Below are 57,282 nucleotides of genomic sequence, written 5' to 3' on the forward strand. Positions count from 1 at the left end.
CTCTGCGGTGTTCTGTGCGAATGATCTGCTGGCGCTGGGTGTGCTCCAGGCGCTCTACGGGGCCGGGGTGAGCGTCCCGGACGAGGTGGCGCTGGTCGGCTACGACGACATCGAGTTCGCCGCCGCCGCTGCCGTGCCCCTGACCTCCGTGCGCCGCCCGGCCCAGCGGATGGGCCGCATCGCCGCTGACCTGCTCATCGAGGAGACGGGCGAGGACGCCGAGACGGGCGAGGACGCCGGGTCCCATGAGCACCAGCGCGTCGTGCTCCAACCGGAACTGGTCGTCCGCGAATCCAGCCTCCGGAGCCCGCGCCTCTGACCTGTGCGTAGCATGAGCGCTCGTGGCGAGCATGGTAGGCATCAAAGACGTCGCACGGGCGGCCGGAGTGTCGGTCGGCACGGTCTCCAACGTGATCAACCGCCCGGCGGTGGTGGCGGAGGACACCCGGGACCGGGTGCAGGCGGCGATCCAGCAGTTGGGGTATGTGCGCAGCGAGTCGGCGCGGCAGTTGCGCGCGGGCCGCAGCCGGATCATCGCGCTGCTGGTGCTGGACATGGCCAACCCGTTCTTCGTGGACGTGGCGACGGGCGCCGAGCGTGCGGCCCGCGAGGCGGGGCTCGGAGTGATGCTGTGCAACAGCGCGCAGAGCCCGGCCGAGGAGGCCGACTACCTCTCCCTCTTCGCCGAGCAGCGCGTGCGCGGTGTCCTCATCACCCCCGCCGACACGACCGGCGGCAACCTCGCGGAGTTCCAGCGGCACGGCATCGCGTACGTCTCCGTCGACCGGGTCGTGCCCAGCGCCGAGGGCTGCTCGGTGTCCGTGGACGATGTGGCGGGCGGCGCCCTCGCGGCCCGCCACCTGCTGGAACGCGGACACGACGGCATCGTCTACGTCAGCGGCCCGATGCACCTCAACCAGTGCCAGGACCGGCGCGCGGGGGTGGTCACGGCGCTGCGCGAGGCGGGGCTGGCGGAGGAGGACGCGCTGCGGCACATCGAGGCGGAGCGTCTTGACGTGGCGGCGGGCCGTGACGCGGGTGCGCGGTTGCTGGGGATGTCGCCGCGGCCTTCGGCGGTGTTCTGTGCGAACGATCTGCTGGCGCTGGGTGTGCTCCAGGCGCTCTACGGGGCCGGGGTGAGCGTCCCGGACGAGGTGGCGCTGGTGGGGTACGACGACATCGTCTTCGCCGCTGCCGCTGCCGTGCCCCTGACCTCCGTACGGCAGCCCGCGTACCGCATGGGGCGGGCAGCCGCTGACCTGCTGATCGAGGAGACGGGGGAGCGCGCGGAGTCCCACGAGCACCAGCGCATCGTGCTCCAGCCGGAACTGGTCGTGCGTGAGTCGAGCATGTCCGGGAGGGGCTGAGCGGGCGGCGGGCGCGTTTGTTCGTCAGGCTGCCCGTCAGGCGACGGATTCCGGTACGGCCTCGCGCGCGAGCGGACGGATGACCGTGCCGGTGTGCGCGACGTCGCCCGTACCCGTACCCGTACCCGTACCCGGGCTCGTGTCCGTACCCGTACCCGCGTCCCCGTCGAGGAGTTCCCGCACCGCGCGCACGGCCGCGCGGCCCGCCCTGTTGGCGCCGATGGTGCTGGCCGAGGGGCCGTAGCCGACCAGGTGGACGCGGGGATCGCGCACCGCGCGCGTCCCGTCCAGGCGGATGCCGCCGCCCGGCTCACGCAGCCGCAGGGGCGCGAGGTGGCCGATGACGGGGCGGAAGCCCGTGGCCCACAACAGGGTGTCGGCTGCCATGTGGCGGCCGTCGGCCCACACGACCCCGTCCGCGGTGATCCGCTCGAACATCGGCAGCCGCTCCAGGACCCTCGCCTCCCGCGCGCGGCGCATCGCCTCGGTCATCGGCAGCCCGGTCACCGACACGACACTGCGCGGCGGCAGCCCGTCCCGCACCCGCTCCTCGACCATCGCCACTGCGGCGCGCCCCTGGTCCTCGTCGAAGGGGCCCTCGCGGAAGACCGGCGGGCGGCGTGTCACCCAGGCCGTCGAAGCGGCCACCTCGGAGATCTCCAGCAGATGCTGCACCGCCGAGGTGCCGCCCCCGACGACCACCACGCGGCGGTCCCGGAACAGCGGGGAGTCGGGCCCTGGGTAGCCCGCGGTGTGCAGTTGCCGGCCGAGGAAGTCCCCCTGGCCGGGGAAGTGGGGCCAGAAGGGGCGGTCCCAGGTGCCCGTCGCGCTGATCACGGCACGCGCCGACCACGTACCGGCCGAGGTCTCCACACGCAGCAGCCCGTCCCCGTCCCCGCTCTCGCGCACAGCCCGCACATCGACGGGGCGCAGCACGGGGAGCGCGAAGGCGTGCTCGTAGGCGTCGAAATAGTCCCCGATCACCTCGGAGGACGGACGCGAGGGATCCGCGCCGGTCAGCTCCATGCCGGGCAGGGCGTGCATGCCGTGCACCCTGCCGTAGGTCAGCGTCGGCCAGCGGAACTGCCAGGCGCCGCCGGGGCGCGGTGAGTGGTCCAGTACGACGAAGTCGCGGCCCGGCACGTATCCGGCGCGGCGCAGGTGGTACGCACTGGAGAGACCGGCCTGTCCGGCGCCGATGACCACGACCGCAACATTGTTCATATTTCTACGAACCATCCGGACGCGCCGAACCTTCCCGCTCATGGCGGCCCGCCGGAAGGCGGTGGCCGTTGTCTACGCCTGCCCGTCGTCGAGCACTGGGGCGCCGGTGTAGGTGGTGGCCTGAGCTGCTGCGGCGAGCGTGTACTGCAACCGGGAGCGCAGGCCGGGGAGGGTTTTCCGCCCGGGCTGCTTCGCCCAATGTTCCATGGCGGAGTGGAACGCGGCGACGACGAGGTCCTGGGCCAGGCGGGGGCGTAGGTCGTCCGGATCGGTCAGGTCGAGTCTGGTGGCGAGCGTCCGCCGGGTCTCGTCGCTGACGCGGTCGCAGAAGCTGAGGCTGTGTGCGGTGATGGAGGGTGAGGTCTCCGCGAGCCGCCGGCCGGCCGCGGCTCGTTCCGCCCAGCGTGGCCTCGCCCGAGCGTGGAGATCGCCTCCGGGGGCTCGGCGCCGCGCATATCCAGGACCGCACGGCGGACCAGGACGGCAGCGCGGACGCCTACGACATCGTCGTCGACCCGGTCGCCGGGGCGGATCTTGGCCGCTACCTCGAGATGCTGCGGCCCAACGGCCGGTACTTGCTGCTCGGAGCCGCAGGAGGCGTACCGGCGCCGGACGCCTTCGGCAGCATCATGACCACCTACCACAACTCGCCGACGCTCTTCGCCTTCAGTCTCAACTCCGTCGACGCTGACACCGTCGGGGCGGCGGCGGCCGAGCTCTTCAGCCGAGCGGCCCGAGGTGACCTGCGGGCGGTCATCGACGAACAGTTCCCTCTCGCCGAAGCGCACCGCGCGCACGAGCGGCTCGAATCGACTCCCGTATTCGGAAAGATCACACTGCACCCCTGACGCAACCGGCCGACGGCCCCGGCCTGCGCGAAGCGTGACCGCGCCGGAGCCTGAACCCCCCCGCCGAAGGCACTCATCCGGCGGGCGGGGAGCCGCAGGCGCGTGGCGGAGGAGAGAGGATGACGGCATGACCGACGCACTTCAGACCCACGTCCTCCACGTCACCACCGGCTCGGGGGAGACCGTCGCCGACCTGACCCGCGAGTGCGAAGCCTTCCTCGGGCAGGCGGCGGGCGGCCGCGACGGGCTCCTCAACGTTTTCGTCCCGCACGCCACCGCCGGGATCGCCATCCTGGAGACCGGCGCGGGCAGCGACGACGACCTCCTCGCCGCCCTGCGCGAGCTGCTTCCGGCCGACGACCGCTGGCGCCACCGCCACGGCAGCCCCGGCCACGGCCGCGACCACGTCCTCCCCGCCCTCGTACCCCCGCACGCGACGCTGCCCGTGATCGCGGGGCGGCTGGAACTGGGGACGTGGCAGTCGGTGTGCCTGGTCGATACGAACGGTGACAATCCGGAGCGGCAGGTGCGGTTGTCGTTCCTGGGGTGACGCGTGCCGACCGCGGGTGCGCGGTCCGGCCTCACCGAGCGGTCGAAGCGACCGCTCGGGTGACCACCGTGATCTGCGGGCCGGCCGCCGCGAGGTGTGCGGGCGCGGCGGGCAGGATCGCCGCACCCGCGCCCGCACTCGGGACCACGCCGAGCCGCACCAGTCCGGTACGCGGGACGGTCAGGGCGTGGTCAGCTCGAACCGTGCCACCCGGACGCTGCCTCCCAGCGCCCGGGTGGCATGGCTGAAGACGGCGTAGCGGTAGCGAAGCCCGCGCCGGCGCGCTCGGTGCCGGTGCCGGTGGTGTTCCAGTTGTCGTCCATGGTCAGACCGTCGACCATCGCCACGCGCGTCGTACCGCCGTCGCGTTTGAGGCCGATCCAGGCGGAGGAGTCGCGCAGCATGTAGAGGTCGCCGGTCACCGTCGCGGTGCGCGGGGTCAGTCCGCTGCCGACCGTGAACCTGCCGGTGTCGGGGTTGTGGTTCCACCCCCACCGAGGGCCGAGCCGGGTGCCCTGGAAGGTGTCGACGCCGGTCATCGGCGCGACCGGATGCGGCGGCAGCGCCGCCGCGGCGGCCAGGCCGCCACCGGCCGTGAGCGTCCTCCGGCGGCTCCAGGGATTCAGCGGGTCGGGCACGGGGGCCGGCCTCCTCGGTCATGTCGGGGTCAGCTACGGGTCCACCGCTGGTTGGCCTGTCCATTGCACGTCCACAGGATGAGCCGCGAGCCATTCGCGGTGGCGGCGCCGTCGACGTCGAGGCACAGCCCGGAGTGGACGTTGCGGATGGACCCGTCGGCGGCGAGGGTCCACTTCTGGTTGGCCTGTCCGTTGCACGGCCAGGTGACCACGCGGGTGCCGTTGGCGGTCCCCTGGTTCTCGGCGTCCAGGCACTTGTCGCCGTAGACGCGGATCTCGCCGCCCGCCCAGGTGGTCCACGACTGGTTGGCGGCGGTGTGGCAGTCCCAGATCAGGACGGCGGCGCCGGCCGCGGTGGAGGAGTTGTCGACGTCCAGGCAGCGGCCGGAGCCGGTGCCGCGGATACGGGAGGTCTTGGCGGCGAGCGGGGTGCCGCCGGTCACCCGGAACGCCGTCACACCGTGTGCCGGTACGCTCGCGGTGATCTGGCCGCCCGTGGTCGACGTGGCGCCGGTCCACAGGTCGGTGAGGGAGAAGGGGCCGCCGGTGAGGCCGATCTCCGCGGCCGAGGTGCTGAACGTGGCGGTGCTCCCGCCGCGGTTGAACAGGGCGACGGCGACCGAGCCGTCGGACAACGGCTTGGCGAACACCTCGGTGGCGCCATCGTCGCGCACCCGTCGGCCGCCCGCGCCCAGCGGGTCCTGATTCACCGTCAGCAGCCGCTGGTTGCGCAGGATCGCGCTGACGTCGGCGGACATCGTGCGGATGTCGTTGCCCGCCATCAGCGGCGCGGCCATCAGCGCCCACAGCGTGAAGTGCGACCGGGACTCGGCCGCCGTCAGCCCCGGCCGGCCCACGACCAGCATGTCCGGGTCGTTCCAGTGGCCGGGCCCGGCCTGCGCGGCGAGCGGGGCGTTGACGTCGACGACGTTGCCCACGCCCATCGGGTAGCTGTTGACGTTGCCGTTCTGCCAGATGTCGAGCAGGTCCTCGGTGGTGCGCCACAGGTCGGCGACCTGGCCCCAGTTGTACGTGGCGCCGGTGGGCGTGTGGAAGCTGTTGGGGTTGATGCTGTAGACGATGGGCCGGCCGGTGGCCCGCAGCGCTTCCCGCATCAGGGAGAAGCGGGCGACCTGCTCGTCGCGGGTGCCGGAGGGGGAGCACCAGTCGTACTTGAGGTAGTCCACGCCCCAGGAGGCGAAGGTGCGGGCGTCCTGGGCCTCGTGCCCCATGCTGCCCGTCGAGCCGGGGAAGGTGCCGACGCGCTGGGCGCAGGTGCGCTCGGTGGGCACCTGGTAGATGCCGAACTTCAGGCCGCGGCTGTGGATGTAGTCGCCCAGCGCCTTCATACCGCTGGGGAACTTGTCCGGGTGCGCGCGCAGGTTGCCCTGGGCGTCGCGCTGCGGGTCGAACCAGCAGTCGTCGACCACCACGTACTCGTAGCCGGCGTCCCGCATGCCCGAGCCGACCATCGCGTCCGCCGCCTGGCGCACCGCGGACTCGTCGACGTTGCAGCCGAAGCTGTTCCAACTGTTCCAGCCCAGCGGCGGGGTGAGGGCCGGACTGCCGGGCGCGGCCACGGCCGGGGCCGCGGCCACCGGCTGGTACGGCGCCGTGGCGGACAACGTCAGCACCGCTGCCGCCACCGCGAGCAGCCGGACCAGTCGCCTTCGCGATCGGGTAAGCATTACCGCTCCTTCCGCCGCGCCCGTCCCACGGGTCTCGCTCGCCCCGGGACGGGAGGTGCACTGCGGTTGTCGAGTGTTCAGCAGGTGGAGTTGGAGCTGGTCTGTGCCGCGGCTCCCGGGGACAGGCAGGACCTAGGAGCGCTGGAGCTGGAATCGTTGGTGGGTGCGATCGTTTGGAAGCGCTCCCACATTCGAAATCTCGAACTTCTGCCGAAAATTCGAAAGTGTCGATGCGCAACGTAGCGACGCGCCGGGTCGTCGTCAACGAGTCAGGAGTGGCGGCCGATGGTGGCGATGCCGTCAGGAGAGTCCGGCCGGTGCACCGGTGGCCGGTCGGTTCTCCGGGCATGGGTGAGCGTTGACGTGTACGCGACTCGCTTCTACGGTCTGACCGACAGGTCGACTTATGTTCGGTATTTCGTTCATGCGAGTAACGGCGATCGGAGGAATGAAGGTGAGACTCGTACTGCCGTTAACGAAGACCGCTCGAACCCGGCGCGGTGCCGCCTGGCTCGTCAGCCTGCTGTGCCTGGCGGCACTGCTCCAACCGGCCACGGCCAGGGCTGACAACCCGATCGTGCAGACCATCTACACCGCCGACCCGGCTCCACTGGTGCACGACGGCCGGGTGTACCTCTACACGGGGCACGACGAGGACGGCTCCACGTGGTTCACCATGAACGAGTGGCGGGTCTGGTCGTCCGCCGACATGGTGAACTGGACCGACCACGGCGCCCAGCTCGACATCGCCAGCTTCGCCTGGGCGAGCAAGGACGCCTGGGCCGGGCACGTCGTCCCCAGGAACGGCAAGTTCTACTGGTACGTCCCGGTCGTGAACCGGGCGACCGGCAGGATGGCCATCGGCGTGGCCGTGTCCGAGAGTCCCACCGGGCCCTTCCGTGACGCCCTCGGGGGCCCGCTGGTGGAGAACGGCGAGATCGACCCCGCGGTCTTCGTCGACGACGACGGACAGGCGTATCTGTACTGGGGCAATCCAAACCTGTGGGTCGTCAAGCTCAACAGCGACATGACGTCCTACCAGGGCAGCCCGGCCCGCATCCCGCTCACCACCCAGGGCTTCGGGGCCCGGTCGGGGAATCCGGACCGGCCGACCCTGTACGAGGAGGCGCCGTGGGTCTTCAAACGCAACGGCCAGTACTACATGGTCTTCGCGGCGGAGTGCTGTTCCGAGTTCATCGCCTACTCGACGGCCCCGAGTCCGACGGGCCCCTGGACCTACCGCGGGACGATCATGCCCAGACAGGGTGGCAGCTTCACCAACCACGCGGGAGTGGTCGACTTCAAGGGCGGCTCCTACTTCTTCTACCACAACGGGGCCCTGCCGGGCGGTGGCGGTTTCACCCGCTCCGTCGCCGTGGAGAGCTTCACCTACAACTCCGACGGCACCTTCCCGACGATCAACATGACCGGCGGGGGAGCACCCCAGGTGGGCACGCTCGATCCGTACGTCCGGCAGGAGGCCGAGACGATCGCGTGGGCGTCGGGCGTCGAGACCGAGCCCTCCGGCGAAGGCGGGATGAACGTCGGCTGGATCGAGAACGGCGACTGGATCAAGACCAAGGGCGTGGCGTTCGGAGCCGGCGCACGGTCCTTCAACGCACGGGTGGCATCCGCCGCCGCGGGCGGCAGCATCGAAGTCCGGCTGGACAGCCCCACCGGAACGCTGGTGGGTACGTGCACCGTCCCGGGCACCGGCGGCTGGCAGAACTGGACGACCGTCACCTGCCCCGTGAACGGGGCGTCCGGCACGCGTGACCTGTACTTCAGGTACACCGGCGGGAGCGGCTACCTGCTGAACGTGAACTGGTGGCGGTTCTCGGCCTGATCCAGGCCCTGGACCGGCTGTGGACGGTGCTGCCCGGCGTCCCGCGGCGCATCACCCGCGGGCGAGAGCGTCGAGGGCGCGTTCACCACCGTCCAGCGGCGGATCAGCGCAATCCGGCGAAGAGATCGTTCTCGGGTACGGGCGCGCCGGTGGCGTCCTTGACGCGTACGAAGGTCTCCATGCCCATCAACTCGCCGAACCGCTCCTTGCCCATCTTCAGGAAAAAGATGTTCTCGCCCTGACTGGCGTGCGCGGCCAGCGAGTCGAACTTCTGGTCGCTGAACGGGGTGGTGTCCACCCACGTGGTGATCTCTTCGTCGGGGAGGCCGATCTCGGCCAGCGCGGCGGTCTCGGCGGGGTCCGGCTCCGGCATGTCCTCGTCGAACTCGCGCATGATCTCGCCGAACCGCCGCATTCCCGAGCGGGGCATCGTCGTCCAGTACACCTTCGGTGTCAGCTCGATCATCTCCAGCGCCGCCATCGTGATGCGGTGGGCCTGGATGTGGTCGGGGTGGCCGTAGAAGCCGTTCTCGTCGTAGGTGACGACCACATCGGGGCGGTAGTGCCGCATGAGTTCCGCGAGCCGGGCAGCGCCCTCCTCCACGGGGGCCTGCCAGAAGGAGTCGGGGGCGTCGTTGCTCGGCCAGCCGATCATGCCGGAGTCGGCGTAGTCCAGCGTCTCCAGCGCGCTGATCTTCAGGACCTCGCAGCTCTCCTTGAGTTCTTGACGGCGCATCAGGGCGACGGCCGCCGGATCGTGCCCGGGTTCGCCTGGCTTGACGCCTCCATGCCCGTCACCGCAACCGCCGTCGGTACACGTCACGAGAACCGTGCGGATGCCCTCCGCCGCGTACCGCGCGAGGACCCCTCCGGTACTGGTGGCCTCGTCGTCGGGGTGGGCGTGCACAGCCATGAGTGTCAAGGGCCTGTCGGTCATGGAAGGATCCTCCTGCGGAAACGTGTCTGGTCCGGGTGCGCGGTGGGCGTGCCGCGCCTCCCGGCCGGTGCAACCGCGCCGGCCGGGCCGGATGTTCCCGGTCCGCGGCGCCCTTTCGTCCGCCGTGGCGGGCTTGTGCCCCAACCATCGGAGGAGACGGGCCCAGCGGTGCGGTACGTGCCGCCGAATCTCAGAGCACTCTGATTTCGTGTCACTACCGTCCGGCCCATGGTGCGCGACTATCTCATCATCGGGGCCGGGCCGGCCGGACTACAACTCGCCGCTCTGCTGGAACGCGACGGGCGCGACTACACCGTCCTGGAGCGGGGGAGCGGACCGGGGACGTTCTTCACCCGGTACCCCCGCCATCGGCGGCTGATATCGATCAACAAGGTGCACACGGGGTTCACGGACCCGGAACTCAAGCTGCGCATGGACTGGAACTCGCTGCTCAGCGACGACCCGGAGCTGCTCTTCACCCGGTACAGCGAGCGCTACTTCCCGCAGGCGGACGACCTGGTGCGCTACCTGGCCGACTTCGCGGCACGCAGCGGCGTGCGCGTCGAGTACGGGACCGACGTCGTACGGGTCTCCCGCGCTGACGGCGTCTTCACCGTCCTCGACGACGACGGGCGCACCTGGCAGGCCAGGCGGCTCGTCATGGCGACCGGCGTCTCCCGGCTCTACGAGCCGCCCATCCCCGGCATCGAACTCGCCGAGCGGTACGACACCTTCGACACCGACCCGGCGTCCCCTGGCCAGCGCGGACGCTCGCCGCGACGCCGGAGGCGATAGCCGACGCCGTCATCGGCCGCGTCAACCGCTCGTCGGCCCTGTGGCAGCAGTTCGGGTTCCTCGGCGACGTGGTCACCGTCGACGGTGTGGACGGCGACCGTGCCGTGTACCAGGAGGAGGTCCCGCTCGACCACGTCACCGACGGCGGCCTCGGGCCCGCCGCGCACAGGTTCGTCGTCGACCTGGAGTACGGGCCCGAGCACGACCAGACCGACCCGCTCGACGTGGGTGTCCCGCGCGTGGTCGAGAACGACATCGACCACGCCATGGACTCCACGTATCTGCATCCCGTCGTCCGCCACTACCGGGACGGCGTACTCGCCGGGACGCACCACCTCGCGGAGAACCTGGAGAACGACTGGAACCTGCCGGCGGTGCACCGGCAGCCGCTCACCACGTTCGTGAGGAAGAGCCTTGGCTGAGCCCTTCCCCGGCCCCGTACTCGACATCCTCGAAGCGGCGGGCGACCGCACGGTGTTCGAGCACGCCGACGAGGAGGTCTCGGGAGCCCGGCTCCTCGGCATGGTGCGGCGCGCGGTGAACGGCCTGCGGCAGCACGGTGTCGGGCCCGGCGACGGCGTCGCCATGCTGCTGGGGGTGAGCCCCGGCGCGTTCGCCGCGATCATCGCGGCGCATGTCGTCGGGGCCCGCGTCGTCGGGCTGCGGCCCGGCCTGACCGGGCCGCAGCGGGAGCACCTCCTGCGGGACGCCGGAGTGTGGATCACCGACCGGCCCGACGGCCTCGGCACCCGCGAGACCGGGACCGGGACCGAGACCGAGGCCGGGACCGGGGCCGGGGCCCGGACCGGGACCGTCCTCGTGCTCGACGGCCTGTTGTCGGCGGAGGACGACGGTGTACGGCCACGGGTCCTGGCGCGGCCCGAGGATGTCGCCCGGCTCCTGCACACCAGCGGCAGCACCGGCGTCCCCAAGGCGTGCGCCCAGACCTACGCGGCGATGACCGCGGGCTGGGCGCACCGCCCCGACGCCTGGCCGCCCGCCGTCCGACAGCTCGCCGGGCGCCTGGACCGGTTCCTGGTGTTCGGCACCCTGGCCAGCCAGGTGATGATGGAGTACGGGCTGCTGGCACTCACCGCTGGCGGCACCCTGGTCACCGCCGACCCGCCGGCCTTCCCCGACGCCCTGGTGCGGCACCGTGCGACCGCGAGCGTCGTCACGGTGGCCCGGCTGACGAAACTCGTGGCGGACCAGCGCGAGTCGCCGGTGGACCTCGGCGGCCTGCGCGCGCTGATGGTGTCCGGGTCACCGCTGGAGCCGGGACGGCTGCGGGAGGCCGTCGAGACGCTCGGCCCGGTCGTCTTCCACGGCTACGGGCAGACCGAGACCGGCATGATCTCCATGGCGGCGCCCGGGGAGCCGCCGGGCTCCCTCGGGGTGCCGCCCGTCGGGCTGGAGATCCGCGATGCCTCCGGCCGCCCGGTCCGGCACGGGACCGAGGGCGAACTCTTCGTCCGTACACCGGCGCAGTGCTCCGGCTACTGGCGGGAGCCCGCCCTCACGGCTGAGGTGTTCTCCGACGGATGGGTGCGCACCCGCGACCTCGGCCGTCTCGACGCGTCGGGGCGGCTGTGGCTCACGGGACGGGCCCGTGACGTGATCATCGTCGACGCCAACGTGTACTACGCCGGGCCCGTCGAGCGGCTGCTCGCCGTCCATCCCTCGGTGGCCGAGGCGTATGTCGTCGCCGTGCCGGACGACAGTACGGGCGAGGCCGTCCACGCCTTCGTCGTACCCTCGGCCGGTCGTACCCCGGACCTCGGTGAACTGCGCGCGCTGGTGGCGGCGGACCTGGGCGAGGCATGCGCTCCGACCCGGCTCACCCTCATCGGCGAGGTACCGCTCACGGCAGCCGGGAAACCAGACAAGCGGCGTCTCGCGGCCGGAGGCTAGCGGTCCGGTCCCCGCCCCCGCGCGGGGCGATGCCATCGACGCCGCCGCCTCATGGCGCCGTGCCCTCCTTGTCCGGTGCGGGCGTCGCGGGCGTCGTGGGCCCGGCCTTCTCTGCGGCGGGGACGGCCTCGCCGCGTACCAGGTCGTCGAGTTCGGCGTCCAGCGTGGCATCGTCGTCATGCTGGGCAGTGGCCCGCGGGTCGCTCCCGCGGAGGGCGACGGCTGCCCCCGCCACGGCCGTGGGGAGAGCGACGAGCACCGCGGCGGTCCGCATGCCTCCCGGCGCGGAGAGGACCAGCGCGATGAGAGGGGGCCCGAAGGCTCCCCCCGATTTGCCGACCGCCGCGGCCCAGCCGCCGGCGGTCCCCCGGATGGCCACGGGATAGACCTCGGCGGTGTAGGGGCCGATGAGCGCGATGACGCCGGCGGTTCCGGCGAACAGCAGCATCACGGCGGTCAGGAGGACAGGGCGGCTGCCGTCCATCCCGACGACGGCCAGCGTGAGCAGCGCGGCGACGGTGAGGGCCGCGTAGACGACCATGGTGCCCTTCGCCGACCAGCGCATGTAGAGCCACGCGGCCACGACGCAGGTGGGGACGGACAACAGCGACGAGATGAACAGCAGCGTGGCCGCGGACATGCCCTTCCCGCCCGATGCCTCCAACTGACTGGGCAGGAAGGTGATGAAACCCCAGTAGACGAGGCCCCAGGCGAGTGCGTAACCGCTGACGACCAGCGTCTTGACGGTCTGAGGGCGCTTGAACAGAGTGGCGGCGGGGACGCGCCCCGGCTGTGCCTGCTGCGCTGTGAAGGCGGCCGATTCCGGAATCCACCGGTTCAGTCCGATCAGGATCAGGACCAGCGGGAGCTGCGCGAACCACAGAACGCGCCACCCGCTCAGCGGGACCAGCACGGCGGCCAGTCCGGCGGCAGCCATGTAGCCGCCGGTGGTGGTGAGCCCGGCCTGGAGCACCATGATGCCCGCGCGCCGGCCGGGCGGCAGACTCTCGGTCATCAGGGCGTAGACGACGGGCAGCATGCCTCCGGCCGCCGTCCCCATCAGGGCGCACATGACCAGGACGCCGCTGAAGGTCGGCATGGCGCCGCACACCGTCGTGCCGAGGAAGAGAAGGGACGCGATGAGGATCGTGGCCCTGCGCCCGATACGGTCGGCGGCACGGCCCCCCAGAAGCGATCCCAGTACGGTGCCGCTGAGCGCCACCGTGGGCAGCCACGAGACCTCGGCGGCGCTGAGATGGAACTCGGTACGCATGCCGGGCTGGATGAACGCCAGCGTGGCGGGTTTCATCTGGTCCACCATCAGCGCGAAGCTCAGCACCGCGATGAGACCGTGCCGGCTCGCCCGGCTCTTCCCGCCCGTGGCGGCGGTGGCCGCGGGACCCGCTCCGGGAGGCCGCACGACCGCGAACCCGGAGATCACCACGCCCACGACGATGGCGGCCATGGCGGCCCACATCACCTCCGACATTCCCCCCATGGCCATGTGGAATCCCATGGACGCGGAGTCGACGAACATCCACACGTGCTGGCCGACGCCGGCGCTCGTGAGGGCGACGCCGGTCCAGAACATCCAGGGCCGGGGTATCAGCGAAGCTGGTTGCGCGGGCACGGTCAGTTCTCCGCTCTGGAGAAGAGCTGACGCGCCGGGACGAGCGTGGAGTGTTGTTCCGTGCGGGTCATCCGTTCCCTCTTCCGGGGTGGGGGACCGGACAGCGTCCGGCCCGCTGTGCGTCGAAGTACCGTGCCGCCGGGCGCCGTCGGCGGGCGTGCAGGACCATGACCGTGCCGAGCACCAACTGGCGTACGCCCCGGGTGACGTCCTCCACCCCGTCCCGCAGCCGGACGAAGGTCCGCAACGTGTTCAGGCGGCGGGGCGCGGGGTTCAGGCCGCGCGGGATCAGGAGGCACGGCGCCCGGTGCGGAATGGAGCGGGTGTGCGCGGCCGTCGTGTCCAGGCGGAACCGGGCCAGCACCTCGCGTACCGCGGCGCGCAGCACGAGCGGCGAGATCCGCCAGGCCGGACAGGGACGGTTCGGCGCCATGCCGTACGGGATGTGGTGGGCGTCCTTGGCGCTCAGGCGGGTCCAGCGGTCCGGGTCGAACACGTCGGGCCGTTCGTATCCGGTGGCGTGGTAGTCGGGGTAGCTGAAGCACACCACGGAACCGGCAGGCAGCACCGTCGCCTCGTCGAGCGGGATGTCACCCGTGGTGATGCGATGGGCGATGCCGAACAGCGGGTACAGCCGCATCGTCTCGTCGAGCACCCGCGTCAGGTACCGGTCGTCGTCCGGCTCCGCGGCCAGGCGCTGCTGCACCCGCGGGTGGTGGGCGAGGGCGAACAGGACGTGCGCGGTCGCCTCGGAGAGCTGCACGACCGCCGTGTTGAAGAGGGTCCCTTGCAGATAGTGCACCTGCTCCGGCAGCGACAGGGAGGCGGGCAGCCGGTGCGGTACGTGGCCTGCCTGGACGCGGTCCCGCAGATAGGCGGTGAGCCGGGCCCGGCGCCGGGGATGGCGCAGGCCGGTGCACTTCAGCGCTGTGACCACGTCGTCGGCGTGCGCGGTGATCAGGTCCCGGGCGTGCGGCAGGCACCGCTCCTGGAAGACCAGCTCGTAGCAGAACTCGGCCCACGCGGGCATCACCAGGTCCCGCAGCCGTACGAGGCTGATCCGCGTGTCCGGCAGTGCGTCCAGCGCACCGGCGACGGCGCGGGTGGCCGCCGCCGTGAGATCGGCCGAGTTCCCGGCGATGACGCGCCGCGTCGTCGCGGCCACGTCCTCGTAGCGTTCGCCGGGCTCCAGGTGTTCCTGGTGCACCTCGGGTCCCGGCGCCAGCCAGTACCAGAACAGGTCGGACAGACCCGCACCCTCGCTCCGCCCGTCCGCCGACGGGTGGGCGTAGACCCGCTCGAACACCTCAGGGCCGTGGGTGGCGTTGGGCAGGGTCACCACCCGGTCGCCGTTGACCTTCTCGAAGATGTGTACGCGCAGCGCCACCACGGCGCGCGGCAGCCACCACTCCCGCGTTCTCGCCCTCATCGCCCGGCCCGTCACCGCGCCCCCGCTCCACCGTTCCGTACGACCATGTCGGCCGTCAGATCGGCGTTCCGGCGCCCGCCGCACAGGGCGAGCGTGTGGTCGTACTCGTCGCGCAGTGTCGCGAGGACCCGCCGTACTCCCGTCTCCCCCTCGGCGGCCAGACCCCACACCACCGGGCGCCCCACGCCGACGGCGCTCGCGCCCAGCGCGAGCGCCACCGCGACATCGCTGCCCCGGCGCACCCCTCCGTCGAGCAGGACCGGCACCCGGCCCGCGACCGCCTCGGTGACGGCGGGCAGGCAGTCCACGGCGGCCGGGACCGCGTCGCACTGGCGGCCCCCGTGGTTGGAGACGATCACCCCGGCCGCACCGTGCTCGACGGCCAGCTTCGCGTCGTCAGGATGCAGGACTCCCTTGACCAGAACGGGGAGTGAGGTACCGCGCACAGCCTCGGCGAGGTCCGGCCAGCGGACCGCCGGGGACATGGGGATGGGGGTGAGCGCGTCCGGTCCGGCGCCGGGCAGGCCGCGCATGTTCTCCGCGGCGAACCCGGGCGGCAGATCGGTGAACCCGTTGCGCAGGTCTCTGGTGTGCCGCCCGAACACCGGCGAGTCGACGGTGACCACCAGCGCGGTGCAGCCCGCGTCCTCGGCGCGCCACACGAGCGCCCGGGTGACCTCCCCGCGCGGGTGCAGATACAACTGGAACCACACGGGCGGACGGGGCGCGGCCTCGCGCGCCGCGGCGACGACGTCGAGGACCGCGGTGGTCGCGGCCGTCCCCGTCACCAGGACGGCGCCCTCGGCCGCGGCGGCACGGGCCGTGGCCCGCTCGCCGTCCCGGTGCACCAGCCGGTGGAAGGCGGTGGGTGCGACGAGCACCGGTGCCGCCTGCCGGGCGCCCGGGAGATCGACGGCGGTGTCCCGGGTCTCGCTGCCGCTCAGCACCCTCGGCAGCAGCGCGTACCGGTCGAATGCCTTCTCGTTGTCGGCGAGGACGCGTTCCTCGCCCGCGCCGCCCGCCACGTAGTCGTAGGGAATCGGCCCCAGTACCTTCCGTGCTCTGTGGCGCAGTTCCCGGAGCGTCACGGCGCCACCGGGGTGGCGGGGGTGGCCGGGCTCCGGTGCGCGGTGAGGAAGGCGTCCAGCGGGGCGCGGTGGACCTCCTCGCTGTCCCACTCGTTCTCCAGGTTCTCGGTGAGGTGGTGCTCGGCGACGAACTCGCCGTCCCGGTACCAGCGGACGACCGGATGCAGATAGCGTCCGTCCAGGCCCGACACGTCCTGCTGGGACTTGCGGCCAGCGGTGACGTCGAAGGGTCCACCCGGTCGTGGTCCTCCCCGTACTCCAGGGTGATCACCGCGTAGGCGGCCACCTCACCGAAGTCCCCGGCGCGCACGGCGCCCGGCACATGGCCGACGGGCACCTCCTCGGCGTAGCGCAGCGTGCCGTCCGGGGCGAGGAGCAGCAGGTCGCCGAGGACGGCGAACTGCTGCCACAGCGCGGAAGACCGGTTGACGCGGGTGATCACCGCGTCGACGGCACGCTCCATGGAGTCCCCGAGCACCGTCGTCGGCCAGGGCACCCCGTCGTGGTGCTGCCGCAGTCCGCGGTGCAGTGCCCGCACCGCGTAGCGGAAGCCGTGGATGAAGCCGGTGGTGGACTTTCTGAAGTCACGGCCCTGCATCAGCGTCCCCGCGAAGTACAGGCCGGGCACGTTGACCGACTCGCCGAGCGGTGTCAGCTCCGGGAAACGGCCGTCGATGATCACGTCAGGGGTGCAGGTGTCGTCGAAGATCGAGGCGTCGAACCGGAAGCCGGTCGCGAGGATCACCCGGTCGTAGCGGATCTCCTTGACCACCTCGTTGACCCGCTGGAAGGAGACCGGCACGTGGAAACCGTCCTGCTCCTTCCTGATGGCGAGCACCCGGCCGTCGAGGAGGGCGTTCTGCGACTTCAACTGGTAGCTGTCGGGGAAGTTGTTGTAGACCGCGGGCAGGTGTCCCACATAGTGCGTCCGCCAGGCCATCTTCAGCGAGCCCGAGCCGACGACGTGAATGACCGCCGCCGTCTCCATCAGGTTGTCGGCCGTCTCGAAGGCGGAGTTGCCCCGGCCGATGATGAGCACCCGCTGATCGGTGTAGGACTCCGGATCGGTGTCGATCGTGTCGTAGCGTTCGGCCAGTTCGACGCCCGGGAACGACGGCAGGTTCGGCACGGGCACCCCGGTGGCGACCACCAGACGCCGTGCGCGCCACGCCTTCCCCGTGTGGTCGGTGACGGTGAAGCCCTCGCCGTCGCGGGAGACCTTCTCGACGGTGGTGTCGTACCGCACGCGCACCCCGGTCCGGGAGGCGAAGTCCGACAGGTAGCGCACCAGATCGTCGGCTGCCGGGAAGTAGCGGCGGCTGTACCGGGTGAACAGCAGCTCCGGGTCGTCGCTCAGCAGGGAGTTCCAGTCCATCCGCAGCCGCAGCTCCGGATCGTCGTACCCCGTGTGCACCTTGTTGTTGGAGATCAGATAGCGGTGCCGGGGGAACCGGTGGAAGAACGTGCCCGGACCACTGCCGCGCTCCAGCAGGACGTAGTCCGCGCCGTCCCGCTCCAGGAAGGCGGCGAGTTGCAGTCCGGCGGGCCCCGCACCAATGATCAGGTAGTCATGGGTCATGCCCCGGAAGCTAGCCACCGGATTTCAGAGCGCTCTGAGATTCCCCGCCTATGGTCCCGGACGTGCTCACCACTACCGACAGCACTACCGACAGCGTCTCACTCGCCGACCCCCCGGACTCCGCAACGCTGCGCCGCGCCGCGACGCCGTTCACCCTCAGCGTGGACGCCGAGGCCCGAGCGCGGCTGGACCGCGGCCGCCGGTTCCTCCACGGCCTGCGGCATGGTGACGGCGGTGGCAGCGCCGGGGACCCTCCCCGCATCTACGGCGCCACCACCGGATTCGGCGCACTCGTGGGCTACGCGGGGCGTCCCGACGAGGCGGACCAGTGCGACAACACCCTGGCCCACCTCGGAGCCGGTCATGGGCCGGATCTCCCGCACGACATCTGCCGCGCCGCCCTCCTCCTGCGCACCTGGTCCCTCGCCCAGGGCGTTTCCGGAGTGTCGGCGGAGGTCGTCGACCGGCTCGCCGCGATGTTCGCCACGACCTTCTCGCCCGCCGTCCCCCGCTACGGCTCCGTCGGCGCGAGCGGCGACCTGATCCCGCTCGCCTACGCCACCCAGGCACTGCGCGGCCGGGGGCACGCCTACGTGGACGGCCGCCGCATGCCGGCCGACGAGGCACTGACCGCCGCCGGGCTCCGTCCGCTCGCGCTCGACGGCCGCGACGCGCTGGCCCTCGTCAACGGCACCTCCGTCACCACCGCGGCGTTGGCACTCGCCCGCGACACCGTCCGTACGGCACACCGCTCACTCATGGCCCTCACGTGTCTGCTGGCCGACATGCTCGGCTGCGAGCCCGGCTTCCTCGACGGGGACCTGGCGTCCGTGACGAACTGATGCTGCCGGGTGAGGGCCTCCGCCAGCGGGGCCACCGCCCGTCGTCCGAGGAGCGCCCCGGTGACGGCCGCGGCGAACAGCCCCAGCAGTTCGGCCACACCCAGCGCGAACCACAGATGATTACGGTCGGCCAGCTGGAAGCGCATGTCGAACACCGCCTGTACCACGTCCCCGTCCGCCCGTACCTGCGTGCGCACCAGGTAGACCGTGTGGTCACGTTCCACGGTGCGCTCCACGGCCTCGTGGGTGCCGCGCACTTGGTTCATGTCGGCGCGCAACGGGAATCCGTCCGGGGCGTTGGACAGGGGGGTCACGCCGGGCGCGAACAGCCAGGTGCACACCGGAGGGCTGGTCAGATCGCCGTAGCCCGCGCCGTAGCGCAGCTCACGCCGCACCTGGCCGTTCTGCGCGTGCACCATCACCGAGTGCGCGACGCCGCCGACGACGGTGATCAGCAGCGTGATGATCGCCCCGGTGATCACAGCGATCCGTATACGCGCCCGGCGCACCGGCGCCCACTCGGCCGACGCCGACGGTCTCACAGCGCGCTCAGACGGTAACCGAGACCGCGGACGGTGCGCACGACCTGTCGGCCGAGCTTGCGGCGGAGGTAGTAGACGTAGGTGTCGACGATGGACGAAGCGGGAGCCTCCTGGAAGACCAGCCGGCGCAGTTCCGCCCGCGAGTGCACGGTCGTGGGGCGCGAGGCGAGCGCCCACAGCAGCGCGAACTCCCTGGCCGCGAGGGCGACCTGCTCGCCGCTGGCCAGCTCGACCTCCCGGCGGCCGACGTGCAGATGTGCAGAGCCGATCCTGAGCACGTCGGTGGCGTCGAGCGCCCGTCGGCACAACGCCCGTAACCGTGCGCTCAGTTCGTCCAGCTCGAACGGCTTGACGAGGTAGTCGTCGGCACCGGCGTCCAGTCCGTCGACGCGGTCGTGCACCGTGCCCATCGCCGTCAGCAGCAGTACCGGCGTGCGGACGGCGCGGGACCGTAATCGGCTCATGAGGTCGAGGCCGTCGAGCGCGGGCAGGCGCCGGTCGACGACGAGTACGTCGTACTGCCGGGAGAGGCCGAGGTGCAGACCGCGCTGGCCGTCGGTGGCGACGTCGACCGTGTATCCCTCGTCCCGAAGTGCGTCGGACAGCATGTCGGCCAGCTCCCGGTCGTCTTCGACCAGCAGCAGCTGCCAAGGGTTCTGCGAGTGTCTCTGCGCCACAGTCCTACTCCCCTCGCCCTCCCCGCAACCCCTGTCAACGCCCCCGCGCGGGAGGGGGTTCCCGGACGGGCGACACGAGAGGACACCCCTACGACGAGGCGGACCGCTGCGGGGAGCGGAGCACGAGCAGGGTGATCTCGCTGGGCGCGAAGACGCGGAAGGGTGGGCCCCAGAAGCCGGTGCCGCGGCTGGTGTAGAGGAGGGTGCGGGTGCCGTGGTGACTGAGACCGGCGAGGGCAGGCTGGTCGAGGCGTACCAGGTGGTGGAAGGGCCAGATCTGGCCGCCGTGGGTGTGGCCTGAGAGCTGGAGGTCGATGCCGTGGGCCGCCGCGCGGTCGACGAACTTGGGCTGGTGGGCGAGGAGGAGGACGGGGAGGTCGGGATCGGCCCCGTGGAGGGCTCCGTCGAGGTGGGCGCGGTGGCCCGCCAGCCCGGAGGACTCGGCGGTGACGTCGTCGACGCCGGCGACCACGAGGGTGTCGCCGCCGCGTTCGAGCAGCAGATGGCGGTTGCGCAGCGGCTCCCAGCCCAGCTCGTCCATCAGGTCGACCCACCCCTGGGCCTCGCTGTAGTACTCGTGGTTGCCGGTGACGTAGACACGGGCCCGGGTCGCCCGCACGGTGCCCAGCGGGGCGGCTTGGGCGCGACGGCGTTCGGCCGTGCCGTCCGCGATGTCGCCGGTGTGGCAGACCAGGTCGGCTTCCAGGGTGTTGACCGTCTCGCAGACCCGCGCCGACCAGCGGGCGCGGTCGAGCGGGCCGTAGTGGGTGTCGGTGATCAGGGCGACCCGGGTGCCGTCCAACCCGGCGCCCAGGCGCGGGAGTTGGACGTCCAGTCGGCGTACGCGCGGCACGCGTCGGGCCTCGGCGTACCCCCAGGCGAGCAGCACGGCGGCTACGCCGAGGACGGCACAGGTGACGATGCGCGCCCGGTCCTGTGCGTCGCCGACGCCTGCCACGGTCAGGGCGAGCCGCAGCAGGACGCCGAGCAGGACGGACCAGGTGAACAGGACCCAGATGCCGCCCAGCAGCGTGTCACCGACGATCGCAGCCCGGTCCCGCTGGCGCCGTCCGTGGCCGTGCATCATCGCGAGCGGCATGCCGATCAGGCCGAGGGCGAACAGTGCGGTGCCGGTCAGTGTGACGGGGAGCGGCCAGTGCTGGCCGGTGTGCAGGAGCACCCAGCACGGCACGGCCCACAGCAGGACGGGGGCGATCATGGGGAGGTAGCGCATCAGGCGCCGCAGTCGGCTCGGTGGCGCCTCCTGCGCCTGCGCTGTACCGGCGTCGGATCGGGTGTTGCTGGTCTCGGTCACGCGTCCCCTCCTGAGGTTCTGTGCGGCGGATCCTGCCAGTGGCCGAGCCGGGCGGTGGCCACGGCACAGTCGCCGTCGCCGTACCAGCCGTCCGCCCGTGGCCCCGGCATGATCCGCCGCCCACGCCCTGATTCTGCTCCGCCTCGGCCGCCGGAGCCGCTTGGAAGCTCATTCTCCGCCGTCGCGGGAAGGACCGCCCTTCGGGTCGGACCTCGGTGAGCCCGTTCCGGGCGGGGCGCCGCCGGGAGCGCTTTTGTTAACGGGGGATCACCTGAGTCGTGTTACGGTCCCGGCTGTCGCGCGGCATGTGTGCAGGTGGTCCGGGGCCCGCCCGGCTGTGGTTGACTGAGCGGCATGGCCCCGCATCCGCGCTCGTCCGTTCGTCCGGTCGTTCATGAGCGCTGAGCCGGTCTCCGCCGCTCGCCCCCGCAATCGCAGGCAGCTCATCGTCGAGGCGGCCGGCCGGCTCTTCAGCGAGCGCGGGTACCACGCGGCGTCCATGGAGGAGATCGCCGCCGGTGTGGGCATCACCGGCGCGGCACTGTACCGGCACTTCCCGAACAAGTACGCGCTGTTCGCCGAGTGCGCCCACGCCATGGTGGACCGGCTCGTCGCCGCGCTCGACGAGCTGCCGTCCGACGCGGCCCCTGCGGAGGTGTTCACCAGCCTCATCCGGGTCACCGTCGCGCATCGCGCGTCGGGCGGCGTGTACCGATGGGAGGCCAGGTACCTCAACCGCGAGGACAGCAGGCTGCTCCGGGCGAAGTTCGGCAGCCTCATCGGGCGGGTCACCGAGGCGGCGGGGCACGAGGACTCGACGCCCGGCGGGCGGTTGCGGGTCGTGGCGGCTCTCGGTGCGATCGGGTCCCTCACGATGCACCGGACGTCCATCGCTCAGCACCGCGTCGAGGAACTGCTGCTGGCGTGCGCCCTGCGCGTCGTCGGGACCGACCCCGTGCCGGCCCGGGGGAGCGGGCGTTCCGTCGAACTGCCCGCGCTGCCGGTGCCGCGCTCGCGCCGTGCGGAGATCCTCGCGGCCGCCGTCCCGCTGTTCGCCCGGGACGGCTTCGCCAATGTCACGAACGGCCAGATCGCGAAGGCGGTGGGGATCGCCCCGTCAGCGCTCTACCGTCACTACCCCGGCAAGGCCGACATCCTGGCGGCGGCCTGCCTCCAGGCCGCCGGGCTGCTGGCCCAGGCGGTGGACCGGAGCCTGATGGACGTGGCCGACGCGCGGGACGCCGTCGCGGCCCTCGCCGCGACGTATGTGGCGTACAGCTTCGAGCACACCGCCCTCACGCGCGTGGCCGAAGCCGAGTTCGTCGGGCTGCCGGCCGAGCTGCGGGGCCCCTTGGTGCTGGCGCAGCGTGAGCACATCGCCGTATGGGAGCAGCAGTTGAGGCTGGCCCGTCCCGAGCTGGACCCGCGTCAGGCCCGTGTTCTCGTGCACGCGGGGTTCGGTGTGGTGGTCGAGGCCGGGCGGAGCCTGCGCTGGCGGGACGGCCCCGAGAACCGTGCCGCCGTGACCGGGCTGGTCGTGAGCGCGCTGGGGCTCTGACCGCGCGGAGAGACCGGGCGGATGCCGGATGCCCGTCCTGCGGCGGGTGTGCCGTGGGACGGGCATCCGTGTGACCGGCCGCCCGGTGGCGGGTGGCAGATGACAGGTGGCGGGTGGCTCAGGAGCTGGGCCTGTTCCCCGTCGGGATGACGATGGGGGTGGTGGTCCCCGAGGAGCCGTTGTTGAGGAACGCCATGGCCAGGGCGCGGACGAACTGGTCGAACATGTAGAAGGCGCCGGGCGCGACGGGCGAGAGGCCCTCGCGGAACTTGATGAAGGCGGGCCACACGGTGCGGATCAGGGTCTGGGCGCCGGGGTCCCGCTTCAGTCCCAGCCAGTCGCCGATCTCGTCGCTGAGGACATAGCGCACGAACTCGTTGAGGAACCCGCGTGTGACACCGAGGTCGACCTGGGAGGGCAGGCTGAGCAGGTCCTCGGCCAGTTCGATGCCCTCGGTCGTCGGGGCGAGGATCGGGGTGAGCACCTGACGCGACTGCTCTTCCGCGTCGGCCCACGACTTGGGGATGTACTCGTCCCGTACGCCGAGCAGATGCAGCGCGACCTGCCAGCTGTGCAGGAAGGCGTCCTGGTCCGCGGCCGGGAACGGGACCTTCCAGTCGAGCAGCTTCCTGCGCACGTAGGTGCCCAGACTGTGGAAGGTGACGAGGATGTCGGCGTTGCTGATCGGGATGTCCTGGTCCGCGCCCGACGTCCAGTGGGGCGACTGGGGCAGCAGATGGCGCACCGCGGCGTGCACCAGACGTGTCTTGTTCGCGGTGACGACGAACTGGCCCGACGGTTCAAACCCCTTCAACTGGGCCAGGTCGTAGCCGAACGTGAAGGTCTTGGCCGCGCGGTCCTTCATGTCGGCGCCGCCCGCCGACCAGTACACGCTCCGGGCCTCCCGCGGGATGACGGTGCTCATGATCCCGCTGCCCAGGCCGTAGAGCAGGAAGAGGTAGGTGTCCTTGCGCCGGTTGAAGTCGGCCGCGCGCGCCAGCTTCGCCTGGTCCGCCCACGAGGGGAGTGTGTTGACCTTCCGCAGATACGCGGTGAGGTCGGCCGGGAAGCCGGTGGGCAGCGGGTCGTTGTTGTTCACCCAAGACGCCATGGCGGTGTTGACGGCGGGAACCTGGCCGTTCTCGATGAGGGAGACCAGCAACCGGTCCACCTCGTCGTCCCACACGTATTCCGGGTCGGTGCCCGTGCCGGTTCCGGCGACCGATCCCTTCGGCGACCACGCCCACGCGTCGCTGGTGCCCGCCGCGCCCACGAGGCCCAGCGCGGCACCGAGCGTCAGTACCTTTCTGCGGCTGAGATTGCTCATTAACTTGCTCGCTTTCCTGGTAGGACGTGCGTCGCAATGCGCCGTTTCTAGCTCGCAGTTGACGTTGCCGACAGCGGTCGGCGCTGTTTCCAGGATGTGATTTCTGATTAACATAGCGATGCGTGTCGCCGTCGACAAGGGTGGTGACAAGGGCAGTGGCAAGAGGAGTGCGGGGCGGCGGCAAGCGCATCGCCACGGGGTTCCGGGGCACTTGACGGCCACGGATTCCGCACCGGCGGGGCGGCCCCCTCGCCAGGCCATACGTGCGTTCGGTTAGGTTACCCTTGCTGGGCCGGGTGCCGTCGGTGAGAGACCATGCGCGGGTCAGGCCACGGCGGTACGCCGCTCCGGCACGCACGCGGAGCGGGTCCGGCGGAAGCAGGCCCGCAGGTGAGAGAGGGAGACCAGGCTCGTGCCCGTCGAAGGCCCGCTGTGCCGAGAACCGCGAACCCGGGTGACGGGGGAGGCGGGGCGCGGCCCGGTCCCGAGGGCCCGGACGCGGACGAGGGCGAGGCGCCGTGGATAAGGTCGCACTCGCGGCGGCCGGTCTCTACGTCATCGTGCTGCTGCGGGCCGGAGGCACGTTCGCCGTCGGGCGGCTCGCCGGTGCCGGTGCCAGGCGCAGCAGGTTCTCCGAGCGCGTCTCCTCGCCGAAGTTCCAGCGCGCCGAGCGGGCGATCCAGCGGTGGGGCGCGCCCGTGGTGGCCGTCTCCTTCCTGACCGTCGGGTTCCAGACCGCCGCCAACTTCCTCGCGGGCAGCATGCGCATGCCCCTCCCGCGCTACCTCCCCGCACTGTTCGTGGGCGGCGCGGCCTGGGCGCTGGTGTACGCGACCGCCGGGATCGGCATTCTTGAAACCCTCGCGAGGCTGTTCGCCGAGCGGACGGCGCTCGGCGTGGCCGGGGTCGCGGTCGTGCTCGCCGCGGTGTGCGGCGCGGTGCTGTACCGGCGCAGGAAGGCCGCCCCGGTCTCCCGCGAGGCGGCGCCCGAGGAGTCCTGAGACCGCGGCGGCGTCGACGGTGTCACGTCGTCATTTTCGCTGCCGGGTCCTCCAGCACGGGGTGACGATCTCGTGGGCGGTTTCGGGCTCCCGGCTCACCGGTGTGGCCGAGGGCCAGGAGGCGGCGACGGAGCCCCAGGTCAGCCCGCCGCCGAACGCGGTCAGCAGCGTGCGGGCGCCTGGGCGTACGACCTCCTGGCGCGCGGTGTGGGCCAGGGCCAGCGGAATGGAGGCACCGGCCGTGTTGCCGACGTCCTTGATGTTGCCGAAGCGGTAGTGCGGCGGAATGCCGACACGTTCCGCGACCGAGTCGAGGATGCGCTGGTTGGCCTGGTGCCCGATGAAGGCTTCGACGCTCTCGGGCGCCCAGCCGACGTCCTCCAGCACGGCCCGCGACGACTGGGTCATGCGGCGTACGGCCTGCCCGTACACCTCCCGGCCGCGCATCTGGAAGTAGCGCGTACCGCGATCGAGCCGCGGCGAGGTGTCGGGGACCCGGGAGCCGCCCGCCGCTATGGAGATCAGGTCGGTGCCGGAGCCGTCCGAGCCGAGGTCCTCGGCCAGCACGGCTCCTGGCTCTGCCGGGTCGCCCGCGCGGAGCACGGCGGCACCGGCTCCGTCGCCGAAGACGATCGCGGTGTCCCGGTCCAGCGGGTCAACGATGCTGGAGTACACCTCGGCGCCGATGACCAGCGGGCGCTCGCAGACGCCGTTCAGCAGCAGTCCGCGTGCCACCGTCAGCCCGTAGACGAAGCCGGAGCACACTGCGGCCAGGTCGAAGGCGGGGGCCGGGCCGAGCCCCAGCCGGTGGGCGACGTGCGGGGCCGTGGCGGGGCAGCGGCGGTCAGGTGTGGTGGTCGCGAGCAGCACCAGGTCCGCCTCGCGCGCACCGGCCGACTCCAGCGCGGCCCGGCCCGCGGCCACCGCCAGGTCTCCGGTGCTCGTGCCCTTGGCGGCGCGGCGTCGGCGGGCGATGCCCGTACGCCGTCGGATCCACGCGTCGGTGGTGTCGAGCACTCCGCGCCGCACCACTTCCTCGTTCGGCAGCACGCGCTGCGGAAGACTGGAGCCGAGGCCCTGGATCACCGCGGTCCTTCGGGGTTGGTCGGTCATCTCGTGTGCCCTCTCTTTCCTCTCCTTCCGGACCGGTTCTCAGGCGGCGGCGGAGGAGGAGGGGGGAGGGGGCTTGGGGATACCGGCCAGGCCGCCGTCGGGGACCGACACACCGCCGTCCAGGGCCAGTGCGGTGCCGGTCAGATAGGAGGAGGCGGGGGAGGTGAGGAAGAGGGCGGCCCGTGCCACCTCTTCGGGCTCCGCCCAGCGCCCCATGGGGACATGGCTCATCAGCCACTCGGAGACGGGCACCGCGTCTTCGAAGGGCGCGGTCAGGTCGGTGCGCGTCCATCCCGCGCACAGTGCGTTGACGCGGATGCCCTGCCGCGCCCAGCCGACGCCGAGGCTGCGGGCGAGGGACACCTGCGCCGCCTTGGACGCGGCGTACGCCTCCATGGTGGGGGAGCCGATCAGGCCGGAGGTGGAGGAGAGCAGCACGACCGCGGCGCGGGTCGAGCCGACGAGGTAGCGGTGTGCCTGACGGCAGAGCGCAGCCGAGGCGTTCAGGTTGACGGTCAGGACGGTGTTCCAGTCCTCCTGCTCGGTGTCCTGAAGCGGCGCCAGGATGGGGCTTCCGTCGGGGAGTGTGGGCAGCACTCCCGCGCAGTGGACGACGGTGTCGAGCCCGCCGAGCGTCTCTGCGGCCCGGGTCACCACCTCCGCCGCGGCCTCGGGGACGCTGAAGTCACCGGCCAGGGGGAAGGCGTCGCGCCCTGTGCGGGCGATCTGCTCCGCCGTCCCCCTGAGGGCTTCGGTGCTGCGCGCCGCGATGGCCACGTCGGCCCCGGCTTCGGCGAGCGCCAGGGCGATCGCCTGCCCGATGCCCCGGGAGGCGCCGGTCACCAGGGCGCGCGCCCCGTCGAGCCGGAAGGAATCGAGTGTGTTCACGGAAGGCTCCTTCTTCATGCGAGGTGGGAGGAGGTGTGCGGGGGTGGCGCGGGGTCGGCGGCGTCGGTGTGTGCGATGTTGGTGTGTCCCGGTCCCGCGTCGGTGTGTGCGACGTCGGTGTGTCCCGGCTCCGCTTCGGTGTGTCGCGCGCCGGTGTGTCCGACGCGGATGGCGGAGGCGCCGCTCCAGGTCAGCAGCGCGCTGCCCCAGGTGACACCCGCGCCGAAGACGGCGAGCAGCACGCGTCCGCCGGGCGTGAGCAGCCCGCGGCTCGCCGCCGTGGCCAGCGCGTAGGGCGCCGAGGCGGCGCCGATGTTGCCGACCTCGTCACCGACGATGACCTGCCGCTCGGCCGGGATGCCCAGGTTCTCCCCGATGCCGCGCAGCAGCACGGGGTTGGGCTGATGGGTGACGAAGGCGTCGATGTCGCTCAGATCCAGCCGGTGCCGCGCGAGCATCTCGTGCAGCAACCGCGGAAAGATGTCGACGATGAAGTCGCGTACCGCCCGCCCGTCCATGGAGATCATGTGCTGGTTGGTGGCCAGGCTCTCCGGTGTGGCGGGCAGGCGGCTGCCACCCGCCGGGATGAGGACGTGGTGCGCCTTGGTGCCGTCGGAGCCGAGGGTGATCTCCTCGAAGCCGCCCGGCCGGGGCGCACCACCGGTCTGCGGTACGGGTCCGAGGATGGTCGCCGCCGCGCCGTCGGCGAACAGCAGGGCGGTGCCGCGGTCGTGCGGGTCGAGGAACTTCGAATACGCCTCGACGCCCACGACCGCCGCGTAGTGTGCGCGCCGCTCGCCGCCCAGCCAGTCCCGCGCGACGCGGGCGGCGAAGAGCCAGCCCGAACATGCGGCCCCCACATCGAGTGCCACGGCGTTGCGCGCGCCGATGAGTGCCTGGACACGGCAGGCGGTTGACGGTCCCAGTTCGTCGGGGGTGGAGGTGGCGACGACGACGAGGTCGAGCTGGTCCGCGTCGATCCCGGCAGCCGCCGCGGCCGAACGGACGGCTGCCGCCGCCAGGTCGGAGGCCGCCTCGCCCTCGGCGGCGACGTGCCGGTTGGACACCCCGGTCCGCTCGGCGATCCAGTCCGGTGTCACGCCCAGGGCGTGTGCCACCTCGTCGTTGCTGCGGCGCCGACGTGGCAGGTAGGTGCCCGTTCCCAGGACACCGATGCGTGTTGCCTCGCTCCGTTCCGGGTTCATGCCGCACCTCCCCGATGCCAGCCCAGCGATCCGGCGAGCGCCTCGGCGTACTCCGGCTTCCCCAGCGGCGCGGTGCCGCTCCGCTCCGGCGGGGCCATGGCCGCCTCCAGCAGCGGCAGATGGGACCGGACCCGGTCGCACAGCCGGTCCCGTACCTGGGGCAGTGAACGGACCGTCTCGGGGGTGAGCACACCGCACGCCAGCAGCGCACCGGCCTGCCGGCCCGCCTGGAGTGTGCCGTACAGCGCGGCCAACGGCTCCAGCGCGGCGCGCAGTTCGGCTGAGCCGACGTCGGCGAGTGTGCGGGCGACGGCGGTCGCTGCGAGCTGGTCAGCGTGGGCCTCGCCCAGTTCCCTGGCGTGCTCCAGAAGCGGATTCCACAGCTCGAACGCGCTGAGTCCGAGCTTCTCGCGGTCCCTCAGCTCGTGGTGCAACCGCGTGGTGAGGTCGTGTTCCAGTGCGGTTGCGACGGCGGGCCACCAGCCCGGTGAGTCCACGGGCTCCGTCACGGGGGAGCCGGACACCCCCCGCTCGGACGGTGGCTGTTCCGGCGGCGGTTGTTCGGCCAGGGAGCGGCCGGTGTCCAGCGTGATCAGCCGGTTGTCGCCGCCCGCGCTGACGAAGGAGTGCGCGAAGCCGCGGTATCCGGGCAGGCCGTTGATCTCCAGGAAGCCGCCCAGGCCGCTGCGGTGCTGGCACTCCGCGGTCACCCGCGCTGCGCCTTCCACCGCCAGGACCTTGTGCACCGCCAGGGCCGCGTCGACCGAGGCCCAGGGCGCGAAGGCGCTCTCCGCGCCCGTGTCCGCGCCCGTGTCCGCGCCCGTGTCCGTGTCCGTGTCCGCGCCCGTGTCCGTGTCCGTGTCCGTGGCGGTGCGGTGCGGGTCCTCCGTGGTCCGTAACCACATCTCGCGCGCCTCGTTGCCCGCGCAGGTCAGCGCGAAGGACTCGGCCAACGCGCCCAGCAGCGCGTGCTGTTGGGGACGGTAGGCCAGTACGGGGGAACCGGGCGCCAGGCGTCCGTGACTGCCCCGGTGCGCGGCGTGGCGCAGCGCCCGTACGGCGCAGGTGCGGGCCATGGCCGCCATCGCCGTGGGCAGCGTGCCCCACAGCGTCCGGCCCACGTGCAACGTGCGCTGATGACGTGCCTCGGGGGAGGGGAGCGGGTCGTGGAAGACACCTTCGGTGTCGATCGTCGCGCCGTCGCCCAGCCACCGCTCGTACGGCAGCCGCACACCGTCGAACCGCACCAGCGCGCTGCTGACGGGGAGGTCGCGCACCGCGAGCACGTCGGACAGCTCCACCCCGGGCGCGGGACCCGACGCGTCACTGAGGTCGACGAGGAAGGAGAACACGCCACGGTCGGTGCCCCCGGCCAGCAGGCGGGCGACCACGACGGCACTCTGAGGAGTGCGGGTGCGGCCGACGCCGGAGAACTTCGCCGCGCCGGAGTCCGGTGTCCGGAGCGCGAACTCCCGTCGCACCGGGTCGAATTCGGCCGTGGTGCGCGGACACAGGTGGCTGCCCGCCTCGCCGATCTCCGTCACGAGGTAGGTGCCCTTGGTGCGGCCCGCGCCCAGGTCCTCCACCTCGGAAGCGAGCGCGGCGGGGTCGGCGGACAGGGACAGTACCGAGTTGAGGCACAGGATGTAGTGGTTGATGACGGCCATGCACAGGACCGGGTCCGCGAGGGCCACCTGCTCGTTCAGCGTCACCAGGGCCTCGGGGGTCTCGCACAGTTCCCACGGTGAGGGCAGCGCCTGGGCCAGGGCGCGTAGTTGACGGTGCGGCAGAGGCAGTTCCGTGGCCGCGGTGCCGGGGGGCTCGCAGGCTTCGGCGGCCAGTGCCTCGGCGAGCCGTTCCCGTAGCCCGGGCGGGCCCGTGCCGTTGATGATGCGGTGCAGTTCGGCGAGGGCGTCGGACGGGGCGGTCGCGTCAGCCGTGTCAGTCGCGTCGGAAACATCGGCGACGTCCGTGGTGTCAAGGGTGTCAGAGGTGTCAGCGGTGCCGGGGAAAGGGGGCATCGGTCAGCTCCGGGGGAGGTGAGGTTTCTGGGTGTCGCCCGCGCGCCACCGCCGCCTCGTGGCCTCGTCGTCCCAGGGGAAGTCGGGCGTGGCGAGCGGGGCGTGGGCCTCGGCGCGGCCGGGGCCCAGCGCGCGGCGTGTGCTGTGGGTGAGCGCCGAGCCGGTGCCCGCCTCCAGAAACAGGGGGGAGGCGGAGACGGCCGCGCCGTCGAGCACGTCCGGCAGCCGCACGGGGTCGGTGAGGCACGCGGAGAGCCCGGCGGCGAAGTCGTCCGAGGCGGTGTAGGCGCGCCCCAGGACGGCGGAGTGGACGGGAAGGCGCGCGGGATGGTGCGGCACCTCCCGCACGGCGGCGGCGAAGGTGTCCGCGGCCTGCGACAGCGACGGGTGATGGGAGAGGAACGGCAGCTTCAGCCGGGCGGTCTGCACACCGGCGTCGGCGGCGGCCTGCTCCACGCGCTCCAGCAGCGGTACGGGCCCGCTCAGGACCGTCTCCTCGGGGTCGTTGACGCAGGCGATCACCAGATGCGGTGAACCGACCTCCCGCAGCAGCGACCGCGCGCTGCTCTCTCCTCCGGCCAGCAGCGTCATGCCCCCCTCGCAGGACGAGAGGCACTGGGCCAGCCGACAGGCGATCCTGGCACCGTCGGCCACCTCGAAGACCCCGGCGGCGGTGAGCGCGGCGATCTCGCCGAAGCTCACGGCCACCAGACGGTCCGCGCGCAGCCCGACGCCGCACAGGGCGCGGTGCACGGCCATCGACGCGCCGAACAGGGCGAGTTGGGAGGACCCGACGGGGCCATGGGCGAGGTCGCGCCCGGTGGGCGGCCGCTCGCTCAGCAGCGCGGGCCCTAACGGCGGGATCTCGAACTCGGCCCCCGCCCTGTCCACCTCCGCGAACGTCGCGGCGACGGCCGTGCGCACGGGGACATGTTCCCGTACGGCGCGCACCAAGGGGCTCACGGCGAAGTCCCCCTGGCCGGGAAAGGTGTGGACGATCTGCCGTGTCCCGCACGGCATGTGCTCCGACGGTGCTGACGTCGCGGTGTGCACTCGGGCTCCTTCCGGTATCAGCGCACCACTGACGCGGTCACCACTGACGCGGTCACCGCGGTCGCTGTCACTGCGGTCACCGCCGTCACCGCGGCTGCTGCTGTGGTGCGAGGGCGCGGATCTCGGGCGAAGGTGCTGCCATCGGCTGCCGCGCCTCGTTTCTCCGCGCCGCCGAGGTCCGCCTCTCGGTCAAGAGGGCCGCCTCCCAGTTAACGGGTGGACGGTGCCGCCGCGGGTCGCCCAAAGGGGCAGGGCCTGTTGAATGAGGTGAAGCGTGGCGCGTCGCGAATCCGGCGCCGGCCCCGTGTCTGTTCCGGACTCCAGGGGGAGTGGGCGCGAGGTGACGGCGCTTCGGGCGGGCATGCCGGGCGTGCCCGGGCGCCAAACATGGCGGGGGCAGGTCGTCCGAATGTCGTCGGGTACCTGGATAAACACGTCGGGACGCGAGACCACCGCATCGGAGTAACTGGGGCGGCCTCTGCGGACGCACCGGGCGCACCGGCCGTTTACTGGTTTCCGGGATCCGAGCGGATTTCCCGATGTTCACCCCTGCCACGACGGCCCGGACCTGCCCGGATCCCGGACGAGCACGCCCAGGATCCGGGACACCCGGCCCACCTCACCAAGGAGTCACGGATGCCCGAGCCCGGGTCTTCCCCGCCGCCGTCGAGCCTGCCCGTCGCCGAGGCCAGGGCCCCCGCCGTCGCACCGGCGGCAGGTGGCACCCTGCCCGGCCCGCCCCCTGTTCCCGGCCTGCCCGCCGTCCCTGGTCCGCCTTCCGTACCCGACCCACCGCCCGTCCCCGATTCCCCGCCCGTTCCCGACCCGCCCTCCCCTTCCGCCCCACGCCCCGGTGCCGAGGCGGCGCGAACCAGCCACGCGCTGGACCGGATCCTGCGGGGTCCCAGCGGCCTGGGTACGGCGAGCCTGCACCCGTCCCGGCGCGAAGAGCTTCCCGTCTCCCCGGACACGTCGGACTCCCCGGACTCGGAGGAGGAGTGTGCGGAGGCGTCGGGCTCCGGGCCGCCTGGCGTGGGCGACCCGATCCCGGGCCTCTACTACCACCCGGTGGCCGAGCCCGACCCCGTGCGCGTGGAGGAGGTGAGCCGCAGGATCAAGGCATGGGCCGTCGACGAGGTCCAGGCGTTCCCTCCCGAGTGGGAGGACCAGTTCGACGGCTTCTCCGTCGGCCGCTACATGGTCGCCTGCCACCCGGAAGCACCCACCGTCGACCACCTGATGATCGCCACGCGGATGATGGTCGCCGAGAACGCGGTCGACGACTGCTACTGCGAGGACCACGGCGGGTCACCCATCGGGCTCGGCAGCCGCCTGCTGCTGGCGCACACGGCTCTCGATCCGCTGCACACGACGAAGGAGTACGAGCCGGAGTGGCAGGAGTCGCTCCAGTCGGACGCGCCCCGGCGTGCCTACCGCTCCGCCATGGAGTACTTCCTCCAGGAGGCCACACCCTCCCAGGCCGACCGCTTCCGGCACGACATGGCCCGGCTGCACCTGGGATACCTCGCGGAGGCCGCGTGGGCCCAGACGGAGCACATGCCGGAGGTGTGGGAGTACCTGGCGATGCGTCAGTTCAACAACTTCCGCCCGTGTCCCACCATCACCGACACCGTCGACGGCTACGAACTCCCCGCCGACCTGCACGCACGGCCCGCCATGCAGCGGGTCATCGCACTGGCCTGCAACGCGACCACCATCGTCAACGACCTGTACTCGTACACGAAGGAACTAAAGAGCCCCGGCCGGCATCTGAACCTGCCCGTGGTGCTCTCCGAACGTGAGGGCCTCTCCGAACGGGAGGGCTATCTCAAGGCGATCGAGGTCCACAACGACCTCATGCACGCTTTCGAGGCCGAAGCCGCAGCGCTGGCCACCTCCTGCCCCGTCCCGAACGTGCTGCGCTTCCTGCGGGGAGTGGCCGTATGGGTCGACGGCAACCACTACTGGCACCAGACCAACACCTATCGATACAGCCTGCCCGATTTCTGGTAAGGACGGACTTATCTGTGACCAGCACCGAGCTCACCCCCATGAACGGCTCCTCCGCGTTCGTCCCCGCCCCCGCTTCCGCACCGGATCACACCCCCGGCCCCACGCCCGCGTCCGCCTCCGCTCCCGAGTCGCCCTACCAAGGTGACATCGCCCGTTACTGGGACCAGGAAGCCAGGCCCGTGAACCTGCGCCTCGGCGACGTCGACGGGCTCTACCACCACCACTACGGCATCGGCGACGTCGACCACGCCGCCCTCGGCAACCCCGATGACGAAACGTACGAGAAGCGGCTCATCGCCGAGCTGCACCGTCTGGAGTCGGCGCAGGCCGAACTGCTCCTCGACCACCTCGGCCCGGTCGGGCGCGATGACACACTCGTCGACGCGGGCTGCGGCCGCGGCGGCTCGATGGTCATGGCCCATCAGCGGTTCGGATGCCATGTGCAGGGTGTCACCCTCTCGGCCAAGCAGGCCGATTTCGCCAACCGGCGCGCCCGTGAACTGGGCATCGAGAGCCATGTCCGCGCCCGCGTCTGCAACATGCTCAACACCCCCTTCGCGACGGGCCAGGCGACGGCCTCGTGGAACAACGAGTCGACCATGTACGTCGATCTGCACGACCTCTTCGCCGAGCACTCCCGCGTCCTCGCGGTGGGCGGCCGTTATGTGACCATCACCGGCTGCTGGAACCCCCGGTACGGGCAGCCCTCGAAGTGGGTCTCCCAGATCAACGCGCACTTCGAGTGCAACATCCACTCCCGCCGCGAGTATCTGCGGGCCATGGCCGACAACCGTCTCGTACCGCAGGCCGTCGTCGACCTCACCCCCGCCACCCTCCCGTACTGGGAGCTGCGGGCCACGTCCTCGCTGGTCACCGGCATCGAGGAGGCGTTCATCAACTCCTACAAGGACGGCTCTTTCCAGTACGTCCTGATCGCGGCCGACCGCGTGTGACCACGTGACCACGTGACCCGTGTGACCGAGTGACACCGCACTGACCGACCGGAAGGGCCGGTGCCGTCCCCTGGGCTTGGGCGACGGCACCGGCCCTTCCGTCTTCCGGGTACGGGCTCGTCAGCCGAGGACGAAGGGGAGCCGCGCGGCCAGTCCGCCCAGCTCGGCACGCTCCGCGTCGGCGGGAGCGCGCCGTCCGGTGCTGGTCAGCAGGACGTCCGCGTCGGAGAACGACGCGGGGAACCCGGCTCCCGCGATCCCCTCCAGCATCTCGCGGGAGCGGGCGAGCCCCTCCGCTGGCGGTGGTGCGATGTGCGGGAGATGCGCGATCAGGTCGAGGTGGTGCAGCGTCCACTCCATGACGTACGTGGAGAGGTAGTCGCCCACGGATAGCACCTCGTCGCGGGTGCCGACCCACTGCGCGGGGTCGGCGAGCGCGGCGGCGCGGCCCGCGGCGGAGCCGACGTCGTCGAGGTGGAAGGTGAGCAGCCGGGGGTCCTCGTACGCGGCGGCCAGCCGGACGGTCAGTGCGTCGAGCGGGTCGTCACCGGTCGGTGGTGTGCCGGTGACGTCCCAGTAGGTGAGCGCGTCGCGGGTCGGCGCCGTATCGGCGGGGGTCGCCAGCGTGATCAGGACGTCCTGCGCGTCGATGACCAGATGGCAGACCAGATCGCGCACGAGCCAGCCCGCACAGCCGGAGGGGCGTGCGAAGTCCTCGTCCGTGAGCGCGGCGACCGCCGCGCGCAACGCCGCCCAGGAGTGCGAGAAGAGATCCACCCCGGCAACGTAGTGCGGTGCCGCGACGGCCGCCAACCGCATTTCGTCCGGCGTCCCGACGTGCGGCGTCCTGACGTGCGATGTCCGACGTGAGGCGATAGTGAAGGTCAGGAACGCGGGCGGCGGGGCTTCCGTGCCGCTCCGGTCTGCTCCGCCTCCTTCTCCTCCTGCTGCTCCTTCGCCTTCTTCTCTTTGAGCTGCTTGAGGCGCGCCCCTTCCTTCTTGACCTCGGCCTGGGTGGCGCGCTCCTTCTCCAGCCACTCCGGCGGATCCGCCTTCAGCACGTCGATCTGCTCCGTGGTGAGCGGCTCGGTGACTCCGCCGCGCGCGAGGCCCGCGATGGAGACGCCCAGCTTCGACGCGACGACGGGGCGCGGGTGCGGGCCGTCGCGGCGCAGGTCACGCAGCCACTCGGGCGGGTCGGACTGGAGTGCGTTCAGCTCGTCGCGCGAGACGACACCCTCCTGGAACTCGGCGGGGGTGGCTTCGAGGTACACACCCAGCTTCTTCGCCGCGGTCGCGGGCTTCATGGTCTGGGTGGTCTTGTGCGACGTCATAGGGCAAGGGTATCGATCGTGTGAGGTGTCTCCGACCACGGCCGGTAACCTGGCGGAGTGACAGACTCCGACGCCTCCCCCTCGTTCCGGCTCGCCTACGTTCCGGGGGTGACACCCACCAAGTGGGTGCGGATCTGGAACGAGCGCATCCCCGACGTCCCGCTGACCCTCGTTCCCGTGCCCGCGGCCGACGCGTGCGATCTGCTGCGGTCCCGCGGCGCGGACGCGGGCTTCGTACGGCTCCCCGCCGACAGGACGGACCTCAGCGCGATCCCCCTCTACACCGAGACGACGGTGGTCGTCGTCCCGAAGGATCACCTCGTGACGGCGGCCGACGAGGTGTCCACGGAGGAGCTGGCCGACGAGATCGTGCTGCACCCCCTCGACGACGTCCTCGACTGGGAGCGGCTGCCCGGGCGGCCCGCGATCGAGCGTCCCGCCACGACGGCGGACGCCATCGAGCTGGTGGCCGCGGGGGTGGGCGTCCTCGTCGTCCCGCAGTCGCTCGCCCGGCTCCACCACCGCAAGGACCTCACCTACCGGACGGTCTCTGACGCGCCCACCTCGCGCGTCGCCCTCTCGTGGCCGGAGGAGGCGACCACCGACCAGGTCGAGGACTTCATCGGGATCGTGCGCGGGCGGACCGTCAACAGCACACGTGGCCGCGCCCAGCCGCAGCCGCAGCCGCAGGACAAGGCCAAGAGCAAGGACAAGGCCAAGGGCAAGGGTGCCGAGAAGGGCGGCGGCGCACGGCGTACGTCCTCGGCGGGGAAGCCGGTGAAGCAGACGAAGCCGTCGGCGGGCAGGCCGGGCGCGCGGCGCGGCTCCGGCGGCGCGCAGGGCGGCAAGGGCCGCAAGCCCCGCCGCCGCTCCTAGCACCCCCCCGGGCCTCGGCCCCGGCCCCGGCCCCGGTCCGTAGTCCTCCCCGCGCACCGCTTCCGCTCCCATCCTCCGGCTGCCAATGTCAGGAAATCGCCTTGTTCCTGCGCCGATGGGAGAAAGAACAGTGACTGGTTCATTCCTGCGGGGATTAGCCCCCTTCCGCTCGCTCCGAAGACCCCTCACCGCCGCCCTCGCGGTGTGTGCGATGACCGGGTTCGCGCTGGGGGTGCCGGGCCCCGCACAGGCCGACACGACGTTCTCCGCGAAGATCGACTTCGGCACGGCCACCACCGTGCCCGTGACCGGCCACACCCTCGACTACGGTCAGCCGTACGCGGCCCGCACCGGTCCCCACCAGGGCAGCGGGCTGACGTACGGCTGGGTGGGCATGGACAGCGCCACGCCGCTGGACCTGACGGGCAACGGCCGCGACCGCGGCAGCGCGGAACCCGACCGGCTGCTGGCCACCTTCCTGCACATGCAGCTCCCCGCGTCCTCCCCGGGCGTCAAGACGCCGGGCCGCTGGGAGATCGCCGTGCCCGACGGCACCTACGCGGTCACCGTCGCCGTCGGCGACCGTACGAGCCTGGACAGCGCGCACGCGATCCAGGTCGAGGACCAGAACGCGGTCGACGGGTTCGTCCCGACGGACAGCGGCAGGTACCAGACCCGGACCGTCGAGCCGACGGTGTCCGACGGCAGGCTCACCCTCAGCCCGCGCGGCGGTACCAACACGAAGCTCGCCCATGTCTCCATCGCGCCCGTGACGGGCGCCGACACGCGCCCCGCCGTGCGCGCCGTGACCCCCGCCAACACCGCGTCCGGGGTGTCACCCACGGGCAGTGTCGTCGCGGACCTGCGGCTGACCGGCGCCGGGGTCGACGCGGCGACCCTGTCCGGTGGCACCGTCACCCTGAAGGAGTCGGCGACCGGGACCACCGTCGCAGCGCACGTGGTCACCAGCGGCGGCGGCGACGTCATCAATGTGTCGCCGACCGCCGGGCTGCAACCCGGCACCCGCTACCGGCTCTCCGTGACGAGCGGAGTCAAGGACCTGGACGGCAAGGCGTTCCTCTCCTGGAGTTCGGTGTTCACCACCGGGTCGGCCGGGGGCGGGGGTTCCGTCGCGTTCGAGAAGGTGGCCAGCGGAGCCACCGGCAGGAGCTTCACGTCCGTGCTGAAGGGCCCGGACGGCAGGCTGTACGCGGCCACGCTCGACGGCTACGTCATGCGCTGGACCATCGCCTCCGACGGCACCCTCGGCAACGCGCAGACGATCTCCACCGTCCGCACCGACGCCACGGCGCGGAACCTGCCCGGCGCCCCGAACCGCACGATCATCGGCATGGCCTTCGACCCCGCTTCGACGGCGTCAGCGCCGGTGCTGTGGATCACCTCCAACACGATGTATCCCGGCGGCACACCGAACGAGCCGGACTGGTCCAGCAGCATCGCCAAGTTGAGCGGCCCTGACCTGGGTACGTACACCGAGGTCGTCAGCCACCTGCCGCGCTCCGTGAAGGACCACGAGACCAACTCCCTCGCCTTCGGGCCCGACGGTGCCCTCTACGTCAGCCAGGGCGCCAACAACGCCATGGGCGCCGCCGACCCCGTGTGGGGCAACAGGCCGGAGCGGCTGCTCAGCGCGGCCGTCCTGCGGCTGGACCCGGCCAAGCTGCCCGCCTCGGGCCCACTGGACGTGCGCACCGAGAGCCCCGGCAGCTACGACCCCTTCGCGGCGAACGCCCCGCTGACCCTGTACGCCACCGGGGTCCGCAACGCCTTCGACCTCGTGTGGCACAGCAACGGGCACCTCTACACGCCCACCAACGGCTCGGCCGCCGGGGGCAACACACCCGCGACGCCCTCACCACTGCCCGCCTCCTGCACACGCAGGACGGACGTGGGGGCCAGCGGCGCCTACACGGGGCCGAGCGTGCCCGCGCTCACCGGTGTCGGCACGGCGGAGACCGACTATGTCTTCGACGTCAAGAAGAACCGCTACTACGGGCACCCCAACCCGTCCCGCTGCGAGTGGGTGCTGGCCGGGGGCAACCCGACGGCGGGCGCCGACCCGTTCGAGGTCACCGGCTACCCGTCGGGTACACGGGCCGACCGCAACCTGGACCTGAGCGGCATGTACGACGCGGGGCTGCACGCCTCGGCGGACGGCGTCATCGAGTACCGGGGCGACGCCTTCGGCGGCGCGCTCAAGGGCAAGCTGCTCGTCGTCCGCTACAGCAGCGGCCAGGACATCGAGATCTTCGGCGTCGACACACAGGGCAGACTCTCGCCTCCGACGGTGGGCACCACCGGCCTCACCGGCTTCCAGCAGCCACTCGACGTCACGGAGGACACCGCGAAGGGCAACCTGTACGTCACCGAACTGGGCGCCTCCAGGATCACGTTGCTGAGGCCGAAGGCGACGTCGGCCCAGGAGTAGGGGAGCAGCGGGTAGGACGCGGGGCCCGCTCGGGCCCCGCGTCCGGAACACGCCCTACACCCCGGCGGCCGACGTGCGTGTGCCTGTGCCTGTGCCCGTGATCCAGTCGTACGCCCGTCGTGCGTCGAACTCGCCCTGCCCGCCGGGGAACAGCAGCCCCGCCGACGCGAACGCGGGGTCGTCCACCGTGTCCCGCACATAGGGGACGGCGACGCACCGCATCCCCGCGCGCCGTGCCGCCTCGGCTCCGGGCGGGGCGTCCTCCAGGGTCACGCAGTCCGCGGGCCGCGCGCCGAGGCGCCGCGCCGCCTCCAGGAAGACGTCAGGCTCCGGCTTGCCGCGGCCCACCTCCTCGGCCGAGACATGGACGGTGAGCAGCGCGTCGAGCCCCGTACCTGCCAGCACCGCCTCGATGGCCGCGCGCGAGGAGCCCGAGGCGACGGCCATCGGATGTCCGGCCGTGTGCAGCAGGCCGACGAGTTCGCGCATCCCCGGGAAGACCTCGGTGCCCGCGCGGGCCAGCTCCAGATACGCGTGGTTCTTCTCGGCGAGGAGGGTGTCCACCGGCGCGTCGATGCCGTGCTCCTCGCGCAGCGTGGCCAGGGTCTCCCGGGTGCCGATCCCGATGAAGCGGGTGTGGTCCTCCCAGGTGAAGCCGTTGACACCGTGCCGCGCGAGGACGCGGCGCCCGGCCTCGTAGTAGTTGGGCTCGCTGTCGACCAGTGTGCCGTCGAGATCGAAGATGACCGCGGGGAGGACCGTGCGGGAGGGGGAGTGGTTCATGGTGTCCAGGGTGCCAAGGGGACGGGGAGAGGTGGCAGCAGGGGCGGGTGTGGTGGCGGGGAGGGCAGGGGTGGTGGTCGAGGTTGGTGGTTGTTGGTGTGAACCGTTGGCTGTGCGCATCCGTCGTGCGTGCGCAGACGATTCTTCACCCGAGAGGCGTGTTTCTGTGCGTGTGAGACCTATTCCATCACTTAGCTCACTGAGATCGATGCGGCTGTTCCGACCCCTCCTGCTCGCTTTCGTCCTCGTCGTCGCCGGTGTGTCCGCCGTGGCCACGACGCAGTTCTGGGGCTCCGACAAGGGGACCGAACAGATGGCCTCCGCCTCGGCAGCGGCCGAGAACGGCGAGCACACCGTCACCTTCCGCAACGAGACCCAGGAGCGGCTCTGGGTCGGCTCCGGGGTCAACGCCGACGGCTCGCAGGAGCTGACGGGGCTGCCGGTGCTGGACCCGGGCAAGTCGGCCACCGTCACCATCCCCGAGCACTCGGACGCGGGACACTGGCGCGGCAAGTTCTTCGCCCGCCAGGGGTGCGGCGGGGAGGAGGGCAGCACGTTCTACTGCGAGGTGGGTGACTGCGGCCCGTACGCGGACCACTGCACCACGGGCGAACAGCCCGTCAGCCTCGCCGAGTTCAACTTCGACCCGAAGGACTCCTCGGCGCCCTGGTACAACATCAGCTACGTGAACGCGGTCTCGACGCCGGTCACCATCACTCCCGACGGGGTGAAGCCGCCGGAGAACGGCGGGGAGTGCGCGTCGGTGGGCTGCCCCACGGACCTGCTGTCGGCCTGCCCGCCGGAGAACCTCACCAAGTCGAAGAGTTCGGGCAAGCCGGTGGTGTGCGTCAACCCGAACCGGGACGCGAAGACCGCCTACAGCGAGGCGCTGACCAAGCAGTGCCCCACCGCCTACTCGTGGTCCAAGCACGACGCCGAGGCGGGCAACCAGGTGATGCGTCAGTGCAGCACCTGCAAGAGCCTGACCGTCACCTTCCACGGCACCGGCGGCTCCTCCGAGGAGCCCGACCCCAAGCCGGAGCCGACGTCCGAGCCGGCTCCCGGTGACGACGACCAGCCCGGCTCCGGCGACGACCAGCCCGCGCCTGCGCAGGCCAGGGGCGTGGCCCTCAACCCCGTCGAAGGCGCAGCGGAGGCGCTGAAGGACTCCGGCGCCACCTGGTACCACAACTGGACCTCCACCAGCGGCGGCCTCACCCCGCCGGAGGGCGTCGAGTACGTGCCCACCATCTGGGGTCCGGGCTCTGTCACCGAGGACGAGCTGACCAAGGCCAAGCAGGAGGGCAAGCACCTGCTCTCCTTCAACGAGCCCGACCAGCCCACCCAGTCCAACATCTCGCCCGAAGAGGCCCTGGACCTGTGGCCCAAGCTGGAGAAGACCGGCCTGAAGCTGGGCGCCCCCGCCGTGTCCGGTGACGCCGACAAGGCGGGCGGCTGGCTGGACCGCTTCATGAAGGGCGCCGAGGAGCGCGGACTGCGCGTCGACTTCATCCCCGTGCACTGGTACGGGTCCGACTTCGGCCCCGAGGCCACCGACCACCTCGCGGGCTATCTGAAGCGGGTCCACGAGAAGTACAAGAAGCCGGTCTGGCTGACCGAGTACGCCCTCACCGACTTCACCAAGGACAAGCCCCGCTACCCCAGTGAGAAGGAGCAGACCGCCTTCCTCACCTCGTCGACGAAGATGCTCGGGGACCTGGACTTCGTGGAGCGCTACGCGTGGTCGGCGCTCTCCAAGCAGACCAGCCCGACCGGTCTCTACGACGGTGCCACTGTGAACGAGAGCGGCAAGATCTACCGCGACGCGGGCTGACCGGCCCACTTTTCCGCCACGTCGCAGCCTGGGCTCACCGTGTCTTCCGGGACACGGTGAGCCCGTGGAGCTTGTGGAGGCCGTATTCGCCGCCAGGGCGGATCGCAGTACTCTGACCAGCAGGTTTGGTCTTTGCCTGTGGCCCGGCTAGTTTGTGAGCATGACCACAGGCCATGTGAAGCGGGCGTTCAAGTACCGCTTCTATCCGACCGATGCGCAGGCGGCCGAGCTGTCGCGCACGTTCGGATGCGTGCGCAAGGTCTACAACATGGCACTGGAGGCCCGTACGCGGGCCTGGCAGCAGGGCGAGCGGGTCAACTACAACGCCACCTCGGCCATGCTGACCGCGTGGAAGAAGACCGAGGAGATGGCCTACCTCTCCGAGGTCTCCTCGGTGCCGCTCCAGCAGTGCCTTCGTCATCTGCAAGGCGCGTTCGTGAACTTCTGGGAGAAGCGGGGGAGGTATCCGCGCTTCAAGTCCCGCAAGAAGTCGCGCCGCTCGGCGGAGTACACCAGCTCGGCGTTCCGCTACCGCGACGGCCGCCTGACGCTCGCCAAGATGAGGGACCCACTGGAGATCGTGTGGTCGCGCCCCCTGCCCGAGGGCGTGGACCCCTCGACGGTGACCGTTTCCCAGGACGGCGCGGGACGCTGGTTCGTGGCGATCCTGTGCGACGACCCGGGCGTGCGGCCGCTGCCCGCCACTGAGGCGGCAGTGGGTGTGGACGCGGGTCTGGAGCACCTGCTGACCCTCTCGACGGGCGAGAAGATCGCCAACCCGAGGAGTGAGCGCAAGGACCGCGCCCGGCTGGCGAAGGCCCAGCGCAATCTCGCCAAGAAAGCGAAGGGTTCGGCGAACCGGGCCAAGGCCCAGCGGAAGGCCGCCAGGGTCCATGCCCGCATCACCGACCGCAGGCGGGACCACCTCCACAAGATCACCACCCGTCTCGTGCGTGAGAACCAAACGCTCGTGATCGAGGACCTGACCGTGCGCAACATGGTCAAGAACCGGAGCCTGGCCCGCGCCATCAGTGACGCGGCGTGGTCGCAGTTCCGGAGCATGCTGGAGTACAAAGCCCAGTGGTACGGGCGGGATGTGGTGGTCGTGGACCGCTTCTTCCCCTCGTCCAAGCTGTGCTCCACCTGCGGCACCCTCCAGGAGAAGATGCCGCTGAAGATCCGTACCTGGACGTGCCAGGGCTGCGGCACGACCCACGGCAGGGACGTGAACGCGGCGAAGAACCTGCTTGCCGCCGGACGGGCGGTCCAAGCCTGCGGAGCTGGTGTAAGACCTCAACGGAGTTCTCCGGGCGGGCAGTCAGCGATGAAACAGGAAGTCTCACGGCGCGAGCCGTAAGAGTCTCCCCCGTTTACGAGGGAGAGCGTCAACTTTGTTGTATCCATCCAGTTGTGGCGCCGCAGCGCCGGACGGCGACGAAGCCGTACGGTCCGCGGTGCCTTCGCTGTGTCTCCGCGCCGGCCACCACCCCCGGACGGTCATGGGACGCCGCGTGCCATCGCAAGGGGGCGGCAACCCGCCGTGAAGAGCGTCAAGAGCGTCAAGAGCGTCAAGAGCGTGAAGAGAACGTTCGTGGCTCCGGACCCGGGGCTCGTGAGACTGCGGAACTCGCTCCGCGCGGTCATCGGCATCGCCGCCGCCGTCGCCGTGTCCGAACTGTGCGGGCTCTCGCTCACCGCGTCGATCACCGGAGGGCTCGCGGCACTGCTCGCGCTCTTCACCGTCACCGACGCGACCGTCCGTGACCAGCGGATCACCACGGCGCTGCTGCCCGTCGCGGGATTCCCCGTACTGGCGCTCGCCACCGCCCTGCACGGCACACTCCCGGCCCGCGACCTCGCCTTCCTGGCCGTCGTCTTCGCCGGGGTCTACGCACGCCGCTGGGGCCCGCGCGGGCACGCGCTCGGGATCTTCGGGTTCATGAGCTTCTTCGCCACGCAGTTCCTGCACGCGCTCCCCGCGCAGTTGCCCGAGCTGTACGCCGCCGTCGGCGTGTCCCTCCTCGTGGCCGGTACGACGCGCTTCGTGCTGTGGCCCATCGAGCGCCGCACCCCGCCCGCCGCGGCGCCGCCCATGCTCCCCGGCACCGCGTTGGCGCGGCCCACCACCCGGCAGGCGTTCCAGGCCACCGCCGCCTGCGCGCTCGCGCTCGTCGTCGGGCAGGTGCTCTCCGAGGACCGCTGGTACTGGGCCGTCGGCACCGTCTGGTGGATCTTCGTCAACACCGCCTCGCGCGGCGAGACCCTGGTTCGCGGCTTCCGACGCGTCCTGGGCACGCTGGTCGGTGTCGCCCTCGGCGCGCTCGTCGCCGTCCCGCTGCACGGCGCGCCCGCGCCGACGGCGGCCCTGGTCGCGGTGTGCGTCTTCGGGATCTTCTACACCGCCGCCGTCTCGTACTCCTGGATGACGCTGTCGGTGACGGTGCTGGCCAGCTCGCTGTACGGCCTGCTGGGCGTGCTGGACCCCGGTCTCCTGGTGCTCAGGCTCGCGGAGACGGGCGTCGGCGCTGTGGGTGCGGCACTGGCCGTTGTCCTCGTCCTGCCGGTCACCACGCACGCCACGAACGACGCCTGGATCCAGCGGGCGCTGCACTGCGTGCACGCCGCCACCGCCCAGGCGACGTCGCGGCTCGCCGGTGACCCCCAGGGCGACCCGACCCCGCACGCCGCCGAACTGGAGATCCTTCTCGGCCGGGTACGGATGGCCCTCGCGCCGCTGGTGCACCCGCTGGCGCCCTTCCCGTCCCGCAAGGCACGGGCCCGGCAGGTGATCGGGCTGCTCGACGACTGCGCGCGGGAGGTGCGGGGGCTGGTGTCGGCCGCCGCGGATCCGGTCGCGTCGCACGACGCCCGTCTGATGGCCGCGTGCCGCCGCGTCGAGGCCGCGGTGGAGACGCTCACCGTCAGCAGGGCCGCGCACGCCCTGCCGGCGACGGCGGCACACCAGGCGCCCCACAGGGAGGAGGCCGAGTCCCCGGCCCTCCTGCACCTGCGCGGACTGGAGAAGACCCTGTCCGAGCTGGCGGCGCCGCTCGGGACCTCCTCGCGCTCGGGGCTGGTCGGTCCCTGAGCCCTGAGCCCGGGCCCAGGGGCGAAGATCGCCGCGTGCGGGGCGCTGCTAGCGTGCCGGGATCACACTCCGGGCGAGAGGACGCACAGCGGTGAGCGACACGAGCGGCGCGAGTGACGTGGACGGCGCGCGGGACGTGGGGGACGGGGAGGCGGCGGCTGGACCGCCCGTCGGAGCCCGGACAGCGCGACGCGGGGACGCGCGCACCGCGCACGCGTACCTCGGCTCGTTCACCTCAGCGGGCGGCCACGGCATCACGACCGCCTCCGCCGACCCCGTCACCGGCGAGCTGACCGCGCTGCACCACACCGGTTCCGCGGTCGCCGACCCCTCGTACCTCGCGCTCGGCGCCGGTGTCCTGTACGCGGTCAGCGAGACGACGGAGGGCGCCGCGGCGGCGTTCTCCCTCGCGCGGCCGGAGCGGCCCGCACCGCTCGGCGGGCCCGTGCCCGTACGGGGCGCGGGCCCCACGCACCTCGCGTCGGCCGGCGGGCGGCTCTTCACCGCCAACTACACCTCGGGCAGCGTCAGCGCGCTGCCCCTACGCGCGGACGGCAGCCTCGGCGGCCAAGCGCGCGTGCGGCGGCACGAGGGGCGGGGGCCGGTCGCGGAGCGGCAGGAGGGCCCGCACGCGCACGCGGTCGCGCCCGACCCGTCGGGGCGCTGGCTGCTCGCGGTGGACCTGGGCACCGACTCCGTACACGTCTACGACCTCCGGGACGGGAGCCAGGGCCCGGACCAGGGCCCGGACGGTGAAGGGCCGCTCCCGCACCGCGAGGTCCCGCTGCGCGCGGGCACCGGGCCGCGCCACCTGGTGTTCCACCCCGGCGGCGCCCGCGCCTACGTCATCAACGAGCTGGCACCGACCGTGACCACCTGCCGCTGGAACGCGGCCGACGGCTCACTGGAATCCCTGCGCGAGACCGCGCTCCTGCCCACCGAGCCGACGGGGGACGCCCCGGCCTATCCCTCGGCGCTCGTGCTCTCGGCGGACGGCCGCTTCGCCTGGGCAGCGGTCCGTGGGCGTGACCACATCGCGGTGCTGGCGCTCGGCGCGGACGGCGACGGCATGGAGCTGGTCACCGCCGTGCCGTGCGGCGGGCACTGGCCGCGTGACCTGGCGCTGCACCCGTCGGGCCGCTGGCTGTACGTGGCCAACGAGCGCTCCGGCGACATCGCCAGGTTCACCCTCGACCCCGCCTCCGGAGTACCGGCCTACGCGGGCTCGTTCCCGGCCCCCGCCGCCTCCTGCGTCGTCTTCGCGCCCGGCGCCCCCGAAGGAAGCTGAGCCACCCCGGCCCGGAGCCCCGGAACCGCGAAGAGGCGGCGGCCCGCCTGCGTGGCGGGCCGCCGCCTCTCCGTGCGGCCTTCGTCGGTGCGGCGCGGGACGGCGCCATGGTGCGGTGGAACAGCGAGCGGAACCGGTACCGGAGCCGGGGACGGCACCGGGCCGGAGCCAGGACCGGTGACGGTCAGCGCGCGGGCATCCCCTGCGGCTGCTGCTGGTTGATGCCCAGCTTGGCCGCGTACGTGGACGCCACCAGCTTGCCGATCGCCGGGTAGGCGCCCAGCGGGTCTGCGGCGGAACAGCCCGCCTCCTGCGCCGCGGCTTCCAGCAGCCCCTCGGGGACCTCGGGGCCGATGAGGCAGGGGGCCACGGCCAGCTGCTGGGAGCCGGAGCTGCGGAGCTGCTCGGCGGTACGCGCGATCGCGCCCTCCTCGTCGAGCCCGGCAGCGAGTACCGGAACGGCGAGCCGCGCGGCCAGCAGCATCCCGGTGATACCGGCGGCCTGGACGGCCTCCTCGCCGCCGACAGCCGCCAGGACGATGCCGTCCGCGGCGGTTGCGACAGTGAAGAGCCGGGCCCGGTCGGCGCGCGCGAGGCCCGCCTCGGAGAGCTTGACGTGTACCCCTTCGGCGAGCAGGGGGTGCGGGCCGAGGACGTCGGTCACCTCGGCACCGGGGCCGCTTCCCAGCACCGTCTGCCGTATCTGCCGCATGCGGGCTGAGTCGGGGCCGGCGAGCAGCGGGACGACGACGGCCGTCGGGCCGTCCGGCTCCTGCTGCTCAGGGGATCCGCCCTCGTGGGCGGGGGGGCCGACGCGCTCGGCGGCGGCTCGGGCGACCACGGACTCCAGTCCGGGGAACTCCTCGTCGCCGCCGTCGATGAAGCCGATGCGCGCGTCCAGGCCGGGCAGCTCCGAGCGGGCGATGCTCAGGATCTCCTCGGCGAGGCCGCGCGTCGTGCTCGACGGCGTGCCAGGAACGGCCAGCACCAGCGCGGGCGCGTTCTCGGGGGCAACGACGGGCTCCGGTCGGCGGTGCCTTCCGGGCTGGCGTGGACGCGGCATTCGTACGGGCAGGCCATTGTCCGGCCCAGTGGGGGAGCTCATGCGCCCGCATGTTAATGCCTTGATGGGCTTGACTGTTCGGGCGGGGGAGAGGAGTCCGTTTATGTGCCGGTTCGCACCGCGCGTCGTGTGACAAATTTTGGACGGTTCTGTCAACCGATATACAGCAACGTCGGATCATTTGGCAGTTCCAGCGCACCGCGCGCCAGCCGTTCCGCGATCAGCAGCGCCCCGTCGAGCGGGTCCCCCGCGGCCTCGACCGTCCGCGCGTGCGGCAGCCGCACTGCCAGCTCCTCAGCCAGGGGCCCGAGCAGCGGTTCCCCGACGCGGAAGAGGCCCCCGGTCAGTGCGATGTCCGCCGCCTTCCCCGAGGGACAGACGGCCCCGGCGCACACCGCGATCTCGCGGGCCGCCTCCCGCATGACGCGCTCGGCGGCGGGGTCGGCGGGGTCGGCCGCCGCGCACCGGGCGACCTCGGGCGCGAAGGAGGCGAGCACGGCGGGCCGGTCCGTGCGCGGGTACAGGCGGCCCGGCAGGCCGCTCAGCGGGGCGCCGAAGACGGCCTCGGCGCGGTCGCGCAGCGCGGGCGAGCCGCCCTCGCGCCCGTCGTACGCGCGCATCGCGGCCTCAAGGCCCGCGCGCCCGATCCACGCGCCGCCGCCGCAGTCGCCCAGCAGATGGCCCCAGCCGTCGGCGCGCCGCCAGGACCGCAGGTCCGTGCCCATGGCGATCAGGCCCGTGCCCGCCGCGACGACCGCGCCGGGCCGCTCGCCGAGTGCGCCCGCGTACGCGGTCACCGCGTCGGCGGCCAGCGCGATGCGCCGCGCGCCGAAGGTCTCCGCGAGGGCGCCGGGCAGCCGCGCGCGCAGCCCGTCCCCGAGCGAGGCCATGCCCGCGGCGCCGACGCACACGGCGCCGACGGCGGGCTCGGGCCCGGCGCCCGCCTCCGCCAGGAGAGCGCGCGCCGCGGGCACCAGCAGCTCCAGCATGTGCCCGGCGTCGATGCCCGACGCGTCCGTACGGACGGGCTCGGGCGAGGCGAAGGTGCCGACGGCCCGTGGGCGCGCGGAGCCTTGCTCATCGCGCGCGCCGCCGCCGTCGCCGTGCGTGCGCAGGGCCGCCCCGGCCAGGGCGATCCGCAGCCCCGAGCCGCCGGAGTCGACCCCGATGATCCACTCGGCCGGTGCGCCGCCGCCGTCGGCCCGTGCGGCGCCCCCGGTCACGGCAGGCGCCAGTCCACGGGCGGCGCGCCCTGCTGGGCCAGCAGATCGTTGACGCGGCTGAAGGGCCGCGAGCCGAAGAAGCCGCGGTCGGCCGACATGGGCGAGGGGTGCGAGGACTCGACGGAGGGGAGGGGGCCGAGGAGGGGCCGCAGGTTGCGCGCGTCGCGGCCCCACAGCACGGACACCATCGGCTTGCCGCGTGCGACGAGCGCCCGGATGGCCTGCTCGGTCACCTCTTCCCAGCCCTTGCCGCGGTGTGCGGCGGGCTTGCGGGGCGCCGTGGTCAGCGCCCTGTTGAGGAGGAGGACGCCCTGCCGGGTCCAGGGCGTCAGATCGCCGTTGGAGGGGCGGGGGAGGCCCAGATCGCTGTGCATCTCGCGGAAGATGTTCTCCAGGCTGCCGGGCACGGGTTGCACCTCGGGCGCGACGGAGAAGGACAGCCCCACGGCATGGCCGGGCGTCGGATAGGGGTCCTGTCCCACGATGAGGACGCGTACGTCGTCGAAAGGCTGCTGGAAGGCACGCAGCACATTCGCCCCCGAGGGTACGTACGTTCTTCCCGCGGCGATCTCCGCGCGCAGGAAGTCGCCCATCGCGGCGACGCGTTCAGCGACCGGTTCCAGGGCCTTGGCCCAGCCCGGTTCGACGATTTCGTTCAACGGTCGTGCAGCCACGAGCCGTCACTCTACTGGCTCCCCGGTCGCGCCGAATCCGCTTCCCCCTCAGCGGCCGGAACGGGCCGGGCGTCCGGTGCGGGGGCTCGGTCGCCGCACCCCGTCAGCCGCCGCACTCCGTCAACGGCGCGTCGGGGGCGAGGGCTTCGGGGTCGGCCGCGTCGAGCGAGGCGGTGAGCGAGGCGAGCCGGTCGCGCAGTTCGGTGATCTCCGCGAGGGACAGCCCCGTGGCCGCGGCGATGCGGCGCGGCACCAGCGTGGCGCGCTCACGCAGGGCGCTGCCCTCGGCCGTCGGGCGTACGGAGACGGAGCGCTCGTCCTCGCGGCTGCGCTCCCGCACCACGAGCCCCGCCGCTTCGAGCCGCTTCAGCAGGGGGGAGAGGGTTCCGGAGTCGAGGCGCAGGTGCTTGCCGATCTCCTTCACCGGCAGGCCGCCGCGCTCCCACAGGACCAGCATGACGAGGTACTGCGAGTACGTCAGACCGAGGTCCTTGAGCGCGACGCGGTAGACGTCGCCGAAGGCGCGGGACGCGGCGTGGGTGGCGAAACAGATCTGGTGGCCGAGGCGGAGGTACTCCTCGTCCGCGGTGGCGGCCCCGTCGGCGGAAAGCGGCTTCATGCCTCCACGGTAACGCGGCGCGGGCAGTTCAGTAGGAGGCGTTTTAATTGCGCACAACTTAATTGTGTGCTGTAGTTGTCGGTGTCAGTCAACGAGCACCGAGACGAGAGGGAGTGGTCACCATGGCCGCGCTCTACACCGCTGTCGCCACCGCCAACGGCCGCGAGGGCCGGGCCGTCAGCTCCGACGGTCACATCGACCTGCCCCTGGCCCCGCCGCCCGCGCTGGGCGGCGACGGTCAGGGCACCAACCCGGAGCAGCTCTTCGCCGCCGGTTACGCCGCCTGCTTCGCCAGCGCCCTGGGCCTGGTGGGCCGGCAGGCGAAGGCCGACACCTCGGAGGTGTCCGTCACGGCCGAGGTCGGCATCGGCAAGGACGACGGCGGCTTCGCGCTGAGCGTGACCCTCCGCGTCGAGCTGCCGGACTCCCTGGAGGGCGAGACCGGCGAGCGGCTGGTGCGGGAGGCCCACGAGGTGTGCCCCTACTCCCGCGCGACGCGCGGCAACATCCCGGTGGAGCTCGTCATCGAGTGACGGCCCGTCGGTCCGGGCCCCTTCCCGCAGGGACCCGCCCCGGCAAAATGCGGGGCCCTGCCGGGAACCCCCTGCTATGGTGCGCCGATGTCGACGATCAGGCAGTTCCAGGTCACCTTCGACTGCGCGGAGCCCGAGCGCGTCGCCCGCTTCTGGTGCGAGGTGCTGGGGTACGACGTGGCGCCGACGCCGCAGGGGTTCGCCACGTGGGGCGAGTTCAACCGCTCCCGGTCGCCCGAGGGCGAGGAAGAGTGGTTCGCGTGCGTCGATCCCTCGGGCGTGGGTCCTCGGCTGTTCTTCCAGCGCGTTCCCGAGGGCAAGGTCGTCAAGAACCGGGTGCACCTCGATGTGCGGGTCGGCACCGGGCTCGTGGGCGAGGAGCGCCTGGCCGCACTGGAGGCCGAATGCGCGCGGCTGCTCCCGCTCGGCGCGGTACGCGTGCGGCTGCTGGCCGACGACACGGATTCGTGCATCGTCATGCAGGACATCGAGGGCAACGAGTTCTGCCTCGACTGAGCGCCCCGACACCCGTACGGCACATGCTTCCTGACGCCAGGTCACGTCATGCGGGATTCGACGTAAAACTGCCGTTCCGCTGCGTTAGCGTAGGAAAAAAGCGGGCGTGCGGGAACGTTGAGGGGTGAGCGATGGCGGACGCGGCCACCGGTGAGGGGGCACGCCCCGTGGTCAGCCGACGCCGGGAGGTCAGCCACACGAGCGCGCGCTCCCTGCTGACGACCCTGCTGGGAGAGTACGTCCGCCCGCGCGGTGAGCCGGTGTGGACCTCCGTACTCGTGGAGGCGCTGGCCCAGTTCGGCGTCGAGGAGAAGTCGGCCAGGCAGGCGCTCGCCCGCGTCGGCGCCGAGGGCTGGCTCGTCTCGGAGCGGGTGGGGCGGCGGGTGCGCTGGGACCTGACGCGGCCGGGGCGGCGGCTGCTGACCGAGGGCGCCGAGCGGATCTACGGCTTCGGCAGCGACGAGCGCCCCTGGGAGGGGAACTGGCTGCTGATCCTCGTCTCCGTCCCCGAGGCCAAGCGCGATCTGCGGCACCGGCTGCGCACGCGGCTGAGCTGGGCGGGCTTCGGGTCGCCCGAGGCGGGTGTCTGGATCACCCCGCACCCGGACCGCGAGACCGAGGCACTGGAGGTGCTGAAGGACCTCGAACTCGCCGCCGACGCCATGTCCTTCACCGCCTCCTACGGCGCGGTGGGCAGCGCGGAGGCGATGGTGGCGCGGGCGTGGGACCTGCGCGAACTGGAGGAGCGCTACGAGGCGTTCATCGACGAGTTCGCCGGGCTCGACCCCCGGGGCGGGGACGCCGTGCTCCAGGCCCAGACCCGGCTGGTGCACGAGTGGCGCCGCTTCCCCTTCCTCGATCCCCGGCTGCCGCGCGAGCTGCTTCCCGCGAACTGGAGCGGGGCACAGGCCGCCGAGCTGTTTCACCGCCGTCACGTCGAGTGGCGGCCCGTGGCGCGGCGGCGCTGGGCGGAGCTGCTGTCGGGCGAAGGCGGCACCTGAGCCGCTTCCCGGCCTGAGCCGCTTCCCGGTCACCGCGCCACGGGGCGGCTCAGGGCAGGTGGACGTACGCGTAGTCGAGCGGGCGGCCGTTGATGCCGCGGCTCGGCGGCGCGATCCAGCCCGCGATCCTGCCGGGCTCGCGCACCGGCTGCATCAGCGACTTCACGAAGGCCAGGTCCTCCGGCGTGGGCAGCCAGGCCCGACGGTTCCGCTCCCACTCCGCCTCGTCCACGATCCTGCCGTCCGGTGTGACATGACGGCCCGCCGCCAGGCCCACGCGCCGGTTGAAGCAGGGGTGGGGGAGCGCGAAGCGGAATCCGATGCCGTGGTCGTCGAGGACGCGGTTCCAGCGGGTGACACCGCTGCGGCAGTCGGCCGTGTACGCGTCGCGCAGGTCCAGGTTGAGCGCCAGCAGCGCCGGGACCTCCGTCCGCTCCCAGCCGCCGTCCTCGCCCGGCGTCTCCAGGACGGCCGCGTCGTCCGCGAGCAGATGGTCGTCCTCGCGGCGGGTCTCCTGCCAGCGGCCCTTGAGGCCCGCCGTGTAGTAGTTGGCCGCGTTGGTCGAGGTCTCGCCGCCGAAGAGGTCGAGCGAGACGGTGTAGTGGAAGTTGAGGTACTTCTGGATGACGTCGAGCGGGATGCCGCCGCAGGCCGCGATGTCCTCCGTGCCGTGCTCGCGGATCAACTGGGCGCTGCGTGTCACCACGCGGTCGATGCCCGTTGTGCCGACGAACATGTGGTGCGCCTCTTCCTTGAGCATGAACTCGCAGGTGCGCGAGAGCGGGTCGAAGGCGCTCTCCTTGAGCGTGCCGAGCTGGTACTTGCCGTCCCGGTCGGTGAAGTACGTGAACATGAAGAACGCCAGCCAGTCGGCCGTCTCCTCGTTGAACGCGCCCAGGATGCGCGGGGAGTCGGGGCTGCCGGAGTTGCGGTGCAGCAGGCCCTCGGCCTCCTCGCGGCCCTCGCGCCCGAAGTAGGCGTGCAGCAGATAGACCATCGCCCACAGGTGCCGCCCCTCCTCCACGTTGACCTGGAAGAGGTTGCGCAGGTCGTAGAGGCTCGGCGCGGTCAGGCCCAGCAGCCGCTGCTGCTCGACGGAGGCGGGTTCGGTGTCGCCCTGGACGACGATCAGCCGCTGGAGGTCGGCGCGGTACTCGCCGGGCACCTGCTGCCAGACGGGCTCCCCCTTGTGCTCGCCGAAGGCGATGCGGCGCTCCGCCTCGCGCTCCGCGAGGAAGATGCCCCAGCGGTACTCCGGGACGCGCACATGGCCGAAGTGCGCCCAGCCCTCCCGGCCGACGGCCACGGCGGTACGCAGATAGACACCCTCGTTTTCCAGCGCGGGGCCCATCTCGCCCCACCAGTCGAGGAACTTGGGCTGCCAGCCCTCCAGCGCGCGCCGCAGCCGCCGGTCGTCCGACAGGCCGACGTTGTTGGGGATCGTGGAGTCGTAGTCGATCGCCGTGGCCGTCGCCGTCACCGCGTCACACCCGCTTCCTGTCGAAGGCCGCCTTCCGGCCGGTGCCGTAGCGGCGCAGCGCGCCCTCGGGGCCGGAGGCGTTGGGGCGGTCGAAGATCCAGTTCTGCCAGGCGGAGAGCCGCCCGAAGATCTTGGTCTCGATGGTCTCCGGGCCGACGAACCGGTGGTTCGCCTCCATCCCGGTGAGCGCGTCGGGGCTCAGCGCGGCGCGGGCCTCCAGGGCGATCCGCACCTCGTCCTCCCAGTCGAGGTCGTCGGGCGCGTCCGTCACCAGCCCGAGGTCCCGTGCCACGGCGGCGGTCAGGGGCTCTCCTCGTGCGCCGCGCAGCCGCTCCAGGCGCTCCGGGTCGCGATAGAAGCGGGACTCCAGGCGGGAGAGCCCGTTGCCCATCGGGAGGGCGCCGAAGTTGGCCCCGGACAGGGTCAGCAGCGCCCGCTCCGGGCTGTCCGGGTCCGCGACGGGCGGGCCGTCGAGCATGTACTGCACATCGCAGGCCAGGGCGAGTTCCAGCAGCACGCCCGCGAAGCAACTGCCCGGCTCGACGAGGGCGACGAGGCTGCGGCTGGTCACGTCGAGGCGTTTCAGGGTGCGCTTGTAGTAGTGCGCGATCTCACGGCACAGCCAGGCGGTGTCGGGATCGGTGTCGGTGTCCGTGCGGGCGGCCTCGAGCACGGCGCGCTCGTGCGCCAGGACGTGTTCCGCCTCCCCCTCGGTACGCACCACCCACGTGCCCAGCTCCGGTTCGTTGGTGCGCAGGCGCAGGACGCAGTCGTCCAGCTCGCGGGTGACGGCGAGCAGCCAGGTGGCATCGCCCCGCGCGTGTACGTCGGCGGGCCCCGACGGTGCCTCGTCGTCGGGCCCGTGGACGGTGAGGGCGACCAGGCCGCGCGGCCGGTCGAGCGCGGCGCGCACATAGCGGTACGTCAGGGACGCGTCCGTGGCCTCGCAGCGCAGCGGGGTCAGCGCGATGCCCCGGGCGCCCGCTCCCGCGCGCGGGGTGCCGCGTGCCGCCGCCTCCCGCGCGCGCCGCTCGACCGTGGCGGCGAAGTCACGTCGCGGCACGGTCTCGTCGACGAGCCGCCACTCGACCGCCGTCCTGCCCTTGACCCCGTCGCTGCGCGTGGCGAAGACGTCGGCCAGGTCCCTGCGCACCCGGCGCTTGTCCACGAGCCGCGTCAGCCCGCCGGTCCCCGGCAGTACCCCCAGCAGGGACACCTCGGGCAGTGCCACCGTGGAGGCGTTGTCGTCCACGAGGACGATGTGGTCGCAGGCCAGGGCGAGTTCGTAACCGCCACCCGCGCAGGTGCCGTTGACGGCGGCGAGGAAGGCCAGCCCCGAGTGCGCCGAGGCGTCCTCCATGCCGTTGCGGGTCTCGTTGGTGAACTTGCAGAAGTTCACCTTCCACGCGTGCGAGGAGGCGGCCAGCATCCGGATGTTGGCACCGGCGCAGAAGACCCCGTCCCTGGCGCTGGTCAGCACGACGGACCGTACGCCCGGGTGCTCGAACCGCAGCCGCTGGAGCGCGTCGTACAGCTCGATGTCCACGCCCAGGTCGTAGGAGTTGAGCTTCAGCTCGTAGCCGGGAACCAGGCCGCCGTCCTCGGCCACGTCCAACTCCAGCCGTGCGACGGGGTCTTCGACGCGCAGTGTCCAGTGCCGATAGCTGTCCGGGCTCCGCTGGAAGGTGACCTCGGGAGGCCGCCCCCCGTCCGGGTCCATTCGCGTGCCTCCTCGCGCTGGACGAGTCCGACACCGCAATCGTCTACAACTGTCCGTGGTTGCGTCAAGGTTGTGTAGAGTGATTTTCGGGGCCCGGACAGGTCCGTCAGTTGGGGTTCTCGGCGTGGGTGAGCGTCTCCCAGGCGACGAAGAGGTTGTTGCTGCCCGCCGGGCGCTGGCGCTCCGTCAGCTTCTGGGTGTTGGTCATCGCGTGGCCCTCGCGGTGGTGCAGCGCGTTGAAGCCGACCTCGGTGACGGGCCCGAGGCCGAGGTCGAGACTGCCGCCGCACAGCCAGGACGGGACCGGGGTGCCCACCTCGTACGTGGACTGGAAGCCGAGCCCGTGCCGCAGCCGCTCCCCGACCTGCGGGTAGAGGCTCGCGCCCTGGATGCGGCTGGTCTCGGCCACATGGGAGACGGCGGAGAGCCCGTACCCGGTGTGGGTGAGGTCCCGGCACGTCTCCTGGGTGAGCCCGTCGGCGAACGTGGACTGGCCCTGCCAGTACTTCACGATCTCGTCCCGGGTGTCGAGCCCGCTGCCCGGCACCGTCCTGGGCAGGGCGCCGTCGGACGTCAGATAGACGTAGGCGGGGACGCGGTTCAGGAAGCGGGCGACGGCCTTGTCGTAGGCGGCCCTGTCCTCCAGGTGGACGGAGATGCCGACGGCGGCCTCCATCATGCTCAGTTCCCAGTTGCCGTTGCTGTGCGAGCCGTTGACGACCTCGGGCAGGTACACCTCGCGCAGCATGGTGCGGAAGCGGTCCGCCTGGGACCAGCCGTCGTAGGTGTAGCGGATGATCTCCGCGGCGCGCGGCCACACGGAACCGGCCCAGCCGGTCTGGAGCGGCGCGTTGCTGTTCGTGTGGTCGCGGATGACCGCCGACCAGGCGTCCATCAGCTCGATCGCCTTCTTGGCGTACGTGTCCTCGCGGGTGAGGTACCAGGCCAGCGCGTTGGTGTACGCCGCGATGGCGTCCTCGCGCTCGTCGGTGCAGCCGTAGTTCGGGTTCGAGTAGGAGCCGCACTCCACGACGGCGCGTGGCTTGGGCGTGCGCGAGGCCGACGCGTACTTCGAGGCCATCATCTGGTCGAAGGCCCCCTTCCACGGCTGCGCGCCCGCCTGCACCTTCCCGCGGACGAAGTCCAGTTGGGAGGCGCTGACGAGGACGCCGGGGTGGGTGAACCGGTCGGGTGCGGCGGGTGCGGCGGGCGCGGGCGCGGACGCGGTTGTGGACGTGGGTGCCGGGGCGGCGAGGCCGTGGGGGACGAGGACCGCGGAGGCGGCGATCAGGGTCCCGGCGACGGCGAGGAGTCTTCCGCGCCGTAACAGGGTGCGACGGCGCGTGGGACGACGTGCGGAAGTGGGGGGCATGGTGCGCCTTCCGGTGGAGGAGACGACAGGCGCCGGTTCATGTTGGCGAACAGTGGCTCGCGACATGAACGAGCGATGCGCAGAACGTAGGACTGGACCAATCCTTCGTCAAGGTTTCGCGCTCCCGCTCAGCCCGTGACCGGCGCTCCGCTTCCCCGGCTGCCCCGCGTGCGCCGCCGGGGCCGTACGGGCGGCCCCCGCCGCAGCGCCGCGCGGACCCTGCGGACCAGGGCCCTGACCCGTTCGTCCAGTCGCGCCATGGCGCGCTGCCGGGCGCGCTGGTGGCGGGTGGCGTGCAGCTCGGAGAAGAGCAGCTCATAGCGGCGCAGGATCGGCGCGGGGTCGAAGCGGTGCGCGCTGAGGCGGGCCGCGGTGCCCATGCCCCGGCGGCGCTCGCCGTTCTCGATCAGCTCGATCATGGCGGACGCGAGCGCGTCCGCGTCGCCCGTGGGCACCAGCCTGCCGTTCATGCCGTCCTGGATGATCTCGCCGGGCCCGAGCGGGCAGTCCGTGCTGACGACGGGGAGCCCGCAGCGCATGGCCTCCACCAGGGTCATGCCGAAGGACTCGGCGTCCGAGGCCGACGCGACGAGGGACGCCTTGGCGAACTCCTTCTCGATGGGGGAGCGCGGCCCCATCAGCGACACGCTGTCCTCCAGTCCCAGCCTGCCCGTCAGATCCCGCAGCGCCCGCTTCTGACGGCCGCCTCCGTAGATGCGCAGCGTCCAGTCGGGGTGCTTCTCGCGGACGGTGGCGAACGCCTCGATGAGCAGGTCGAAGCGCTTGCCTGGGGCCAGCCGTCCCGCCGCCGCGACCACCTTGGGGCCGTCGCCGTCGCCGCCGTCGCCGCCATCGCCGTCGGGGCCCCCGCCGGGCGTCGTCGCGGAAGCGAGGTTCCCCTCGGCCGGTTCGGGGACGATGTTGGGCACCGCGAGCACCCGTACCCCCGGCAGCCGCATGCGGGTGCGGTAGACCTCCGCGTCCGCCTCCGTCGTCGTCACCAGCGCGTCCAGCGAGCGGTACTCCCTGGCCAGCACCCGGCGCAGCCGCTTGCTGTGCGCGTCGTGGCGCAGATGCTCCTGGGCGATGCGCAGGGCCCCGCGCGGGCCGAACCGGGCGAGGTAGACGTTGAGGCCAGGCCGCGTCCCGATGATCACGTCCGCTTCGCAGGAGCCCAGGTACGCGCGGGCCCGCACATCGCTGAGGCGGCTGTAGCTGCGCCGCCGCTTGTCGGCTGCCGGATAGTCGCGCGCGGGCTCGCCGTGCAGGGGGTCGAGGGTGTCCGAGCTGCCCTGCCTGTCGTCCACCAGGGGCACCACCGTGATCCGCGGGTCGATGGCGAACCTCGGCTTGTCGCGGTGGCGGGTCATCGAGGCGATCGCGACCTCGTG

General features: G+C 72.1%; 46 protein-coding genes and 3 pseudogenes (1 of these 49 cut by a window edge). 21 read left to right on the forward strand and 28 right to left on the reverse strand.

What is annotated here, in order from left to right:
* Both ACYVOO_RS32300 and ACYVOO_RS32305 read left to right on the forward strand, forming a co-directional pair.
* Positions 1-319, forward strand: a 319-nt coding sequence (locus ACYVOO_RS32300) for a substrate-binding domain-containing protein (RefSeq protein ID WP_461019263.1), incomplete at its 5' end; no start/stop codon positions are given.
* A gap of 31 nt (positions 320-350) precedes the next feature.
* Positions 351-1,367, forward strand: a complete 1,017-nt coding sequence (locus ACYVOO_RS32305) for a LacI family DNA-binding transcriptional regulator (RefSeq protein WP_461019469.1) — start codon at positions 351-353, stop codon at positions 1,365-1,367.
* A gap of 36 nt (positions 1,368-1,403) precedes the next feature.
* Here the strand turns inward: ACYVOO_RS32305 and ACYVOO_RS32310 are convergent, their stop codons facing one another.
* The gene (locus ACYVOO_RS32310) at positions 1,404-2,591 is read right to left on the reverse strand and encodes an NAD(P)-binding domain-containing protein (RefSeq protein WP_461019264.1); all 1,188 of its coding nucleotides are present in this window, start codon (positions 2,589-2,591) and stop codon (positions 1,404-1,406) included.
* A 72-nt stretch (positions 2,592-2,663) separates the two neighbouring features.
* Complete coding sequence (locus ACYVOO_RS32315) at positions 2,664-2,942, reverse strand: acyl-CoA-like ligand-binding transcription factor (protein ID WP_461019470.1); 279 nt, start codon at positions 2,940-2,942, stop codon at positions 2,664-2,666.
* Positions 2,943-2,995: 53 nt separating this feature from the next.
* Here ACYVOO_RS32315 and ACYVOO_RS32320 point away from each other — a divergent pair, with 53 nt between their 5' ends.
* Both ACYVOO_RS32320 and ACYVOO_RS32325 read left to right on the forward strand, forming a co-directional pair.
* The gene (locus ACYVOO_RS32320; RefSeq protein ID WP_461019265.1) at positions 2,996-3,439 is read left to right on the forward strand and encodes a zinc-binding dehydrogenase; all 444 of its coding nucleotides are present in this window, start codon (positions 2,996-2,998) and stop codon (positions 3,437-3,439) included.
* A 127-nt stretch (positions 3,440-3,566) separates the two neighbouring features.
* The gene (locus ACYVOO_RS32325; protein WP_461019266.1) at positions 3,567-3,989 is read left to right on the forward strand and encodes a secondary thiamine-phosphate synthase enzyme YjbQ; all 423 of its coding nucleotides are present in this window, start codon (positions 3,567-3,569) and stop codon (positions 3,987-3,989) included.
* Between the two features lie 180 nt (positions 3,990-4,169).
* Here ACYVOO_RS32325 and ACYVOO_RS32330 read toward each other — a convergent pair.
* Positions 4,170-4,549: pseudogene (locus tag ACYVOO_RS32330) on the reverse strand (xylosidase); the annotation flags it as partial.
* Positions 4,550-4,656: 107 nt separating this feature from the next.
* Positions 4,657-6,315, reverse strand: a complete 1,659-nt coding sequence (locus ACYVOO_RS32335) for a glycoside hydrolase family 27 protein (RefSeq protein WP_461019267.1) — start codon at positions 6,313-6,315, stop codon at positions 4,657-4,659.
* Positions 6,316-6,769: 454 nt separating this feature from the next.
* Here ACYVOO_RS32335 and ACYVOO_RS32340 point away from each other — a divergent pair, with 454 nt between their 5' ends.
* Positions 6,770-8,161 (forward strand): glycoside hydrolase family 43 protein, encoded by a 1,392-nt coding sequence (locus ACYVOO_RS32340; protein WP_461019268.1) that lies wholly within the window; start codon positions 6,770-6,772, stop codon positions 8,159-8,161.
* Positions 8,162-8,264: 103 nt separating this feature from the next.
* Here the strand turns inward: ACYVOO_RS32340 and ACYVOO_RS32345 are convergent, their stop codons facing one another.
* Positions 8,265-9,098: a PIG-L family deacetylase gene (locus ACYVOO_RS32345; RefSeq protein WP_461019269.1), complete on the reverse strand. Its 834-nt coding sequence runs from the start codon at positions 9,096-9,098 to the stop codon at positions 8,265-8,267.
* Positions 9,099-9,326: 228 nt separating this feature from the next.
* On the opposite strand from ACYVOO_RS32345, the pseudogene ACYVOO_RS32350 reads away from it, so the two are divergent.
* Positions 9,327-10,315, forward strand: a pseudogene (locus ACYVOO_RS32350) (NAD(P)-binding domain-containing protein).
* Positions 10,308-11,804 carry a class I adenylate-forming enzyme family protein gene (locus tag ACYVOO_RS32355; protein ID WP_461019270.1) on the forward strand — a complete coding sequence of 499 codons (1,497 nt, stop codon included), beginning with the start codon at positions 10,308-10,310 and terminating at the stop codon, positions 11,802-11,804. Before ACYVOO_RS32350 ends, ACYVOO_RS32355 begins: the two are co-directional and overlap by 8 nt.
* Before the next feature lie 49 nt (positions 11,805-11,853).
* Here ACYVOO_RS32355 and ACYVOO_RS32360 read toward each other — a convergent pair whose 3' ends face one another.
* From ACYVOO_RS32360 to ACYVOO_RS32375, 4 genes and pseudogenes are all read right to left on the reverse strand, one after another.
* Entirely contained in the window at positions 11,854-13,434 is a 1,581-nt protein-coding gene (locus ACYVOO_RS32360) for an MFS transporter (RefSeq protein WP_461019271.1), read from the reverse strand.
* Between the two features lie 67 nt (positions 13,435-13,501).
* The gene (locus ACYVOO_RS32365; RefSeq protein ID WP_461019272.1) at positions 13,502-14,863 is read right to left on the reverse strand and encodes a cytochrome P450; all 1,362 of its coding nucleotides are present in this window, start codon (positions 14,861-14,863) and stop codon (positions 13,502-13,504) included.
* A gap of 11 nt (positions 14,864-14,874) precedes the next feature.
* Positions 14,875-15,951, reverse strand: coding sequence for an alpha-hydroxy acid oxidase (locus ACYVOO_RS32370; protein WP_461019273.1), 1,077 nt, complete (start codon positions 15,949-15,951; stop codon positions 14,875-14,877).
* Positions 15,948-17,530 (reverse strand): annotated as a pseudogene (locus tag ACYVOO_RS32375) (NAD(P)-binding domain-containing protein). Before ACYVOO_RS32375 ends, ACYVOO_RS32370 begins: the two are co-directional and overlap by 4 nt.
* A gap of 62 nt (positions 17,531-17,592) precedes the next feature.
* Here ACYVOO_RS32375 and ACYVOO_RS32380 point away from each other — a divergent pair.
* A complete protein-coding gene (locus ACYVOO_RS32380) occupies positions 17,593-18,372 on the forward strand; it encodes an aromatic amino acid lyase (protein WP_461019274.1) in 780 nt (259 codons plus the stop codon).
* 538 nt (positions 18,373-18,910) lie between these two features.
* Here ACYVOO_RS32380 and ACYVOO_RS32385 read toward each other — a convergent pair.
* Positions 18,911-19,591 (reverse strand): response regulator transcription factor, encoded by a 681-nt coding sequence (locus ACYVOO_RS32385; protein ID WP_461019275.1) that lies wholly within the window; start codon positions 19,589-19,591, stop codon positions 18,911-18,913.
* Positions 19,592-19,679: 88 nt separating this feature from the next.
* Complete coding sequence (locus ACYVOO_RS32390; protein ID WP_461019276.1) at positions 19,680-20,906, reverse strand: metallophosphoesterase; 1,227 nt, start codon at positions 20,904-20,906, stop codon at positions 19,680-19,682.
* 394 nt (positions 20,907-21,300) lie between these two features.
* Between ACYVOO_RS32390 and ACYVOO_RS32395 the strand changes: the two genes are divergently transcribed.
* Positions 21,301-22,464, forward strand: a complete 1,164-nt coding sequence (locus ACYVOO_RS32395) for a TetR/AcrR family transcriptional regulator (protein WP_461019277.1) — start codon at positions 21,301-21,303, stop codon at positions 22,462-22,464.
* Between the two features lie 118 nt (positions 22,465-22,582).
* Here ACYVOO_RS32395 and ACYVOO_RS32400 read toward each other — a convergent pair whose 3' ends face one another.
* Complete coding sequence (locus ACYVOO_RS32400; RefSeq protein WP_453348218.1) at positions 22,583-23,791, reverse strand: oxygenase MpaB family protein; 1,209 nt, start codon at positions 23,789-23,791, stop codon at positions 22,583-22,585.
* A gap of 518 nt (positions 23,792-24,309) precedes the next feature.
* On the opposite strand from ACYVOO_RS32400, the gene ACYVOO_RS32405 reads away from it, so the two are divergent.
* Positions 24,310-24,792 (forward strand): DedA family protein, encoded by a 483-nt coding sequence (locus ACYVOO_RS32405; protein WP_461019278.1) that lies wholly within the window; start codon positions 24,310-24,312, stop codon positions 24,790-24,792.
* 30 nt (positions 24,793-24,822) lie between these two features.
* Here the strand turns inward: ACYVOO_RS32405 and ACYVOO_RS32410 are convergent, their stop codons facing one another.
* The 5 genes from ACYVOO_RS32410 to ACYVOO_RS32430 are packed head-to-tail and all read right to left on the reverse strand — an operon-like array spanning position 24,823 to position 31,072.
* Positions 24,823-25,905 (reverse strand): beta-ketoacyl-ACP synthase 3, encoded by a 1,083-nt coding sequence (locus ACYVOO_RS32410; protein WP_461019279.1) that lies wholly within the window; start codon positions 25,903-25,905, stop codon positions 24,823-24,825.
* Positions 25,906-25,944: 39 nt separating this feature from the next.
* Complete coding sequence (locus ACYVOO_RS32415; protein WP_461019280.1) at positions 25,945-26,793, reverse strand: SDR family NAD(P)-dependent oxidoreductase; 849 nt, start codon at positions 26,791-26,793, stop codon at positions 25,945-25,947.
* Between the two features lie 14 nt (positions 26,794-26,807).
* Positions 26,808-27,998, reverse strand: a complete 1,191-nt coding sequence (locus ACYVOO_RS32420; protein WP_461019281.1) for a 3-oxoacyl-ACP synthase III family protein — start codon at positions 27,996-27,998, stop codon at positions 26,808-26,810.
* The gene (locus ACYVOO_RS32425; protein WP_461019282.1) at positions 27,995-30,019 is read right to left on the reverse strand and encodes an acyl-CoA dehydrogenase; all 2,025 of its coding nucleotides are present in this window, start codon (positions 30,017-30,019) and stop codon (positions 27,995-27,997) included. Before ACYVOO_RS32425 ends, ACYVOO_RS32420 begins: the two co-directional genes overlap by 4 nt.
* Before the next feature lie 3 nt (positions 30,020-30,022).
* Entirely contained in the window at positions 30,023-31,072 is a 1,050-nt protein-coding gene (locus ACYVOO_RS32430) for an acyltransferase domain-containing protein (RefSeq protein ID WP_461019283.1), read from the reverse strand.
* 636 nt (positions 31,073-31,708) lie between these two features.
* On the opposite strand from ACYVOO_RS32430, the gene ACYVOO_RS32435 reads away from it, so the two are divergent.
* Entirely contained in the window at positions 31,709-33,085 is a 1,377-nt protein-coding gene (locus ACYVOO_RS32435; RefSeq protein WP_461019284.1) for a family 2 encapsulin nanocompartment cargo protein terpene cyclase, read from the forward strand.
* A gap of 14 nt (positions 33,086-33,099) precedes the next feature.
* Entirely contained in the window at positions 33,100-34,038 is a 939-nt protein-coding gene (locus ACYVOO_RS32440; RefSeq protein ID WP_461019285.1) for a geranyl diphosphate 2-C-methyltransferase, read from the forward strand.
* Between the two features lie 120 nt (positions 34,039-34,158).
* Here ACYVOO_RS32440 and ACYVOO_RS32445 read toward each other — a convergent pair whose 3' ends face one another.
* Both ACYVOO_RS32445 and ACYVOO_RS32450 read right to left on the reverse strand, forming a co-directional pair.
* Positions 34,159-34,815: a maleylpyruvate isomerase N-terminal domain-containing protein gene (locus ACYVOO_RS32445; RefSeq protein ID WP_461019286.1), complete on the reverse strand. Its 657-nt coding sequence runs from the start codon at positions 34,813-34,815 to the stop codon at positions 34,159-34,161.
* 107 nt (positions 34,816-34,922) lie between these two features.
* Positions 34,923-35,372, reverse strand: a complete 450-nt coding sequence (locus ACYVOO_RS32450; RefSeq protein ID WP_461019287.1) for a DUF5997 family protein — start codon at positions 35,370-35,372, stop codon at positions 34,923-34,925.
* A 57-nt stretch (positions 35,373-35,429) separates the two neighbouring features.
* Here ACYVOO_RS32450 and ACYVOO_RS32455 point away from each other — a divergent pair, with 57 nt between their 5' ends.
* Positions 35,430-36,248 (forward strand): LysR substrate-binding domain-containing protein, encoded by an 819-nt coding sequence (locus ACYVOO_RS32455; protein ID WP_461019288.1) that lies wholly within the window; start codon positions 35,430-35,432, stop codon positions 36,246-36,248.
* A gap of 211 nt (positions 36,249-36,459) precedes the next feature.
* Complete coding sequence (locus ACYVOO_RS32460) at positions 36,460-38,697, forward strand: Ig-like domain-containing protein (RefSeq protein WP_461019289.1); 2,238 nt, start codon at positions 36,460-36,462, stop codon at positions 38,695-38,697.
* Positions 38,698-38,751: 54 nt separating this feature from the next.
* Here the strand turns inward: ACYVOO_RS32460 and ACYVOO_RS32465 are convergent, their stop codons facing one another.
* On the reverse strand, positions 38,752-39,480 hold the full coding sequence (locus tag ACYVOO_RS32465) for an HAD family hydrolase (RefSeq protein ID WP_461019290.1): 729 nt from the start codon (positions 39,478-39,480) through the stop codon (positions 38,752-38,754).
* Positions 39,481-39,688: 208 nt separating this feature from the next.
* On the opposite strand from ACYVOO_RS32465, the gene ACYVOO_RS32470 reads away from it, so the two are divergent.
* The 4 genes from ACYVOO_RS32470 (at position 39,689) to ACYVOO_RS32485 (ending at position 45,690) form a co-directional block, all read left to right on the forward strand.
* Positions 39,689-41,314 (forward strand): glycosyl hydrolase, encoded by a 1,626-nt coding sequence (locus ACYVOO_RS32470; RefSeq protein WP_461019291.1) that lies wholly within the window; start codon positions 39,689-39,691, stop codon positions 41,312-41,314.
* Between the two features lie 160 nt (positions 41,315-41,474).
* Positions 41,475-42,671, forward strand: a complete 1,197-nt coding sequence (locus ACYVOO_RS32475) for an RNA-guided endonuclease InsQ/TnpB family protein (RefSeq protein ID WP_461019292.1) — start codon at positions 41,475-41,477, stop codon at positions 42,669-42,671.
* Positions 42,672-42,890: 219 nt separating this feature from the next.
* Positions 42,891-44,402 (forward strand): FUSC family protein, encoded by a 1,512-nt coding sequence (locus tag ACYVOO_RS32480; RefSeq protein ID WP_461019293.1) that lies wholly within the window; start codon positions 42,891-42,893, stop codon positions 44,400-44,402.
* 91 nt (positions 44,403-44,493) lie between these two features.
* On the forward strand, positions 44,494-45,690 hold the full coding sequence (locus ACYVOO_RS32485; protein ID WP_461019294.1) for a lactonase family protein: 1,197 nt from the start codon (positions 44,494-44,496) through the stop codon (positions 45,688-45,690).
* A 184-nt stretch (positions 45,691-45,874) separates the two neighbouring features.
* Here the strand turns inward: ACYVOO_RS32485 and ACYVOO_RS32490 are convergent, their stop codons facing one another.
* The 4 genes from ACYVOO_RS32490 to ACYVOO_RS32505 all read right to left on the reverse strand — a co-directional run bounded on the left by ACYVOO_RS32490 (position 45,875) and on the right by ACYVOO_RS32505 (position 49,269).
* Positions 45,875-46,795: a sirohydrochlorin chelatase gene (locus ACYVOO_RS32490; protein WP_461019295.1), complete on the reverse strand. Its 921-nt coding sequence runs from the start codon at positions 46,793-46,795 to the stop codon at positions 45,875-45,877.
* 110 nt (positions 46,796-46,905) lie between these two features.
* The gene (locus ACYVOO_RS32495; RefSeq protein ID WP_461019296.1) at positions 46,906-47,976 is read right to left on the reverse strand and encodes an N-acetylglucosamine kinase; all 1,071 of its coding nucleotides are present in this window, start codon (positions 47,974-47,976) and stop codon (positions 46,906-46,908) included.
* The gene (locus ACYVOO_RS32500; RefSeq protein ID WP_453345685.1) at positions 47,973-48,650 is read right to left on the reverse strand and encodes a uracil-DNA glycosylase; all 678 of its coding nucleotides are present in this window, start codon (positions 48,648-48,650) and stop codon (positions 47,973-47,975) included. Before ACYVOO_RS32500 ends, ACYVOO_RS32495 begins: the two co-directional genes overlap by 4 nt.
* Positions 48,651-48,753: 103 nt before the next feature.
* Positions 48,754-49,269: a MarR family winged helix-turn-helix transcriptional regulator gene (locus tag ACYVOO_RS32505; RefSeq protein WP_461019297.1), complete on the reverse strand. Its 516-nt coding sequence runs from the start codon at positions 49,267-49,269 to the stop codon at positions 48,754-48,756.
* A 122-nt stretch (positions 49,270-49,391) separates the two neighbouring features.
* Here ACYVOO_RS32505 and ACYVOO_RS32510 point away from each other — a divergent pair, with 122 nt between their 5' ends.
* From ACYVOO_RS32510 to ACYVOO_RS32520, 3 genes are all read left to right on the forward strand, one after another.
* Entirely contained in the window at positions 49,392-49,802 is a 411-nt protein-coding gene (locus ACYVOO_RS32510; protein WP_461019298.1) for an organic hydroperoxide resistance protein, read from the forward strand.
* An 87-nt stretch (positions 49,803-49,889) separates the two neighbouring features.
* Positions 49,890-50,318, forward strand: a complete 429-nt coding sequence (locus ACYVOO_RS32515; RefSeq protein ID WP_461019299.1) for a VOC family protein — start codon at positions 49,890-49,892, stop codon at positions 50,316-50,318.
* 131 nt (positions 50,319-50,449) lie between these two features.
* A complete protein-coding gene (locus tag ACYVOO_RS32520; protein ID WP_461019300.1) occupies positions 50,450-51,319 on the forward strand; it encodes a PaaX family transcriptional regulator in 870 nt (289 codons plus the stop codon).
* A gap of 49 nt (positions 51,320-51,368) precedes the next feature.
* Here the strand turns inward: ACYVOO_RS32520 and boxB are convergent, their stop codons facing one another.
* From boxB to ACYVOO_RS32540, 4 genes are all read right to left on the reverse strand, one after another.
* Entirely contained in the window at positions 51,369-52,799 is a 1,431-nt protein-coding gene (gene boxB, locus ACYVOO_RS32525) for a benzoyl-CoA 2,3-epoxidase subunit BoxB (RefSeq protein ID WP_461019301.1), read from the reverse strand.
* Between the two features lie 4 nt (positions 52,800-52,803).
* Complete coding sequence (gene boxC, locus ACYVOO_RS32530; protein ID WP_461019302.1) at positions 52,804-54,519, reverse strand: 2,3-epoxybenzoyl-CoA dihydrolase; 1,716 nt, start codon at positions 54,517-54,519, stop codon at positions 52,804-52,806.
* A 106-nt stretch (positions 54,520-54,625) separates the two neighbouring features.
* Positions 54,626-55,891 carry an alginate lyase family protein gene (locus tag ACYVOO_RS32535; protein WP_461019303.1) on the reverse strand — a complete coding sequence of 422 codons (1,266 nt, stop codon included), beginning with the start codon at positions 55,889-55,891 and terminating at the stop codon, positions 54,626-54,628.
* A 128-nt stretch (positions 55,892-56,019) separates the two neighbouring features.
* Positions 56,020-57,282, reverse strand: partial view of a glycosyltransferase family 4 protein gene (locus ACYVOO_RS32540; RefSeq protein ID WP_461019304.1) — the 3' portion only. 93 nt of this gene lie beyond the right edge of the window; the window shows 1,263 of its 1,356 coding nt (coding positions 94-1,356); the start codon falls outside the window, past its right edge; the stop codon is at positions 56,020-56,022.

Source organism: Streptomyces daliensis (assembly GCF_054782395.1).

What these genes read in the sequence shown, in the direction of transcription:
- ACYVOO_RS32420 (WP_461019281.1), bottom strand. Translation starts at nt 27,998, where the DNA reads ATGAACCCGGAACGGAGCGAGGCAACACGCATCGGTGTCCTGGGAACG.
- ACYVOO_RS32470 (WP_461019291.1), top strand. Translation starts at nt 39,689, where the DNA reads ATGCGGCTGTTCCGACCCCTCCTGCTCGCTTTCGTCCTCGTCGTCGCC.
- ACYVOO_RS32310 (WP_461019264.1), bottom strand. Translation starts at nt 2,591, where the DNA reads ATGAACAATGTTGCGGTCGTGGTCATCGGCGCCGGACAGGCCGGTCTC.
- ACYVOO_RS32515 (WP_461019299.1), top strand. Translation starts at nt 49,890, where the DNA reads ATGTCGACGATCAGGCAGTTCCAGGTCACCTTCGACTGCGCGGAGCCC.
- ACYVOO_RS32365 (WP_461019272.1), bottom strand. Translation starts at nt 14,863, where the DNA reads ATGAGGGCGAGAACGCGGGAGTGGTGGCTGCCGCGCGCCGTGGTGGCG.
- ACYVOO_RS32325 (WP_461019266.1), top strand. Translation starts at nt 3,567, where the DNA reads ATGACCGACGCACTTCAGACCCACGTCCTCCACGTCACCACCGGCTCG.
- ACYVOO_RS32460 (WP_461019289.1), top strand. Translation starts at nt 36,460, where the DNA reads ATGACCGGGTTCGCGCTGGGGGTGCCGGGCCCCGCACAGGCCGACACG.
- boxC (WP_461019302.1), bottom strand. Translation starts at nt 54,519, where the DNA reads ATGGACCCGGACGGGGGGCGGCCTCCCGAGGTCACCTTCCAGCGGAGC.
- ACYVOO_RS32435 (WP_461019284.1), top strand. Translation starts at nt 31,709, where the DNA reads ATGCCCGAGCCCGGGTCTTCCCCGCCGCCGTCGAGCCTGCCCGTCGCC.
- ACYVOO_RS32425 (WP_461019282.1), bottom strand. Translation starts at nt 30,019, where the DNA reads ATGCCCCCTTTCCCCGGCACCGCTGACACCTCTGACACCCTTGACACC.
- ACYVOO_RS32395 (WP_461019277.1), top strand. Translation starts at nt 21,301, where the DNA reads ATGAGCGCTGAGCCGGTCTCCGCCGCTCGCCCCCGCAATCGCAGGCAG.
- ACYVOO_RS32450 (WP_461019287.1), bottom strand. Translation starts at nt 35,372, where the DNA reads ATGACGTCGCACAAGACCACCCAGACCATGAAGCCCGCGACCGCGGCG.
- ACYVOO_RS32535 (WP_461019303.1), bottom strand. Translation starts at nt 55,891, where the DNA reads ATGCCCCCCACTTCCGCACGTCGTCCCACGCGCCGTCGCACCCTGTTA.
- ACYVOO_RS32520 (WP_461019300.1), top strand. Translation starts at nt 50,450, where the DNA reads ATGGCGGACGCGGCCACCGGTGAGGGGGCACGCCCCGTGGTCAGCCGA.
- ACYVOO_RS32400 (WP_453348218.1), bottom strand. Translation starts at nt 23,791, where the DNA reads ATGAGCAATCTCAGCCGCAGAAAGGTACTGACGCTCGGTGCCGCGCTG.
- ACYVOO_RS32335 (WP_461019267.1), bottom strand. Translation starts at nt 6,315, where the DNA reads ATGCTTACCCGATCGCGAAGGCGACTGGTCCGGCTGCTCGCGGTGGCG.
- ACYVOO_RS32490 (WP_461019295.1), bottom strand. Translation starts at nt 46,795, where the DNA reads ATGAGCTCCCCCACTGGGCCGGACAATGGCCTGCCCGTACGAATGCCG.
- ACYVOO_RS32465 (WP_461019290.1), bottom strand. Translation starts at nt 39,480, where the DNA reads ATGAACCACTCCCCCTCCCGCACGGTCCTCCCCGCGGTCATCTTCGAT.
- ACYVOO_RS32505 (WP_461019297.1), bottom strand. Translation starts at nt 49,269, where the DNA reads ATGAAGCCGCTTTCCGCCGACGGGGCCGCCACCGCGGACGAGGAGTAC.
- ACYVOO_RS32410 (WP_461019279.1), bottom strand. Translation starts at nt 25,905, where the DNA reads ATGACCGACCAACCCCGAAGGACCGCGGTGATCCAGGGCCTCGGCTCC.
- ACYVOO_RS32305 (WP_461019469.1), top strand. Translation starts at nt 351, where the DNA reads ATGGTAGGCATCAAAGACGTCGCACGGGCGGCCGGAGTGTCGGTCGGC.
- ACYVOO_RS32510 (WP_461019298.1), top strand. Translation starts at nt 49,392, where the DNA reads ATGGCCGCGCTCTACACCGCTGTCGCCACCGCCAACGGCCGCGAGGGC.
- ACYVOO_RS32475 (WP_461019292.1), top strand. Translation starts at nt 41,475, where the DNA reads ATGACCACAGGCCATGTGAAGCGGGCGTTCAAGTACCGCTTCTATCCG.
- ACYVOO_RS32345 (WP_461019269.1), bottom strand. Translation starts at nt 9,098, where the DNA reads ATGACCGACAGGCCCTTGACACTCATGGCTGTGCACGCCCACCCCGAC.